We start from the raw sequence: 57,671 nt of genomic DNA, 5'->3' as shown, positions 1-57,671 counted from the left end.
CCTGCATGTCGGGCATCTGCTGTCCATCGACCTGCATATTGCTGGACGTCAGTTCCCACAATCCGGGTTGCAGCACCTGGGCCTGAACGAACGGCGCTGCCAGACCCACCATCAACGCCAGTACGCGCTTTTTCATGAACCCTGTTTCCTTCTTTTCTGAGACAGTTCGGTTGCGGCCTGTCGTTACCGTAGACAATGACGCTTAGACGACAAATCCGGTAACCAGTTGCAGGCCGAATTAAATAGCGACAATCGCGGCGGGCTGTGGTCTGTTAGACACAATCGAACCCGCAACAAGGTCGCTCATGGACTATCACAGCCCGTATTTTTTCGGCTATCTGATCGGCTTCACTCATCTGCTGGGCATCGTAGCAGCGATTCATGCATTGCTGACGGTGCGCACCGCGCAAGGCTCCATCGCCTGGGCCATGCCGCTCATTTTCATCCCCTATATCACCCTCATTCCGTACCTCGTCTTTGGCCGCAGCACCTTTGATGCATATATCAAGGCGCGGCGTCAGGCCAACACCGAGATGCGTGAGGCCATCGCCGATTTCAACTGGAAGCCCTGGATCGAAGAGGCTGTCGCCGCACGGCGCTCCGACGCCTACGAATCACTGCGGGCGATGCCCAAGCTGGGCCGCATGCCGTGCCTGGCCAATAACGAAGTGAAGCTGCTGATTAACGGCGAGGCGACATTCAGCGCGATATTCGACGCCATCCGGGCGGCGAAGCGTGTGGTGTTCGTGCAGTTCTTCATCATCCATGACGACGATCTGGGCCGCCGCCTGCAAACGCTTCTACTGGAAAAGGCCGCCGAAGGCGTAGAGATTTTCGTGCTCTACGACCGCATCGGCAGCCACGCCCTGCCCGCCAGCTACGTCGATAAGCTGCGCGCCGGTGGCGTGCAGATCAAAGCCTTCGCGACTCGAAGCGGGTGGCTCAATCGCTTCCAGATCAACTTCCGCAATCATCGCAAGATCGTGGTGGTTGATGGCGTGCGCGGCTTTGTCGGCGGGCATAACGTCGGTGATGAATACCTGGGGCTCAAGCCTCCATTGGCGCCGTGGCGTGATACCCATGTGGCGATCATCGGGCCGGTGGTGGCGTGCCTGCAGGAGTCCTTTGCCGAGGACTGGTTCTGGGCAACCCGGGAGTTGCCGCCGCTGATTCTGCCCGAGCACTACCCCGAAGACGGCGTGCTCTGCCAGTTGCTCGCCACCGGCCCTGCGGATCGGCAGGAGACCTGCTCGCTGTTTTTCGTCGAGGCGATCCACGCAGCCACCGAACGGGTGTGGATCACCACGCCCTACTTCGTGCCCGACGAGGCAGTGTTCGCCGCGCTGCGTCTGGCGGTACTGCGCGGCGTTGACGTGCGGTTGCTGCTGCCATCGCGCCCCGACCACTACACGGTGTACGCGGCCTCCAGCCTGTTTGCGTTCGAGGCGGTGCGTGCCGGTGTGCGCATGTTTCGCTACCAGCCGGGGTTCCTGCATCAGAAGGTGGTGCTGGTGGACAACGAGATCACTGCGATCGGCAGCGCCAACCTGGACAACCGCTCGTTCCGGCTGAATTTCGAATTGATGCTGCTGACCGTAGACGAAGACTTCGCTCGGGAGGTGGAGGCGATGCTCAGTGACGACTTCGCCAACGCGGTTGAAATCTCGACGCAGGATAGTCGCGAGACGCATCAGTTGCAGCGCCTGGGGATGCGCGTGGCGCGGCTGATTTCACCGATTCTCTGACGGTTACTGTAGGAGCGCGCTTGCCCGCGACTGCGATCGACCATCCGCTGCGATGTCGTCCGATCTGACGCCATCGCGGGCAAGCGCGCTCCTACAGGTCTTCGTCAGGGGTAAAGATCCTCACGGGTCCACGGCAAATCATGGCTGCCATCGGCGCGGGGTTTCACCGCCAGGATCTGATGCAGGTTGATCCAGCCCTTGGAGAACGCATAGGCACATCCGGCCAGGTACAGGCGGAAGATCCGCAAGGCCTGCTCCGGCACCATCGCCGCTGCCACCTCCAGCTTTTCTTCCAGCCGCGTGCTCCAGTGATCCAGGGTACGGGCGTAGTGCAGGCGCAGACTCTCCACGTCCACCACCTCCAGCCCCGCCTCGCTGATGAAGCCGGTGATCATCGACAGGTGCGGCAGTTCGCCGTTGGGAAACACATAACGGTCGATGAAATCACCCGCCCCGCGGCCCACAGGGCGACCATCGGTGTGCTTGGCGGTAATGCCATGGTTCATCACCAGCCCGCCCTCCTTCACCGCCGCGAACAGGCACTTGGCGTAGAGGTCGAGGTTGGCGTGGCCGACGTGTTCGAACATGCCCACACTCACGACCTTGTCGAAGCGGCCGTCCTTGGGCAGGTCGCGATAGTCGAGCAACTGCAGCTCCACCCGGTCCTCCAGCCCTTCGGCTTTGACTCGCTCCCGCGCCAGCGCCAGTTGCTCGCGGCTCAGGGTAATGCCGAACACCTTCACCCCGTACTCGCGCGCCGCGAAGCGTGACAGCCCGCCCCAGCCGCAGCCCACGTCGAGCAGATACTCGCCGGGCTTGAGGCGCAGCTTGCGGCACAGGTGATGGAATTTGTCCTGCTGCGCCTGATCCAGCGTCTCGTTGCCAGTCTTGAAGTAGGCGCAGGAATAGACCATGTCCTTGTCCAGCCACAGCCGGTAGAAGTCGTTGGAAAGGTCATAGTGGTAGGAGATCGACTTGGCGTCGGTGTCCTTGTCGTGCTGCGTGCGGGTGGGCGCGCTGGTGTCGTCTTCGTCGGCGAGGGCCAGGGTCAGTTCGTCACAGACCCGCATCACTTCGCTGATCGAACCCACAAGGTCAAGCCGGCCTTCTACGAAGGCGCTGCCCAGAAGGTCAAGGCTGGGGTGACTGAAATCGGACACCAGTGCGGGGTCCTTCACGACGATGGTGACGCTTGGGTCGGACCCAAGGTCGAACTCGTTGCCATCCCAAAGCTTGAGTCGTAGAGGCAAATGAAGCTTTTGTAACGCCGGTGGAAGTTGCGCAAGCATTGAGATATCCCCCTGATCCGGAAACACGGAAAAGGGTAGTCCAAAACCGGCTCCAGAGTAGGAACCGTCAGGCTATCGGCTTGTTATGAGAGCGACGACAAATCTGAAATCGAGTACGGCCCTGTACTCCGGATTTCCAGCCAATGCGAAGCCTGCGATGGAGCACCCTCTTCGTGACTGACTCATAATTTGTTACAGAGTTCTTCAAAGCTCAAGCGAATTTTTATACTTACGTGAGCCTGTCAAAACCGGTGCTCACAGCGCGAGCACCGGTAATCAAGGCTTGCAGGCAATTATGAAATTTTGCCGATAGGCTCGTGGAAGCGCAGCAAGCGTCCGGCGTTGCCGAGCACCAGCAAGGTGCTGAGGTTGTGCAGGATGGCGGCGATCATCGCGCCCGCAGCCCCCAGCACCCCGAACGCCGCCAGTGCGACAATCGCCAGCGTCCAGCCCAGCCCGATGATGACGTTGACCTGCAACGTGCTGCGGCACTGCCGGCTCAAGCGCACGCAAGTCCCCAGGCGGCGCAGGTCGCTGCCGATCAGCACGATGTCGGCCGAGGCCAGTGCGATGTCAGCGCCGCCCGCACCCATGGCCACGCCCACCACGCCAGCCTTCAAGGCCAGCGAATCGTTGATGCCGTCACCCACCACCATCGGCCGGAAGCCGCTCTTGATCTCCCCCATCACCCGGTTGAGCTTGTCTTCGGGCAAGGCCTGGGCGTGGATGTCGCTAATGCCGACCTCATGGGCCAGGCTGTCGGCCACGCTCTGACGGTCGCCGGTCAGCAGCAGTTGCCTGCCCATGCCCAGTTCACGCAACTCGCTCAGGGCCTGGCGCGCTTCGGGCTTGAGGCTGTCGGCGAGCAGCAGCCAGGCGAGGAACACGCCATCAACGGCCAGCCCGGCAATGGGGCCATCGTGATCGGGCACAGGCGAGGTGGCGATGCCCAGTTGCGCGAACAGCTCAGGCCGGCCAAGGGCAGCTTCTCCGCGCTCGGTCTGGGCAACGACGCCAAGGCCCTGGCGTTCGCGAATGTCTTGCAGCGCCAGCAGTTGATCCTTCTCGACCAAACCCGCCAGCGCGCGACTGACCGGGTGGCTGCTGGCCGAACCGAGACTGGCAGCGAGCGGGATCAGCTCATCGCCGGCGCCCTCCTCGGCTTGTACCGATTGCAGGCGCAAGCTGCCGTAAGTCAGGGTGCCAGTCTTGTCGACCACCAGGGATGTCAGGTCGGCGAGTTCTTCAAGGAAGGCCGAGCTGCGAATCAGGATGCCGTGGCGTGCCGCCACAGCGATCCCGGCAATCGCCGTGGCCGGCGCCGACAGCACCAGCGCGCAAGGGCACGCCGCAACCAGCACCGCCAGCATGGCCTGGGCGTTGTTGGTGATGAACCAGGTGACAGCGGCGATCAGCAACACCAGCACCATGTAGCTGCCCGCGTAACGCTCCAGCAGCCGGGTGATCGGCGGCTTCGAACGCTCGGCGCTCTGCATCAGGGCGATGACTTTGCCCAGTGTCGATTCATTGCCGATGCGCGTTACCTCGATGCGCAACAGGCCGTCGAGGTTGATCGCGCCGCCGAACACCTCCATGCCCGCGCGCGCCTCCAGCGGCACCGACTCACCGGTGATCGGCGCGGTATCCAGGCTCGCCTGGCCGGACATGACCATGCCGTCGGCGGGCACCCGGTCCCCGGCGCGCACTTCAACCCGGTCTCCGGCGACCAGAGTGCCGTTGTCCACTTCACGGATCGAGCCGTCGGCGGTGATCAACCGTGCATGGCTGCGGGTGAGTTTCCCCAGCGCCTGAATCGCTTCCTGGGAGCCGATGACGCTGCGCTCTTCCAGCACATGGCCGAAGATCATGATGATCGGCAGCAAGGCGGCAGTCATCAGATCGCCCGTGGCCCAGGCGCCGAGCATCGCCAGCGCGATCAGTTGATCCGTGATGCCGTGCAGGCTTGGATAGCGCAGGCTGTGCCAGCCCGCGCTGACCACCGGAATAGCCACCAGCAGCGAGGCCGCACCCAGCAGCAACTGGCTGACGCCGACCTGTTCGGGGGCAAAGAAGCGCCACACCAGCCCCAGCGCCAGCAAGCCCAGGGCGAGCATTGCCAGGGTCAGCTGGCGTGCGGCGCTGCGTTGCTCGGTGCTGGTCAGCATGCTGCCGGGCTCGGGCGCATCAGCGTGATGATGGTCATGGCTATGGTCAGCGCCATGGTTGTGAACAGCTTCGCCACTCATTTGTCGGCTCCCTGAATGATCAGGCGTGAATCGTCATGGGGATCGACCGTGGTCACCGACCCTGCCTGTTTGAGAATGCCCGGCACCCGCTCGCGATACAGACGCAGCAGCAGGCCGGGGTCGCTCTTGTTCTGAATCGACTGGGCCAGGCCGGTCACCGCCGCGGTATCGGTCTGCGCCTTGGCCAGCCGCTCGGACGCCTGGGCGTGGGCGACTTGCAGCGTACGGTCGGCTTGCTGGTTGGCGGTCTGGTTCTGCTTCTCGGCGTCGGTGCGCGCATTGGCGACAGCCTGATCGGCTTGCTGGCTAGCGGTCAGCACCGCGTTGAAGGCGTTGACCGCCGCAGCGGGCAGGCTGGATTGCACGTCCACGCGCACCACCTCGACACCCAGGCCGACGCCGGTGGCCGTCAACTCTTCAAGACGCTTGTTGATGCCCTGCACCAGATCGCCACGCAGTCGCTCGCGGCGCTCGGCAGACTGGCTGTCGGAGCCGATCAACTCAGGGCGCGCCACCAGAATGGTGTCCAGATCTCGTGCGGCGGTGAGGCTCACGGCGCTGCGATTGACCAGCCGATCCAGCGCCGGCAGCACATGCTCGCCTTGCAGGACGAACTCGCGAGGGTCAGTGACCTTGTAGTACGCCGTGACATCGAGCTGTACGACACCGGCATCCCCAGTCAGCAGATAGCCGGATCCGGCCAGCGCATCGCTCATGGGCGTGGCGAAGCTGGTGACCTTGTCAGCGGCCAGCGCAGTCGGTGAGCGCAGCAGGGTTTCGACGTGACGCTCGATCACCCGATCCGCCGAAGGCAGCAACGTCACCTGTTCAAAGGGTTGTGGCCAGGCCAGCAGCAGCCCGGCGTTCTGCACCCGATCCAGCTCACCGAAACGGAACACCACGGCGCGGTTCTGCGGGTCGATCTGCCGAACGTTGGACACCGCCCACCCCAGCGCGGCCAGCAGCGTCACAGCGTACAGGCCCAGGAAGGCCAACCGGCTGGCCTGCAACCAGGGACTGTTGACCGGTGCGCGCTCGACCTGCATCGAGTCTTGCTCACTCATGGCTGCGTTCCAGCCTTGCCATCGGACTTGCCATCCAGGCTCGGCGGTCCGTCCACCAGCACCCGGAACGGAGCGGCATCGGTGCGCAGGATCAGCTTGGTGGTCGGCCCGACGACAGTGCCCAGGGTGTCCAGCGAGCGCAGCAGGTTGTACAGCTGCGGCGAACTGGAGTAGGCCCGGCCGTAGATCAGCGCAGCCTCCACGCGGGACTGCGCCTCGATATCGGCGGCCTTCACCGCAGCATCCGCTTCAACGATACGGGCGTCGCGCTCGGCGGCAGAACGGATCTGCGCCGCTTCGCGCTTGCCGATGGCGGTGCGTTCGGTAGCGATGGTTTCCCGCTCGGCGCGCATCCGATCAACCGTGGCGTTGAGGGTCACCGAGGGCAGTGTCAGTCGTTCAACACCCACCTGCAGGACGCGCACGCCGTAGGTGGTCAGCAGTTGCTTGTCGATCTGCTGGCGCAGTTGATCTTCGAAGTCACCGATGCGCACCTGGCTGGCGTCGGTGTTGACCAGGCTCGACAGATCGAAACTGGCGGCCGTGGTTTCCAGCGCCGAACCTACGAAGGTGCGGATCTGCCGTGCGGCCTCATCAGGCTGGTTCTGCACTGCGCGCATGAAGCGCTTCACGTTGTCCGGGTCGCCCTGCACCTGCCAGGCCACGTAGGCCTGGACGATGATGCGCAGGCCATCGCGGGTGCCCACATCCTGCAAACCGCTGGAGGTGGTGCGCAAACGCAGGTCCACTGGAATCGCCGCTTCGAACGGCGCCGGCCAGCGCCAGCTCAGGCCCGGATCGAGCAGCACCCGCGCAGGGTTGCCGAAGCGTGTGACCACCGTGGCCTCGCCGGAGCGCACCTGCACCAGGCTTGCAGCCGCCACCGCAAAGGCAATCAGCACCGCCGCAAGCCCTGCGCGACGCCACGGAAACGGCGCAGGCCCGGACTCGTCGCCGTGGTGATGATGGTGACCGTGGTGGTGGCCATGGCCGCCGTGGTCGTGGCCGGAATGATCGTGGGAATGAAACAGACTCAAGGGACGACTCCTTATTCAGCCAATGGCTGGTCGGCTGACTTGGACGACGCCGCAGGGTCGACCGGGAGAGTGAAAGAACGCAGATCGATGGTGGGCGCGCTGGTGCCGCCCAGACGATGATCCAGTACAAGCAATTTGGCGTGGGTCAGGCCCTGGGTCAGCTGGCTCAGGTACTGCTCCAGCAAGAACGCCTGGCCGGCCTTGGCGTAACCCTGCTGCTCGGCGGTAAACCGCAGGTCCGCACTTTGCGCCGTGGCCATGACTTCGCGGGAATTGGCCGCCGCCTGATCGTGGGCGATGCTGGCGTGCAGCTGCGCAAGGTTGGCCTTGTCGGCCGCCGCACCGCGCTCGCGGGCGATCAGCGATTGGGCGCTGATCTGCGCCGCCTGCACAGCGTGATAGGCATTGGCCGCGCCTGCCGGTGGATGGATCGACTCGACCACCGTGGCGAGGATTTCCACGCCGCTGTCCAGCTTCTTGAGATCGCGCTGCACTGCGCTGCCAATGTCATTGGCCAGATCCGTGCGCTGCTCGCCCAGGAGTTCGTCGAGGGTGCGCGAGGCGAAATCGTGAACCAGGATGCGGCTGGCCGTGCTGCGGATCAGGCTCGGAATGTCGGCGCTGTTGTAGGTCGCGGCCATGGCTGCCTCGTCGCTCAGACCGATGCGATAAACGAAGCGCACGTCCATGTTGACGATCTGGAAGCTCTGTTTGTCCCCCGAACCGCTGGCGATGACCTGGGATTTGTCATTGATGTGCGTGGCATCCCACAGGCGGTTGGCGGTGGTCGGCGGCGGGCCTTCGGCAAGGTCGGCCATCGGCTGTGCAGCAGCGTCTTTGCCACTGCCGCCTTCCGAGACGCTGGTCGCCAGCTCATGCACCACACCGTTCTCGACCGCCAGCACCGTGCCAAACGGCCACGGCAAACCGGCGTGCAGGCCTGGGCCCATCACCTCGACCGGCTTGCCGAAACGCTCATAGATGCCACGGCCCTGCATCGGAATTTCATGCACGCCGCTCAACGCCCAGCCCAGTGCGACAATGACCGCCAGCACCGGCAAAAAGGCCCGGCGCATGTAGGTAAAGGCCCAGACCTGACGCAGGTCGATGCCGAAGCGATTGTGCAGTTCGTTCTGCAGCGCCATCAGCGGACGCGGTGGCCAGCGCAGCAGGCCGGCGACGAAACTGCTGGCGACCAGCCGTGGCTCCAGCCGTTCGTTGCGCGGGCTGAAGACCGAGAGAAGCGCACGAGTGAGCAGCTCGACCGCCACAAGCCCGGGAAGCAGTCCGATCAGCACCGCCAACCGAGCGGGCCAGACGCGATCCGGCGAGGAGAAGAACAGACAGAACGCAGCCACCAGCAAGGTGCCGATTGCCACCTTCGCAATCTGCGCCAGCTGCTCGGCTTCCGGCCAACTGGCTTGGGATTCGTTGCTGAACTGGCGCTCGAGCACCAGCAAGCCGAATGCGACCAGCAGCAACAGGCCCGCGACGATGCTGCCGGCAAGCCCCACGGAGGTGCCGACCAGGTTCAGGTTCCAGATCATGGAAATACTGATGAGCGCCAGCAGCGACCAGCCCGCCAGCCAGAACACCGGCACGCCGATCTGCCCCGCCATCGACGCCCCTGCCCCGCCGATGCGCGACAGCAGGCGGTCATACCAGCCTGGCTCTGCGGCGTCCTCGGCATCGGGCTCCCCGCCAGCCTCGACGGGCACCAGCACCTGCGCGCGCCACAGGGTTACCACCAAGGCCGATTGCAACGCCGAGGCCAGTACCAACAGGCTCGCGGCGCTGTTGGTGAGCACTGCCGTCCACAGCGAATTGGGGGAAAACAGATCGACGAACAGCGACACCACCAGCCCCAGCACGCCAAGGCCACCCAGCACGTACGTCAGCCGGGACAGGCGCCGCGCCTGAAAGCTCGCTCGCTGAAACCTTGGCAGGCTCGCCGGTTCAACACCCTCAACATCCAGATCAACCCGCATCGACACTCCAGAACCTGCTGAATGCTGTAGTCATTGCATTTCCTGCCCCGCTGCCCGTGGTGAATTCACGGGATGAAACACAAAATTTATGGGGCGTTACGATATAACAGTTGTGGTGAAATTTTCGTCCCGCTCTGCAGGGCAAACATGACGATTTCTTCACTCAGACAGCCAGCAGACAGGTTAGCCCCTCACGACCGCGAGCAGGTCCGGTTTTTCTACGCCAAGGCCTTGCATCGGCCTGCGTCACAGCGTCAGATACGTCCTACAAAAAATTCGCCAAGAATCAACACAGCCCACCCCTCCCGACATGCACGTGTCGGTGTCTCAGAGGTCGGTGCCGGAGCCCTGCCCGATGCGTCAATTACCCTCGCTGAACACCTTGCGCATCTTCGAAGAGGTGGCCAGGCATCGCAGCTTCAGCAAGGCGGCGCTGTCGCTGAACGTCACCCAGGGGGCCATCAGCCGACAGATCAAACAGCTAGAGGACTACCTGGGCGTCACCCTGTTCATACGCACCCCGCAGGGGCTTTCCCTCACGGAGTCGGGGGCGGCACTGTCACCGAACCTGGCACAGGCCTTCGATCACATCGAACGCGCCCTGCAGGCCGTGCGGGTGCCGAACCTGCGCCAGCGCCTGCGGATCCTCGCCCCACCGACCTGGGCGACGCGCTGGCTGTCGGTCCAGTTGCGCACCTTTGTACAGCGCTATCCGGACATCAGCCTGAGTGTTACCAACCAGGCGAGCCACGAGGGTTATGCCGAAGTGGATTGCCATATCCGCTTTGGCCTTGAAGCGGATACCCATTGCCAGAGCCAGTTGCTGGTCATGGAACGGCACATCGCCGTCGCCAGTCCCGAGCTGTTCGACAACGGTGAGCCGCCGGACCTGCGGCGCTTTCCATTGCTGCATATCCTGCACGAAGGCAAGCGGTTGAAGGTCTGGGAGAATTGGCTGAGTGCGGTAGGCAGGATCGATGTCGACGCAACCCAGGGCCTGGAATTCAGCACCCTGGATCAGGTCATCAATACCACCCTGGCGGGCGGCGGGCTCGCCGTCATCGACCGGCAGATGATCGAGCGCGAACTGGCCAATGGCAGCCTGCTGCCGATCACCCCGGTGGAAGTGCTCGGCCCCTACGGCTACTGGCTGGACGTGCCCAACGACAAGCAGGGGTTGTCGAAGGTGAAGCTGTTTACCGAGTGGTTGAGTCTGGTGAGTAATCCGTGACAGGTGCGCCGCGCAGCCCACGCCTGTAGGAGCGCGCTTGCCCGCGATGGCGGTGTGTCATTCCATTCAATTGTGTCTGGATGGACGCCGTCGCGGGCAAGCGCGCTCCTACAGCGGACTGCGTCAGGCCTGGGAAGTCAGCGCGGGTTCAACCACGGGTGCAGCATCCCCCTCCTTCACCGTACACGCCTGACTCAAGGTCAGCGCCTTGGTTTCCGGCGCCCAGGCCCAGGAGATCAACGCACCCAGCGCCAGGATAGCGGCCAGCACGCCCATGGTCGGGCTCAGGCCGATGCCGGCGACGCTGATCGGCAACAGGAAGGTGCTGATCGCCGAACCCAGGCGGCTCACCGCAGTCGCCAGGCCGATGCCGCTGGCGCGCACTTCGGTGGGGAAGCTTTCTGCCGGGAACACGCCCACCAGGTTACTCACCGCGGACAGCACCAGGGTGAACAGCGCAAACGCCGCCACCATCAGCACCGCCGAGCTGCTGGGCAGCACCGCCAGCAGAAACAGCGCGATGGCCAGGATGATGAACGAGTTGATGAGGAAACCCCGACGGGTGAACTTGATCGTGCACCAGATGCCGATCAGCGCACCAAGGATCAGCAGCATGTTGAGCATCAGTTCGGTGCCGAAGCCTTCAGCCAGGCCCATCTTCTGCAAGATCGATGGCAGGAAGGTGTAGATCGCGAAATACGGCATCACGATGCAGACGAAGAACAGGCAGTTGAACAGCGTGCGCGTACGGTATTCAGGACTGAACAGAATGGCGTAGCCGGAGCGTCTGTCGCTGGAGCGCTCTTCGTCGAGCACCACGTTGTCACCCAAGTGTTTCTTGACGATGGCACGAGCCTCGGCAACGCGGCCCTGGTTGATCAGCCAGCGGGGCGATTCCGGGGTACCGATCCGCGCCAGCAGAATCAGCGCGGCGGGAATGGCCGAAGACGACAGCATCCAGCGCCAGGCGTCGTCACCCAGAGACAGCATCGCTGTGCCGACGAAGGTCGAGGCCACATAACCGAAGGTCCAGATCACGCTGAACGAACCCAGCAGCACACCGCGATGTTTCTTCGGTGAGAACTCGGCGAGCATGGCGTGGCCGACACTGAAGTCGCCACCCAGGCCGATGCCGATCAATACCCGACACAGGAACAGCTGCATCGCGGTCTCGGCGTAGAACTGCATGACCGAAGCGAGGGTGATGAGCACGAAGCTGACGAGGAAGATTTTCTGCCGCCCGACGCGGTCGGAAATCCAGCCGAAAAACAGACTGCCCAGAAACAGCCCGATCAGCGCGGAGGCACCGATCAATCCCTGCCAGAAGGCATCCAGGTGCAACTGCGGGCTGAGCAGGGTGAATGCGATACCGATCAGGCCCAGGATGTAGCCATCGGTGAAGTGCGCACCGAACGTCAGGCCTGCGATCTTGATGTGAAACTTGCCGATGGGCAGATCATCGATTTTTACCGGTTGAACAGACATGTTTGCCTCCAGTTATTGTTATTGACGGAGAAGCGAAACCGAATCCTTCGGCGGTGTGAAAGCGTGCGTGGCTAATGCATGAACGTCATTGCGACATCCTGCTTGTAGGAGCGCGCTTGCCCGCGATTGCGTTGTGCCAGACGATGAATCTGTCACAGACGCAACGCCATCGCGGGCAAGCGCGCTCCTACGGTACTTCGCGTGTGCTTAAAGCCCACCCATCAGCAAGTATTTGATTTCCATATAGTCTTCCAGACCATAACGCGATCCTTCGCGCCCCAGGCCCGACTCCTTGATGCCGCCAAATGGCGCCACTTCCGTGGAAACAAGCCCTTCGTTGATGCCCACCATCCCTGCTTCCAGGCCTTCGGCCACTCGCCACACACGTCCGATGTCGCGGCTGTAGAAGTACGCCGACAGGCCGAACGGCGTGTCGTTGGCACGGCGCAGCACCTCGGCTTCATCATTGAAGCGGAAGCACGCTGCCACCGGGCCGAATGTCTCTTCCTGAGCGATCAGCATCTGATCGTTCACCTCAGTGATCACGGTCGGTTCGAAGAAGGTGCCGCCCAGCGCATGACGCTGGCCGCCGCACAGCAACTTGCCGCCCTTCTCCAGCGCATCGCCGACGTGCTGCTCGACCTTGCCCAGCGCCGCGTCGTTGATCAGCGGGCCCTGCTCGGTGTCGCCTTCCAGGGCATTGCCCACGCGCATCAAAGCCACAGCTTCGGCCAGCTTGCGGGTGAAGGCGTCGTACACGCCGTCCTGAATGAAGAAGCGGTTCACGCAAACGCAGGTCTGCCCGGTGTTGCGGAATTTCGAGGCCATGGCGCCTTTGACGGCGGCATCCAGATCGGCGTCGTCGAAGACAATGAACGGCGCGTTGCCGCCCAGCTCCAGCGAGACCTTTTTCAGGGTGTCGGCGGCCTGGCGCATCAGCAACTTGCCGACGCGGGTAGAGCCGGTGAACGACAGCTTGCGCACCACGGTCGAGGCTTGCAGCGCGCCGCCGATGGCGACTGCATCGCCGGACACCACGTTGAACACGCCGGCCGGAATGCCTGCCTGCTCGGCCAACACCGCCAGCGCGAAGGCCGACAGCGGCGTCTCTTCAGAAGGTTTGAGAATCATGGTGCAGCCAGCCGCCAGCGCCGGGCCGACCTTGCGGGTGACCATCGCTAACGGGAAGTTCCACGGGGTGATGGCCGCGACCACGCCGATGGCTTCCTTGGTCACGACGATTCGCGCATCCGGTTTGTGGCTCGGAATCACATCGCCGTAGGCGCGCTTGGCTTCCTCGCCAAACCACTCCAGAAAGCTCGCGGCGTAGCCCACTTCGCCCATGGCTTCGGCAAAGGGTTTGCCTTGTTCGCGGCTGAGCAGGGTCGCCAGCTCGCGCTGATTGCTCAGCATCAGCTCGCTCCAGCGCTTGAGCTTCACGCTGCGTTCCTTGGCCGTGAGCTTGCGCCAGGCCGGCAGCGCGCGTTCGGCGGCGGCGATGGCCAGATCGGTTTCCTCCGCCCCACCCTTCTGCACCTGGGCGATCAGCTCGCCGGTCGCCGGGTTGGACACCGGGTACGTTGGGCCGCCGGTCGTCCATTGACCGTCGATGTAGTGCCCGTTGCGAATCAGCGCGCTCATGCTACGGCCTCAGTCAGGCTGAAGACTTCAGTGGCAGGGCGCGCGCTGCGCAGGATGCGTTTGCCGGCGGTGTAATCGTTGATGACATCGCACGGGGTGTAGTTGCGCTCCAGTTCATACAACTCGTCAGCGTCCAGCCTGGTCTCCAGCGCAGCCAGGGCGCTGTCGAATTGCTGCGTGGTGTCCGCGCCGACCAGCATGCAATCGACACCCGGATGGTTGGCGACCCACGCCTGGGCGATCTGCGCGTTGGACACGCCACGGCGCTGGGCCACGCGCTGCACCGAATGAGCGATCTGGAACGAGGCTTCGTCGCTGTACATCTGCTGGGTGAAGAAGTCGGTCTGGTTGCGGGTCGACTGCACGTCGCCGGTCAACAGGCCACGCGCCAGCGGGCTGAATACCGAGACGCCCAGGCCCTGGTCGCGGCAGAACGGAATCATCTCGCGCTCTTCTTCGCGGTAGGCGCAGTTCAGTTGCAACTGCATGTTGATCGGCTTGACCCAGCCGTTGCGCTCGCAGGCCATGAGGATCTTCGCCAACTGCCCGGTGAGCATGGTCGAGACGCCGATGTAGCGCGCTTTGCCGGAACGCACGATGTCGTTCATGGCGCTCATGGTTTCTTCGACCGGAGTGTTCACGTCGAAGTAATGCAGCATGAACACATCGACGTAATCCATGCCCAGGCGGCTCAGGGACGCGTCGATGCTGTCCATGATGTGCTTGCGCGAATGGCCGCTGGCGTTCTTGCCGGCGCGGGTGCCGTAGCCGACCTTGGTGGTGATGACCAGGTCTTCGCGACGGGCCAGACGCTTGACGATGCGCCCGACCACTTCCTCGCCGACGCCGGCGGAGTAGAAGTCCGCCAGGTCGATGAAGTTGACGCCGTTTTCCAGCGCATGGCGCACGATCGGCTCGCTTTTCTTCTCGTCGAAGATCCACGGTTTCCAGTCAGGGGTGCCCATGTTCATGGTACCCAGGCACAGGCGTGAGACTTCGAGGCCCGAATTTCCCAAACGAATGTATTGCATGGCGCGGACCTCAGGCTTTTGGCGTGTAGAAAGGGTTGCTGATGCGGTTGACCACATCGGCCAGTTGCGAGCGCTCGGGCTTGCCGGTCAGGGCTGCGCGGATCGCGGTGCGGCAGGCGTTGTAGTTGTTCAGGTAGACGGCATCCAGGTCGTCGCAGGCCGGGTTGACCCAGTTGGCGGTGACGATCGCCCACTCGTCCTCCGCTTCGGCTGGCAGGGTGCCGTCGAGCAGCGCTTCGGTGACGGCCTTGGCGATGCCGGCCTGAGACGCGCCCCAGGTGGCGTTACCGTGCAGGTCGCTGCCAATGGCGGCCTTGTTCACGTAAAGGGTCATCGGCTTGACCGGGATGTTCGGCTGGGCGATGACCATGAACGGGCAGTGACCCTGGCTTGGCGAGGCGAGGCTGTTGGCGAAGGCCTGGCCGGCAGGGCCGTTGCGCGGGCCGATCAGGATGTTGATGTGGGCAGCGTTGACGCCTGGGCCTTCGAAGCCTTCACCGATGTACAGGTTGAGTTCTTTCATGGGGTGTTCTCCGAAACGGAAAAATGCAGGTGATCAGAACCGCACGCGGATGCCGGGCATCGCGTGGCGAATGGAGGAAGTCGGAGAGCGCCGCATTGGGCTGGACGGAATGGGGGCGTGCAGTGAAGTCATATCGCAAGCGCTCTTTGTTGTTGTGGATGAGCTGTGATGCGATTTGTATCACCGGGATTTTCGCGGGCTGTAACCATAAAAACTCAAGGGGGTATGAGTTCAAGTCATACCCCGCAAATCCCCTGTAGGAGCGCGCTTGCCCGCGACCGCGATGTGCCTGTAACAAATATGTCGGATGACACACCGCCGTCGTCCGGATGCGGCCCAGACCAAGCGCGCTCCTACAAGCAAAGGATGCACTATGCTCCCAGAAAGTTATCCACAGGGAGCTGGCCCGCGATTATGCTGACCACACTCAAAACCTGGCTGCAGAAAATCCTGCATCCGGTCGCCAAGGTCCTGTTCGATGACGGTGTGCGCGCCATTCACGTGACGCTGTGCGCAGGCCTCATTTCCATCGCGGTCGGGGTACTGGTCGCGGCCTTTGCGTGGTACCCCTGGATGTTCCTGCTGATTCCGGCCTGGCTGCTGATTCGTATGCTGTTCAATGCGGTCGAGTCGGTGCTCGCCGGAGAGTTCGGGCAGCAGTCGAAACTGAGCACCTGCGCCCGCGAACTCAGCGTCGTGGTGACTGAAACCGCTCTGTTCTTGCCGTTTTCAGTGATTCCCAAGGTCAGCCTGCTGCTGGTCCTGCTGGTGACCCTGCTGTCGATTTTCAGTGAGTTTGCCGGGTTGCTCGGCCCCGCCATAAAGGCCTCCCGAAGACGCGACGGGCCTATGACCAGCGATATCCGCATGCTGTGTTTTGCCATTTTCGGCGTCGGAATCGGCTCCGGCCACGTGCTCACCGCACCGATCAACATCGCCATGGCGGTGATGGCCATCCTGCTACTAGTGACGATTTTCAACAGGATCAAGCGCGCTGTGGCCGAGGTCACCAGGCCAGTCGAAGCGGCTACTCAGAAGGCTTATGCACAGGAGTGACCCGCACTGTTTCAACAGCTTTACACACACCCTGCAAACAGCTTATCCACAGGCGAATTTTACCCTTTGAATATCGACGCTTGACCTGAAGTCGCATTGTGAAGAAATATTATGAGCGTAATTTTTATTCAGCACAGGTCTCCAAGTCTTTTGCGAGCAGAAGTCTACGCTTCCCTCCATTGTCGATTTTTCCTTCAGGAGTGCGCACATGAGTAACTATGACGTTGTCATCATTGGCGGCGGCCCGGGCGGCTACAACGCAGCCATTCACGCCGGCCAGAAAGGCCTGAAAGTCGCCTGCGTCGAAGGCCGTGAAACCCTGGGGGGCACATGCCTGAACGTTGGCTGCATCCCGTCGAAGTCCTTGCTGCACGCCTCGGAGCTGTATGAAGCAGCGGTGGGCGATGAATTCAAGAAGCTCGGCATCGAGGTCACGCCCACCTTGAACCTTGGGCAGATGATGGCGCAGAAGGTCGAAAGCGTGACGGGCCTGACCAAGGGCATCGAGTTCCTGTTCCGCAAATACAAGGCCGACTGGATCAAGGGCTGGGGCCGCCTGGCAGGGCCCGGAAAGGTCATCGTCAAGGACGCCAGCGGCGCCGAAACCGAGCTGACCGCCAAGGACATCATCATTGCCACGGGCTCCGAGCCCACGCCGCTGCCGGGTGTGACCATCGACAACAAGCGCATCCTCGATTCCACCGGCGCGCTGTCCCTGAGTGAAGTACCCAAGCACCTGGTGGTGATCGGCGCAGGCGTGATCGGGCTGGAGCTGGGCTCGGTGTGGCGCAGGCTCGGGGCCAAGGTCACGGTGGTGGAGTTTCTCGATCACGTCGCCCACGGCACTGACCTGGAAACCGGCAAAACCCTACACCGCTCGCTGTCCCGTCAGGGCATGAACTTCAAGCTCAGCTCGAAGGTGACGTCGGCCGTCTCCAGCGAAACGGGTGTCAGCCTGACCGTCGAGCCTGCCGCAGGCGGCGAAGCCGAGGTGATTGAAGCGGACTATGTGCTGGTGTCCATCGGCCGTCGTCCGGTGACGAAAGGTCTGGGTCTGGAGACGGTCGGGCTGGAAGTCGACAAACGCGGCGTGCTCGCCAACAAGGGCCATCGCACGGCCGTGGACGGCATCTGGGTCATCGGTGACGTGACCTCCGGGCCAATGCTCGCGCACAAGGCAGAAGACGAAGCCGCGGTGTGCGTGGAGCGCATCGTCGGCAAGAAAGGCGAGCTGAACTACAACCTGATTCCCAACGTGATCTACACCCGGCCGGAAATGGCCAGCGTCGGTAAGACCGAGGAGCAGTTGAAGGAGGAAGGCCGCGCCTACAAGGTCGGAAAATTCCCGTTCAGCGCCAACAGCCGGGCCAAGGTGAATCACGAAACGGATGGCTTCGCCAAGGTGCTGGCTGACGAGAAGACCGACGAGATTCTTGGCGTGCATCTCGTAGGGCCGAGTGTCAGCGAGATGATCGCCGAGTATTGCGTGGCGATGGAGTTTGCCGCCTCGGCCGAAGACGTGGCCCTCACCTGCCACCCTCACCCGACCCGCTCCGAGGCTCTGCGCCAGGCAGCGATGGGCGCAGGTGGGCATACGACGCAGGCTTAAAGGCTCCTGCTCACCGTAGCAGCACGGCTTGCCGGCGGGGGCGGCCTCGAGATCGCCCCCGCCGGCAAGCCGTGCTGCTACGGACGTATTAGCCGCTAAACCGGCAAATGCCCCAGCGGCAGGGGCGCTTGCGACTTGAGCGTGCGTATCGCGAAGTTGCTGCGGATGTCCCGCACGCTGGGCATTTTCAACAGGGTTTCGGTGAGAAAGCGGTCGTAGCCGCGCAAGTCCGGGACCACCACATGCAGGAGAAAATCCGACTCCCCCGACACCAGATGGGCCGCGATCACCTCAGGCAATGCCGACACCATCTGATGAAATTTCTGCGCTTCATCTTCGTGATGACGGTCGACTTTCACACCGATGAACACCGTCATTCCGAGCCCCAGTGCGTCGGCATCCAGGGTGGCCTGGTAGCCGCGAATCACCCCCGCCTCCTCCAGATGCCTCACCCGTCGCAGGCAGGGCGACGCTGACAGACCAATTTCATCTGCCAGTTGCACGTTGGTCAAACGACCATCCCGTTGCAGGGCGTTGAGGATCCGTCGGTCATAGGCGTCAAGCTTGGGATTTTGACTGGTTGGCATATCTGGAACCTTTTCAGCGTCAGCTTTGGCAGAAGATGCCAATACTAGGCGCCATCAGGGTCAAGCACGCAAGCACCTGCCCTGCCCTTGAGCCGTAGAATTTTCTTCCATCACCTGACCCCGGAGCTGGAAAGATGGAAGGTATCGCGCTGTTTATCGTGGCCCTGTCGATGATCATGCTGGTGCCAGGGCCGGACATGATTCTGTTGCTGCAAACCGGCGCCCGCCATGGCCGCGCCAAGGCCTTTGCCACCGCGCTGGGCCTGGCCGGGGCGCGGGGATGCCACGTGGCGCTCGCCGCATTGGGCCTGGCGGCGCTGTTCAAGGTGTCACCCTGGACGTTCGAAGCGGTACGCATCATCGGCGCGGCGTATCTGCTGTGGCTGGGCGTCAAGATGTTCAAGCCTGGGGCCATGGACCCGAGTGCGTCCCAGGGTGCGGACGCACGCCATATCTCCTGGCAAACGGCCGTAGTGCAAGGCCTGCTGACCAATCTGCTCAATCCCAAGGCGCTGCTGTTCTGCTCTGTGCTCCTGCCGCAGTTCGTCAATCCGGCAGCCGGCCCGGTGACTGCGCAATTTGCCGAGCTGGGGGCGATCCTGTTGGTCGTGGGCCTGTCGTTCGACAGCGTCTACGCCATGGCAGGAGGCTGGATTGGCCGCTGGATGGCTCGCAGCGCCACAGCGCAACGGGTCCAGCAATGGCTGTTTGGCAGCCTGCTCATCGGCTTTGCCGTGCGTCTGGCGTTCATCCAGCAGGCGTAGCAACATGCCCGGAAGTACTTTGGCGATCTGCCAGTAGTGCCCTGAAACGATTTTTTCTTTTTTTTGCGAACAAGATGCCGAGATTGTTATCTGTTTGTTGGTAATTTGCGTTCGGCAAGGATTGGGAAAGCGCACTTCATCGTGCAGGAAAGCACGGCATTTCTTCAGAGGCTTCACCTTATGAATCGCAGGAATCTCCTGAAAGCTTCCATGGCGCTGGCAGCCTATAGCGCGCTACCGGCTTCAGGTCTCTACGCGGCACGCGCGCTGGCTGCAGCAGCCGATGGCGACGCCGAGCATTTCGATTTCAAAACCTTGCAGGACCTGGCCAAGCAAATGGCTGGCAAGGCCTACGTCAGCACCAAGCAGAATCTGCCGCCGACCCTGGCCAACATGACGCCGCAACAGTTCAACGCAATCAAATACGACGCCGGTCATTCCCTGTGGAACGACGTCAAAGGCCAGCTGGACGTGCATTTCTTCCACGTCGGCGCAGGCTTCAAGACGCCGGTGCGCATGTTCAGCGTCGATCCTGCGACCCAGCAGGCGCGGGAAGTGCATTTCCGTCCCGAGCTGTTCAACTACGAAGCCAGCCGCATCGACCAGACCCAGCTCAAGGGCGACTTGGGTTTTGCCGGCTTCAAGCTGTTCAAGGCGCCTGAGATCGCGATCAACGACATCCTCTCGTTCCTGGGCGCGAGCTACTTCCGCGCCATCGACAGCAACAAGCAGTACGGCCTGTCGGCGCGGGGCCTGGCGATCGACACCTATGCCCACAAGCCCGAAGAGTTTCCTGACTTCACCAAGTTCTGGTTCGAGAAACCGACCAAGGACGCCACCCGCTTCGTGGTCTACGCGCTGCTCGACTCGCCGAGCGCGACCGGTGCCTACAAGTTCGACATCGATTGCCAGGCCGACCGCGTGGTCATGGACATCGACGCGCACATCAACGCCCGCGCCGACATCGAGCAGTTGGGCATCGCGACCATGACCAGCATGTTCAGCTGTGGCACTCACGAGCGCCGCATGTGCGACACCATTCACCCCGAGATCCATGACTCCGACCGCCTGGCCATGTGGCGCGGTAACGGCGAGTGGATCTGCCGCCCGTTGAACAACCCGGCCAAGCTGCAGTTCAACGCCTTCGCCGACAAGGACCCCAAGGGTTTCGGGCTGGTGCAGACCGACCACGACTTCAAGACCTACCAGGACACCGTCGACTGGTACCACCGTCGTCCAAGCCTGTGGGTCGAGCCGACTACCGCTTGGGGCGAGGGCTCCATCGACCTGCTCGAACTGCCGACCACGGGCGAGACGCTGGATAACATCGTGGCGTTCTGGAACCCGCGGGATCCGGTGAAGGCCGGCATGTCGATGAACTTCGGCTACAAGCTCTACTGGAGTCCGCTGCCACCGGTGAGCACACCGCTGGCGCAGGTTCACGCTACGCGCTCAGGGATGGGCGGCTTCATCGAAGGCTGGGCACCGGGCGAGCATTACCCGGACGTCTGGGCGCGGCGCTTCGCCGTGGACTTCAACGGCGGCGGTCTGGATCGCCTGCCCGAAGGCTCCGGCATCGAGCCTGTGGTGACTGTGTCCAACGGCAAGGTTCAGGATTTCAACGTGCTGGTACTGCCGGACATCAAGGGCTTCCGCGTGACCTTCGACTGGTACCCGACCAACGATTCGGTCGACCCCGTGGAAATGCGCATGTTCATCAAGACCGGCGACCGCACCCTCAGCGAAACCTGGCTGTATCAATACTTCCCGCCAGCGCCTGACAAGCGTCGGTATACCTGATTTACGGGAACACCCAGAACCCGTAGCAGCCGGGCTTGCCCGCGGGAGCGATCTTGAGGACGCCCCCGCCGGCAAGCCGTGCTGCTACGATCTGTGTAACAAAAATGAGTCATAGCCAACCTGGCAAACCGGCCTTTTGTTATCTCGATAACCAGCGTCAAATTTCCAGCCATCAATAAAATCAACAGCTTATAAATCCAAGAAAAATCAGCTCATGAATTCTGTCCGAATATTTGACGAATTCATTGACAGCCCGCGCCCCGAAGGCTGATATATCCCTGTCACGCCGTTTGAATGGACCTTTTTCGGCGGTCCCCTCCCGTCACGGTCGTGCAACGAACAGTGTTTTTTCAGACGCCATCGCCGGCCCGTTCCGAACGCGATCAGCGGTAGCTTTGCCTTCTTCGCGCCACCTGCACCGATCTTTCCTACTCCAGTGCTCCCGAGGGGCTGTGTCCATGATGTCGACCTCACCTGTTCACGTCGAAAAGCCGTCGATCCTGTCATTCGACAAATCTACCGCCATCGTTCTGGTTGCGATCAGCCTGATCTTCGTCGAGACCTTTTCCGGCGCCCTGCGCTTCTATCTCGACCAGGCTGGCCTTTCGGTGCTGCTGTACGGCCCCAAAGTCGCGTGCCTGGTGTTCTTCGCGCTGGAGCTGCGCAGTTTCAAGGCCAGCCCCGCAGTATGGCTGAGCTTTCTGGTGCTGCTGCTCTCCGCGGGCTGGGGCATGCTCGGCGGGGCAACCGTGAACAACTTTGCCTTTGCCCTCTACGGCATCAGCCCATTGTTGTTCGGCCTGGCCTGTGGCGACCAGATCATGCGCCACAAGCGCCTGTTCATGTGGGTGATCGCGCTCGCGCTGATGGCATCGCTGGCGGGTATCGTGCTGGACAAATACACCGCCCTCCCTTGGAAAGGCTACAGCTACACCGTGGGCGGCACCGAACTGAGCGCCAACACCTCGTGGGCCGCTGAAGACATCGACCGCCCTGCCGGCTTTGCCCGTATTTCCAGTGCCCTGGCAATCATCATCGCGATCTTCAGCCTGTACCTGATGGCCACGCTGCGCTCCAAAACCCTGATACTGGCGGTCTGCGCCATGGGTCTTGGTGGCATCATCCTGACCACCAGCAAGGCGCCGGTACTTGCTTTCGCTGGCGCGGTAGGGCTGATGATGATCACCCGCCTGCACTGGACCGCCCGCGGCTTCATCGTGTTTGCCGTACTGCTGGGCATGTCATTGCCGTTCATGGCCATGATGTTCGACTTCGACCCCAACAAGATTTCCACCGGCGACTCGCTGTCCTCCCTCTACGATCGCCTGGTCAACACCTGGCCCAACGTCATCAGGGCCTTGACCCACGAAGGCCGCGCCTACACGGGCGCAGGCTTCGGGCTAGTGGGCAGCGCGGTGGCAGCGTTCCCGGTTCCCGGCGCCGACATCTTCATGGTGTCCGACAGCACTGTGGTCTACCTCTGGGCCATCTTCGGCATCGCCGGCCTGTTCCTCTACTCGCTGCACATACCACTGTTTTTCGTACTGGCCCAGACCAACACGCGTTACGGGCGCGCCATGCTCGCCACGGGCTTTTGCATCTGCATCGTCAGCTGGACCACCGACACGCTGGAAGTGACGCTCGCCAACCTGTTCCTCGGCATGGCCATCGGGCACGCAATGGCGGCGAGGTCGCGGGCTCACATCACCGCCCCAAAGCCCCATGAGCGTGCCCAGTGGAACGGCCTGCCAGGCTTGAGCTGACCATGAGTGGATTTGGTATTGGCCGCAAAGGCCTGTTGTTGCTGTGCTGCCTGCTCATCAACCCGCTTGTTCTGGCCGAGCCGTTCATTGTGGGCGTCGCCACCCATTCGATGAACAACACGACGCAACCCTTGCGCAGCCTGGACCTGGCGAAGTCGGCGGGGGTGACGTCAGTGCGCGATGATGGCTTCTGGTCCACCGCAGAACCTGCCCCCGGCCAGTTGCGCATCATTGCCCCGTGGCGGGCATGGCTGAGCACGGCCAACGCGCTGGACCTCTCACCCATGGTCATCCTGGGCTATGGCACCTCGTTCAACGGCAACGCCAAGCCACGCAGCGCTGCGGTGAAAGCTCCCTACCTCAACTATGTCGATTACATCACCCGCCAGTTGGGCAATCCGGTGAAGTACTACGAAGTCTGGAACGAGTGGGACATCGAGGGGCCCAAAGACCCCCGCCTGAGCAGCGACTACGTGGCGCTGGTCCGCGACGCGGCGCCCATCATCCGCAAGAACAATCCGCAGGCCAGGGTGCTTGCAGGCGCAGTCACGTCCGCCGGTATCAAGGGCGGTTTTGTCGATCGCATAGTGGCAGCGGGCGTGCTCAAGTACGCCGACGGAATTTCGCTGCACCCCTATGTGCATTGCGAGGGCCACGACCGCAACACACCGGAGAGCTGGATCGGCTGGATGCGCAGCGTCGACCACGACATCAGCAGCAAGGCCGGCAAACCGGTTCCCCTGTACCTCACTGAAATGAGCTGGCCCAGCCACGAAGGCACCTGCGGCATCAGCCCGGTACGCCAGTCGGCGTATCTGGCGCGGGCCTATTTCCTGGCGCGCACCCTGCCCAATATCAAGGGCATGTGGTGGTACGACCTGATCGACGACGGCAAGGTGCGCGACGAGCAGGAACACCATTTCGGCCTGCTCAACGTCGATCTGAGTTCCAAGCCGGCGTACTCGACCCTCAAGGCGATCACCCCTTACCTGCGTGACTTCAACTACGTCCCCAGCGAAAGCCTGCAGGCCGATAGTGTCTACAAGCTGGTGTTCAGTAACGGGCGCGAGCGGATCATGGTGGCCTGGGCGACGGGTCGCCCGCGTGAGGATCGCATCACCGCAACCGCGCTGAACAACACTCCGCTGCGCATGCTGGATACGCAAGTGCCGGACAAGGGCATGCTCGACTCTGGTCAGCGCTGGACCTGCACCGGCGACCAGTGTGCAGTGCCCGTCACCCTGACCGAGTTTCCAAAGATTTACCGGCTAAACCCCGGCGCTTGAGCGGTTCGCACGACAAAAAACCCGCCTGAATCGATCAGTGCGGGTTTTTTTTGGTATTTTTGTCGGACGATTCGCAAAATAGTGGCATTACGACATACCACAGACATTTCCGGCTGTTAGGCTGGACGTCTTTTTGAAGCGCCCGGAACGAGGGAGTGTATGGGGTTTCGACGCGGATTCATCGGCGGTTGCCTGCTCTGCCTGCTCGCATTGCCTGTGCTGGCTGGCCCATATGTGGCCGGTGGCGCGCAGTGGAAGCCCTATGCCTTCGAGGATGAAAACGGTCACCTGCAAGGGGTGTCAGTCGATATCGCGCGACGGATCACCGAGCTGGCAGGGCTGGACGTCACCTTCGTCACCTACCCGGTCAACCGCCTGCAATCGATGCTGCAGAAGGGCGAGATAGACATCAACTACGCCGACGCGCTGATCTGGAACAGCCCTGAAGAACAGAATCATTACCTGTTCTCCAAACCCTACTCCAGCGTCAACGAGCACCTCTACTTCCTCGCCAACCACCCCGGCGCGGATCAAACGATCAAGCAGATGGACCACCTCACCATCGGCACAGTCCGTGGCTACACCTACTGGGCACTCGACCCCGCCTTCAACGGCCACCGGCTCACCCGCCTGGAAACCTCGCAGGACGACGCACTGCTCAAGCTGCTGCAAAGCGGCCGGGTCGATGCGGTGGCGATGGTCGATGACATCTTCGACACCCTCCTCGTCACCAGCCACCTCAACCCCAGCCTCTTCCGCCAGGGCCCTCAACTCAGCGAAGCGCCACTGGTGTTCAAGCTCCAGCCCCAGCTTGCGCAGTGGTTGCCACGGATCAATCACGCTATCGACACGATGCGCAGCAGTGGCGAACTGGAGAGGATCAGGGGGCGGTATTTGCAGGTGCCTAAACAGGCCGCACGCTGATCGTCCACACTCACCGGTTCTCGTAGCAGCATGGCTTGCCAGCGGGAGCGACCTTGAGGCCGCCCCGCCGGCAAGCCGTGCTGCTACGGGACCGACACGCAAAGCCCCAACATCTCCCGCGCAATCCGGTCGGCGTCCACGAAAGCTCGAGAATAGCTGCCCGATGACGGCACATAGTGGTTGTAGTAGGTCGCGCCTTCGACGATCGGGCCGGTTATCCACAGATTGGGCTGGGCCCTGCCCTCTCCGTCGACACTCACACCCTGACCTTCGCCATTTTGGCTGTGGATAATTCCACTGGCTTTGAGCTGGCGGATGATTCCTGGCAGCGCGGGTGCGTCAGGCCCGGTGACATGGGCTACGACGATGGCGTCGAGGACGGTATGGCTGCCCTCGCTGTCCACAATCGACGTCTGGCCCGTGTGCGCGTTGTGCATAACTTTCGAGCCATGTACCCACCTCAGTATCCCCGCCTCCTCTAGCGCCAGCAGCTCCTGATGCCGCTCTTTCTGGGGCCCCGCCACCAGACGATTGACCAATGGCGCGTACTCCTCGAAGAAAACCCGATGGGAATTCGCACTCAGGCCTTTGTTATCCACAACCCTGCGCAATTGTTCACGACAACTTCTCCATACTTCCGCAGCGGCCTTGATCGGGCAGCGATCCAGGCCGGTTTGGCTTTGCAGCAGGTCTGCTTCGATGAAACTGCGCATCCACTGTGGATAATTCTCAATCGGTGGCTGCAGGGCCCGAGAATTGAAAAGGCTCTCTGGCAACATCGGCGCGCTGAAGCGCTGGGCAAGCTCTTCAACCTTGGCCGCCAGATCTTCCAAGAGGAACGCGGTCATGATCTGCGACTTGATCTTGAGCCCGGATTCCCCGGCCTGCTCTGCAACCATCCCGAAGTATTCGGCGTACATTTCCGCCTTGATGAGCGGCAGCACCTGGGCTTCAAAATCCAGGCCCTGCGGGTTTTGAGCGCGCAGATCAGCGACGGCCGACAAGGTGAAAATCAGGGCAGTGCCGCCCGCCCTGTTCGGGGTAATGTCGGGGCGCGTGCGATACGGCAGCCCGCTGCGCGAATACATGAACACCTGCGGTTCTTCACCCGACGCAATGTATCGCAAGCCATCAGGGCCATGTTCGAAGCGCCCCGCGCGTCCGACTGTCAGCCCGGCGATGGCGTCCATCGCCGAGAGGCCCAACCCTTCGACGCCGACCCGGTCTGTGGATGAAATACCTTGCAGGGAAAGCGGCTGTGGATAAGCCTGCAGACGACGGGTTTGGCCTGTGGAGTGTTCAGCGATAGCCGGCGCCCGAGCATGCCCGACTGTCAGTAATAACCAGTCGACTGCATGTCGATGCCCCCCCGTTGTGGACAGTACATAGCCACCCCAATCGGTGTGCTCGATGTTATCCACAGTCCGGGCGACATGGTTGATCCGCACTTGCTCGGGCAGCGCCCTGATGATCTCTTCATAGGTCCAGGCAAGGTATTCACCCAGCCACTGCCGGGGCAGGAATTCATTGGGCTGGACCACCCTCGCAGGCTTGAAGCGCAGGCACCACTCGTAAAAATTGGGCCCCTGACGCCCATTGAAACCGCCCAAGGCTGCCTGATCGGGAAACATGGAAATCTGCGATGCAACCGTGTTGAGCATCAGGTACTCGGGCTGTTCCACCGAATGCAGGCCCGGCCCCGGCCGGTGCGGATCGAACACGCTGATCTCGATACGCCGCTGAGTTTTTTCCGCCAACGCGCACAGCCGTTCAAGCACCGTCAGCCCGCGAGACCCGCAACCCACGATGCCGATTCTGACGGCGGGCTTCTCTCCTGATTTATCCACAGGCCATTTGTCAGCAAACACCTCATCCAGGCGAAGCTTGGTGGTCAGTTCCATCTGAGGGTTTCTCCGAAGAAGGAGTCGATGGCGACGGCTCGTGAATCGGCCAGCGCTGTGTCGACGATGAACTTGCTCAAGGCCAGGTCCAGCACCCCAAGGCCGAACGGCGAAAAGATCGACGGCTTGTGCGGATCCAGCGCGACCTCCCCACGAATCAGGCCTGCCAGCGTGCCGTTCATGAAATCCCGGTTGCCGGTCAACTGCTCGGCCAGATGGGGCGAGGTGTTAGCCTTCATGCAGTGCTCGATGTCGTCACACAGGTTGTTGGACGCCAGCAACAATTGTGGTGCGATGTCCCGCAGGGAGATGTTGAGCACTACCTGGCCAGGGCGGAAGCTCATTGGCGGCTGTACATAGGGCTCGCCTGCCGTTGTTGCAAAGATCACCAGATCGGCGGCCAACGCCTCGTCCAGTGATCCGCTACGGGCTGTGCATAAGTCGGTCTGCTCGATATAACCGGTGAGCGCCCAGCTTGATGCCTCGTCGAAATCGTGGACCACCGCATGAGCGATTTCCCAACCCTCCACCGCCAGCATCCGCGCAATATTGCGGGCAATCACCCCTGCACCGATGAATCCTACCGTTGCGGCCCTGCGGGACTGACCATTGAGCCAGTAAGCCCCTGACACCGCCGACGCCGCTGTTCTTACAGCGCTGATCTGCGCGCCTTCAAGGCAGGCATAGGGGTAACCGGTGTCACGATGGTTAAGGATCACCACCGCAGAAGCGCGGGGTTTGTGCTGCGCGACGTTGCCCGGAAAGCTGGAAATCCATTTGATCCCGGCGACCGCCTCTTCACCTTCCAGCGATGCGGGCAACGCGATGATGCGGTTGGCGGGCTGCTGTGGGAAACGCAGGAAATAGCTGTCGGGGTTCAGGGTCTGGCCGTCGTGATGTTGCAGGTACACCTGCTCGACGCGGGCGACCATGGTGTGGGCCTGGGCGTCGAGAATATCCTTGATGACCGCGCCCGGAATGACATGGAAATCAGACATTGAGCGCCTCCCCTTCGAAAGTGTGCACATAGTTTTTCAGGTAACGGCCGATGGGCTGCGAACCCAGCGCGGCAAGCTCCGCGCGACCGAACTTCTGCATCACCCATTCATCGTTGTAGATGGTTTCCAGATAGCGCTCGCCGGCGTCCGGAGAGATTGCGACCACCACGGCGTCCTTGGGAATCCCCAGCGACGGCGCCGCCAGACCGGCTACCACGGTGCCGGTCGATCCGCCCGCCAGGACGCCGTTGGACTTGGCCAGCCAGCGGCACATGGCAACCGTCGCGCGCTCGTCCACGACCTGCTGTTTGTGCAGATGGGTGGCGCGAAAGATCGGCGGCATCTGGCTCGATCCCAGCCCCGGAATGAAGCGCTTGCCCGGCGCCTGGCCAAAGGTCACGGAGCCTGCGCTGTCTACCGCGATGATCTTGGTGCGCGGCGAATGCTTGCGGAAATACTGCACACACCCCATCAGCGTGCCTGTAGTCCCGGCGCCAACCACCAAGTAGTCCAGGGCTGGAAAGGCGATGTGAATCGACCGCGCGGTGGTCTGTTCGTGAGTCAGCGCGTTCGCCGGGTTGCTGTACTGATTGAGCCACAGGTAGCGCGGGTCACGGGTGACGGTGTCGCGGATATAACGAATGCGGGTGCCCAGATAGCCGTCGTTGTCATCACGTTCGGTGACGATCACGATCTGCGCGCCGAACGCTTCCATCATCTTGATGTTGTGCAGATTGGTGTTGGGATCGACTACGCAGCAGAACTTGTAGCCACGTTCGGCGCAGATCATGGCCAATGCCACGCCGAGGTTGCCGGAAGATGACTCGATCAGCACGGTGTCGTTGTGGATAAGTCGTCGCTCGGCGTAGGAATCGATCAGTCCGATGGCAGTTTTCATCTTGATCGAGCCGGCCGGGTTGCAGGACTCAAGCTTCAAATGCAGATTCTCGAAGCCCAGCCCTTTGAGACGGACAAAGTTCGAATCGCCGACGATATGGGAGATGAAATTCATGGGCGGGCCTCGGCACGTGCCGGTTTCGGCATCCTTGGGTGAGCCACCACGGGCGCCAGTTGCCGGGGTTGCGTCGCCAGCAAGGCATCGGTCAGTTGCTGGGCGCGCAACGCGACCATGGAGAAGGACTGCGCATCGCTGATGCCATGGGTCCTTTCCGACGTGCCGTTGGCCAGAATCTGTACGCCTTCGCTGTGTTGCAGGCTCACGCGGTACTGCCGATCCACGGCCAGGCTGCCGTCTTCATCGCGCACCAGCCAGGGCTGCAGCAATGTCAGCAGCGGCGGCACCGCCAGTTGCTCGTAGCCGGTGCCCAGCACAATGCCATCGACGTACAGCGTGCTCTCAAGCCCGGTATTGCTGTCACGCAGCACCACCGAGTAGGCGTCGCCGACCTTTTCCACAGACACCACATTCGACCAGGTGTGCAGGTTCAGACGCTGATGCCCGCTGACCTCGCCTTCGTACATGAAGGAGTACAACGCCTGACTCTCATCGGCGTCGATGCCTGCGTAGTTGGTCGAGCGAATCTCGTCGAACACCTTGCTGCGGCGGGCCGGCTCCAGTTGATGGAAGTAGTCGACCTGCTCCGGCAGGAAAGCCATGTTGGGAAACTGGCCCAATTGCCCGACCCGGAAACCGACCCCGCGATGCACCGAATGCACCTGGGTGGTCGGCGCGGCGCCCAGCAGGTGCGCGACCGCCTCCCCGGCGCTTTGCCCGGACCCCAGCACCAGCCATCGCTGGGCAATCGGCCCGCCGCCCAGATGGATGTTCTTCAGGTACTGCGAGGTGTGGAACACCCGGCCGCCGAGATGGGCGCTGAATGCCTCGGGAATTCGCGGCAGGCTGCCGTGGGAAAGCACCAGGCGCTTTGTGCGATAGGTGCCTTGGGCCGTCACGACATCAACTGCCCGCAGGATGCCTTTTTCGGCCACCGGCAGCACATCCAGCACGCCCTCGTCGTAGGCAACGTAGTCCTTGAGTTGTGCCGCGACCCATCCAATGTAGTCGGACCATTCCACCCGGCTTGCAGGACGCCCCAGCAAGCCAAATTTATACAGGCGCCCCTTCTCTTTAAGGTACATGGCGAACGAGAAGCGGCTGCGCGGGTTGCGTGGGGTCACCAGGTCGCGGAACACGTGGTGATTGATGTCGGTGCCGGAAAGCAGAAACGCGCCGTGCCAGGTTGAATCGCGCCCCTTCTCGAAAAACCGCACCTTGGCGAACGGCTTCTTGCCGTTGTCCTCGGCTTCATCTTCCAGTGCACAGGCCAGGGCGATACCGGCTGGGCCGAAGCCGACCGATATGACGTCCAGTTCCTGGCGCAGTCCCTCGTTTTCAAACTGATTCATGATGGTTCTTCCTGAAATGTTCAAGGACTTGGCGAGCCGCTCGTGGCCCGATTCAACTCAACAGACGTCGCTCGTGGACGCGCTGGCCTTCGTAGACCCACAGCGAAACCCGGGCGTGATCGTTTTCCCCATTGCTGAAACTGATGAGACCCGCGGGCGTTGTGAACTGGTCGAAACGCAGCGCGTTGAGCAGGCTGCGGCGCTGGCCGGCGGCCATTTCAATCAGCGAAAAGGCCGCCAGTGTCTCGATGGCGTAGACCGGGGCCTGCTCCCCATAAATACGTTGATAGGCATGGTCCACCGACTGCGCTTCGGGCAGGTCGCTCGCCACGGGAAAGCTCACGGCATAGACGATGCCGGTGCGCTCAATGCCCGCGACCAGCGCAGGTGAAGCAGCGTCGTCGGTGAAGAACAGCGGTAATCCACAGCCGGCAGCACGGTTTTCCACAAGGAACTGGCGGCTGGCTTTCAGGCGTCCGCAGAACACCACTGCGTCGGCATAGGAAATGTCCTTCACGATCTGCACTGTGGATAAGTCATCAACCCCATCCCTCAGCTCTTGCAGTTGCCGCTGACCGTGCAGGCTGGGGTCGGCAAACAACGCCAGCCTGCGTAATCCCTGGGCTTGGGCAAACCTCAGCAAGCGCCTGGCCAGCACACGGTCCGATGCGCAGATACGAAAGGTGGTGCTGCCTTCTTCGGTCAGCGCCGCACAGGTCGATGCCGGAAGGATCAGCGGAATCTGTGCCTGTGCATAAGTTTCCACCACTGCCGCAGCGGACTCGGAAGCGAAGTGGCCGATCACCGCATCGACGCCTGCTTCGATGAAACGCTCAGCCGCCGCCCGCCCTCCTGCTGCGTTGGCTCCGTCGTCGAAATAGAAGTGCTGCGCACGGCGAACGTTGCCGAACAGATGACTGGAGAGATAAACCCCGCGCAGAAAGCTGCGGGCGTGCAGTGTGGTGCCGACGTCCAGCGCCGCGCAGATACCCAGGCGCATCATGACAAGGCCACCTCGGCGAACCGCGAAGGACAGAACGCCTCCATGGTCGAGCGGTGCGCGGAATCCAGTGCGATCCCCGCCATCAGCCCGCCCAGCTCCGAGGCCAGCAGTTCAGCCACCCGTGGCGCCATCTTGAAACCGATGCCGCAGAACCCCGTCGCCAGGTACAGATGACTCTTGCTCGACACCCGGCCAATCAAGGGGCGGCCGTCTTCTGTGTAGGCGTCCCAGGCGATGTGCGTCGCAATCGGCAGGCTGTGCTGGCTGTCATACCCGAGCCTGGCAATGCGCTCGACGACATCCTGCTCGTTGTCCAGCACGGACAGGTTGAGCTGTTCGACACGGGCGGCGCGATGGCGACGCTGTCCGCCGACCTGCATCAGGTTGCTGCCCAATGGCAGGAGGTAAGTGTTCAGATGATGGGCGATCACCGGCATGCTCGGCGCCTGGTCACAGCTGAGCCTGGTGAACGGGATGGTGCGCGCATGCACTGCACCGTACGGCCTGGACACCGGACTGCTGGCGCCACAGGCATCGATCACCCAGGTGGCTTGCAGGTGCAGCTTGCCGGCGTTCACCTGGACTGCGCCATCCAGCTCGACGCAGTTATCCACAGCCAGATGATCGAGAAAGGTCGCGTTGCTGCGCACGTACTGGCACAGGCTGGACACCGCGATTCGCGCATCGACCATGCCGGCGTTGCGTTCGATCAGCAGGCATTCGTCCGGGCAGAACGCGGAGAACCGGCCATTGTCCAGGGCGCCCACCGAGGCGTGCAGCTCGACACTCTGTGAGCCTTCGCTGCCCACCGCGTCAAGGTACTTGCCGCACACCTCGGCACTGCCTATGTAGGCAACGCCGGTACGTTTGAGCGCCCCCTCGAACAGCGTGTTGACGATGCCGGTGCTGGCGTAATTGGCGCCGCGGCTGGTCAGCGGCCGTAGCACGGGATCCAGTTCCAGGCTGCGCACGATGCCACCGGTGTCCCGGGTCGCGCCCTGGCCGCCGCCGATGCCCTTTTCGATCAGGGCAACGTCCAGCCCGTTCTCGACCAGGGCCGCAGCGATCGAAGCCCCCATCACGCCGGCGCCGATCACGATCACATCGAAGGTGGTTTTCATCAACGTGCCTCCCGATCAGATCTCGTATTCGACGGCGCTGACGTACACCAACTGATGAAACACTTCGTTTTCGGTAAACCGGCAGTAGCGCAGGATCTGCCTGGCAAGATCAGGGAACACCGGTGCGCCGATAGCCCCGATCAAGGCCATGTAAGGCAGGATCCGCTTGCCCAGCAATTGCCGGTCGCGGGCTGCGTTGATGATGTCGGACAACAGCACCGCCAGGCCCTTCATGGTGAAGTGGTCCACGGACGTCACCTCGAACCAGCGGGCGACCAGGATCTTGATCGCGGCGGCATCGGCCGAGGTCACTTTCAGATTGTCACCGTCGACCCGCTCGCGTTCGGCCTGAACGGCCAGCTTGAGCAGCACCTCGTTGAAAATCTCTTCGCGCCAGGTGGCGAATTTCTCAACGTCGAAATCGTCGGTGTCCTGCTCCGGTGCGATCAGCGCCAGGTAGAACCGGGCGCTGTCGGTGCAGGCCTCGGCGACCAGATCCCGCGCCCAGATTGCGTAGTTGCGGCTTGTGGATAAGTTCTTGCCATTGAGGGTCAGGAACTGGTTGGTGTAGAACGTCTGGCGCATGCGGTAGCCGTGCATGGTCTGCAGCAGCGCCGGATAGACCATCATGTGGCTGAAGGCGCAGTCGTAACCCAGGAAATGCACGAGGCGGCCCTTGCCTGAGCGGCAGTACTCGTCGTATTCCCACGGCGCGTGCTTGTGCTCGTTGAGGTACTCGCGAAACGCACCCAGATACCCGGACAGTCCCATGACCCAGGTGTGAATGCGCCGGCTGCCATCGGGCTTGAGGTCCAGGCCGCCGTCATGTGGGCGGGTGATGCCCCAGTCCACCGGGCCGAGCTCGAATTCCTCATTGAGGAAGCGGCGAATGAACGGGCGCAGCGGCGTGTGCTCGAAGCTGTTTTTCAGATGGCTGCGGAAGTTGGACAGCGCCAGGAACTCACGCTCCACCGGCCTCCAGATCATGGCCGCAGAGCACAGCTTGCAGCGGAAATTGCTCATCTTCGAGGCGTTGGGCGTGTGCGCGCACTCCTCGCACTGGCTGGCGTCGGAGTCCGAACCGCAGTGATCGCAATTGCCCCGCCCAAAGGCCTCGTAACCCCACTTGTCGCAGTGTTCGCAGTAGGGTTCCTGGCTGACTTTCTTGTAAATGGCACCCGCCTTCACGGCATGCTCGTACATCTCATCAACGGCTTTCTTGAAGTAGTTGTTGCGGTACGGGCGCATCCAGAAGTCGATCTCGATACCCATTTTCTTCAGGGTATCGTTGATCTTGTCGGTGTTTTCCAGCGCCAGCTCCTGAGGCGCGCGATCCAGTTCGATGCCCCGGCGCAGCATGTAGGACTGGTAATCGTCGGAGTACGACACCAGCGTGCAGTCATGCCCGCGCTGGCGCTGGGCGCGGGTGAAGATGTCCGCCGCCAGGAATGGACCTGCCATGTGGCCGATGTGCAGATCGCCGTTGGGAGTGGGCGGCGTGATGGTGACCAGGAGCTTGCCCATTACGAAGCCCTCGGCCCGGACACATCGTGAATCGGCGCCTTCTGCATGGCGAACTCGTTCAAGGCCAGGGCTTGCTGAGCATCTTCATCGAGGAAACGGTTGGCCGAATCGCGGTCCCACCAGACCACGTAGAAGTGAAAGTCTTCGTCGGTGTCGTTCACCACGTAGTGGTCGGTGTGTTTGGGGATAGCAGCGATATCGCCCATGGTGAAGGGGTAGGTCTGATCGCCTACCACCAGCGTCGCGCTGCCCTTGATGCCGATAAAGAATTCCTGATCGATCTGCGTGTGCGACAACGACTGCGTGTGCGGGCGAACGACGCACCAGCCGCCACCGATTGGCGTTGGATAACCGTTCCAGGGCAGCAACCTGGACCCGTCCAGATCATATTCATGGACCAGTTTGTCCCAGGCCATGGGACGAAAGATTTGGAAGTCAGTCATGAAGTTCTCCTTAACCCCGCAGCATCGCTGCGCGTTGTTTTATCGGCGCCAACCCCTGCGCAATAACGCCGTTGAATGGGGAGATAAGCTGAAGAAATTCGGGGAAGGGAGCAAACAAGAAATACGCAATTGGCAGTTAAGTCTGACTTAACTCAACTTTGCTTAATCGTTAAAAATATCAGGTGTTTAAGCCGCCAATGACGGTTCAATGTTGTATTTATCAACACTGAAGCAGGACTTAACTGTCGCTATAAACAAAAACCCGTAGCAGCACGGCTTGCCGGCGGGAGCGGTGGGTCAGGTCAACATCTTCGACTGGCAGACCGCTCCCGCCGGCAAGCCGTGCTGCTACGGGTTGGGGGCAGTGCATCTCTATCGGGTAGTGAATTCCCGCTGGCTGGCGATGGCCTGGGACACCAGCCAGTCGCGGAACTGGCGGCTGGATTTGGGAAGGATCGCGGTCTCGTCGTAGACCAGGTAATACGCGATCGGCGTGTCGATCGTCGCGCGAAACGGCACCACCAAGCGCCCCGAAGCCAGCTCCTCGCGAATCAGCGAGCGACGCACCAGTGCGATGCCCATGCCCGCCAGCGCCGCTTCGATCACACCGTTCGAATCCACGAAAACAGAGCCCCGATGCACTGCCGCCTCACCGTCCTCGATCCCCACCGCCCGCAGCCACAACGCCCAGTCTTCGCGATGCTCATCGTGGAGCAGGTTGTAGTTGGTGAGATCGATAGGCGAAGACAGGTAGCGCGTGTCCGGCAGCAGGCTGGGGCTACAGACCGGCTGCAGGCGGTCGTTGATCAGCATTTCCACTTCCAGCCCCGGATAGCGCCCCAGGCCATGACGCACCGCGAAGTCGACGCCATCGCCCAGCAGGTCCACCAGGCGGTTGGTGGTGCTGATGAGCACTTCGATGCCCGGGCACTGTGCGTGAAAGTCCGGCAGGCGCGGCAACAGCCACTGCATCGCAAAGCCACTGGTGCAACTGACCGTGATGGTATTGGGGCCGTTGTCGCTCATGAGCCGCTGGGTCGCATCGCTGATCTGGCCTAGCGCCGGGCGCACCGCCCGCAGGTAGATCTTGCCTTCGGGGGTCAATTCCAGGCGCTTGGTGTTGCGGATGAACAGCGTGACGCCGACCGCCTTTTCCAGCTTGGCGATCTGCTGGCTGATCGCTGCGGGCGTGACGAAAAGCTCGCCCGCCGCACCTTTCATGCTCGAGTGACGCCCCGTCGCTTCAAAGCAGAGTAATGCGTACAGGGGCGGGAATTTCATGCAGGTCCTTGGGTTAAGAAAATCTAATGTGCTTTAGAAAAGCTCGCTTGAGCACCGCTTCAGACACTGCTCAAATCATCACACCCCGACTCGACAAGCGTCAATCGGCAAGTTTTCGGTCGCGTTTTCAATGTTGTAAAACAGGAAGGAAGTGTCATGAGGCTATCTGATTATGTTCGGTTACTTCTCCTCGCCGCGATCTGGGGAGCAAGTTTTCTGTTCATGCGGGTGGCCGCGCCAGTATTAGGCGCATTACCGACTGCATTCTTCCGGGTATTACTCGGCGCCATTGGCTTATTGGTGATTCTGGCGATACTCAATACTCGCCATGACTTTCAAGGCAAACTCAAGGCAACCATGGTGTTGGGCGTCATCAACTCGGGTATCCCCTTCCTGATGTACAGCATGGCCGCATTGATGTTGCCGGCCGGTTATTCGGCCATTCTCAACGCCACCACCCCGTTGATGGGCGTGTTGATCGGCTCCATGTTCTTCAACGATTCCCTCACGCCAAAGAAAATGGCCGGCGTGTTCATCGGCTTGCTGGGGATAACTCTGCTGACCACCACCGGCCCCGTCACATTCACCAGCACGGTGGTCATGGGCGCGCTGGCGTGCCTGGTCGCTACCAGTTGCTACGGGGCAGCCGGTTTCCTGACCCGGCAATGGATCGCTGACCAGGGTGGCCTTGACGCAAAACTGGTGGCCTTCGGCAGCCAGGTCGGTGCAACGCTGTTCCTCGCACCGTTCTTCGCCATCTCCACCACCGTCAGCCCACCGGCCAGTTGGGGTGATTCAACAGTCTGGCTGTCGCTGGCAGCCGTAGGTTTTATCTGCACGGCCTGTGCATACATTCTGTACTTCCGGCTGATTGCCGACATCGGCCCGGTTCGCTCACTCACAGTGACCTTCCTGATTCCGCCCTTCGGCGTGCTCTGGGGCGTGTTGTTCCTCAATGAAAGCCTGTCGGCTGGCCACCTGTACGGCGGCGGACTGATCTGCCTCGCGGTGTGGTTCGTCCTCAGCAAGAGCAAACCCAAGCCGGTGGTGGAAACCCAGGATACCCCAGCCACCAGCTGATTTGAAAGTTATCCACAGAGGACAATGGTTTGCTGGCTGTAGCAACCGGGCGGAGTACGCACGATGAGTAGAGCGATCCCGTTGATAGCCCTTCGCACCTTCGTGGAAGTGTGTAAGGTCGGCAGCATGAAACGTGCGGCGGATCACCTGTGCGTGTCGCCTGCGGCCATCAGCCAGCAGATCAAGGGCCTCGAAGACCAGATCGGCAAACGCCTGTTCGAGCGCGACGCCAAGGGCATTCAACTCACCGCCAGCGGCCGGACCCTGTACGACGAACTGAGCGGCACCTTCGACGTGATCGAAAAGGCCTGGTCAGGCGCCGCGCTCAAACAACCCCGCCAGACCCGACTGGCCATCAGCACCACCTCCACCATTGCAAGCTCCTGGCTGATCCCGGCACTGGGCAGCTTCAAGGAACGTTGCCCGACCATCGAAATCTCGATCCAGATCTGCAACGGCCTCTCAGATCTCAAGCACGGCCATGTGGATATCTCGATTCAGCGCGAAATGGCCGCCAGCCCCGACAACCACGCCACCCGCCTGTGGTCGTCCTACCTGATCCCCGTATGCAGCCCCGACCTGCTGGCCAAGCAACGCAACATCGAAAGCCCACAGGACTGCCTGACTTATCCACTGCTGCAAGACACCGAACGCAACTATTGGAAGGTGTGGATGAACGCTTTCGGCATGGGCAACCGCAAAATGATCCAGGGCTCCAGCTACGGCGACGAGTCCCTGTTGATAAGTGCCGCCTGTGCCGGCCAGGGAATCGCCCTCGTCAACAGCGTGTTCGCCTCCGAAGCCCTGCAATCACGGCGGCTGGTGCAAGTCACCCATGCCACCTCAGAGCTGAAGTTCGATTACTTCGTGTACTGCGCCAAGGAACGGCGGGAGGAATGGGCGATTGTGGAGTTCATGAAGTGGGCGGTGCAGCAGGCCGGTAAGTCCGCCCGGGGTGCGGAGGTTGAGGTGGATGCAGCTTAGGCGTTGTCCTTTGTGACACATAATGCCCCAGTTCCTGCATGGAACACGTATCATTCGTTGGTTCCGGGAGATGGTGATCGAGTTTTCCGAAATTGAAACTGACTAGAGATGATCCGTGTTCCGCCCTTTGCAGCCTCACAAAGAGCAAACGTAAACTATCCCAACCTGAAAAATTGCAGGTTCCACGTATAGGCAAGAGCGCACACGACTGATGAGTCATCGGGATCGAAATGTTCATACGTCAAGAAAAGTTGTCTCCTGTTCTCCCAGACCCATCAGGCCGTCCCGCCCCATCGGGACTTAGGCCCTGCCTCAGTTCTATCAGGCGCCGGCCTAGCCAAATGCCTCTTTGACTAAGCTGTCGAACATGCTGTATGCCGACATTGCCTCACGACGGTAATCCTCGTCGCTGGAGTCTAGGGGCGTAACCCGTAAGGTCTCGATCTCGATGACGTTGGTGGTCGCATCATGTTGGTATTGCAGTACGACCGAAATACCATAGTTATCACCACATAGGCTGTAACAGACATTCATGTATTTCGGCTTGAGCAGTGCCAAGTTGTACATCTGGCTATATATGGCCAAGGCACAGACCCTAGCTTGGCAGGATGCGGCGAACGCCGACTTGGGCAGTTTCTCGGCGTAGGCGGCGTCGCCGATCACATGCACATCCGGTACTAGTAGGGACTCCAGGGTCTGAGTATTGACTGGACACCAGCCATGTTCGGCGGTCAGGCCGTTGTGCCGTGAAAAATCGTCAGCCTGCTGGGGAGGGATGATGTTGATAACCTGGCCGCTGACCGGACCACCCTCGGTCAGCAACTGTCTCGTGGCTTCGTCGAAACCTTGTACGGTCCCGCCCTCCAAGGCACCGATCCACTCGATATTGGCATGTTCGGTACCATAGCCGTAGAAACGTCTCCAAGCCTGCTCGAATTGCGCTTGCTTGGCGAACCGCGGCTTGGCATCCAGGACGATCACCCGCGAATCGGGCTTGTGGGTCTTGAGATAATCGGCGATCAGGCTGGCCCGTTCATACGGCCCTGGCGGACAGCGATAATCGTCCACCGGAACCGAGATCAGAACATTGCCGCCATTGGGCATGGCCTCCAGTTGTTGCCGGAGCAGGCGCAGTTGCTCCCCCCCGCCCCAGGCATGAGGTACACGGCTGGCCACCCCGCCGCTGTAACCAGCGATGCTGTCGTACTTGTAGCCAATGCCCGTCGCCACCACGCAGCGGTCGTAGCCGAGCACCGCGCCGTCAGCGAGTCTGACCTGCTTGCGCCTAGCATCGATTGAGCGCGCCTTTTGATGGACTACCTTAATGCCCTCGACACGTAACTGCTCGTAACCGAAGACCAGTGTTTCTTCGTTACGCTTGCCCACCAGATACTCGCCACCCAGCAGACAGCAATGATACTGTCGGCTGGGCTCGACCAAAGTGATGCAGACGTTGGCATCCAGCCGCCTCAGAGTGCGCGCGAAAGTCGCACCGGCAAAGCCACCGCCGATTACCACCACAGCATAAGATCGAGTCGCGGCGGGCACCACCGGTCCCGCAAAAGCCTGGAACGAGGATGCGCCAATCCCCGTGGCTAGCCACTTGAGCAGCCGTCTGCGTTGATAGTTCATCGAGGTAGAGTCTCTTGCGAGCAACATTGCAGGTACTCCAGAATCTGCTCCAATTCCTCGCCTTTGAGGGCTAATATCGCACTTGCCATTTCCTCTGGCATCGCTCGTTGGCCTGTGGTCATATCCTTCAGCACTCCGCGCATATACCGCGCATTCTGTCCTTTAACATAAGGCGTATTCGCCTGCTTTTCATGGCAGGTGGAACAGTGTTGCGCATACAGCCGCTCGCCATGCTCGTGAGCCTGGGGCACGGTCGTCCCTGAAGGGCCTTTCGGCAGACCGCTGTAATACTCGGCGAACTGTCTGAGCGTCTGGTCTTCATACCCTTCCAACACCCGGTTCATGATGGTGCCTTTGAGGGTACCGTCGCGATAGGCCGCAAGGGTCTTGTATAGATAGATCTCGGACTGGCCCGCCAGCGAAGGAATCGCTCCCGGCGTGCTCTGCCCTTCAAAACCGTGGCAATTGATACAACCGTTGCTCAACATTAAGGGCTCCCCACGGCTGCCGGCTTGCAGACTGGGAATCGAAAAAACGAGGCCGATCAACAACGACCCGATACCTACGCGCATAGCCTCGACTCTCTTTATGCTTGGTATCGGCCACTGCACCCGCAGCGGCCGAGTTATCCCATCGATCAGTCAGTGAGTACGTTGCTCATGTACACCTTGGTGTGACGTAAATATTCCTTGGGAATGGGGTAGCCGCCGTAGGCTTTCACATGGCCGTCGATGTAGCCGCTCATGGCTTCGCGCGAAGCGAATATCTGCTTGGCCCGCTCGAAGGTCGCCGCGTCGCGGTAGATCATCAGGTGGATCAGCGGCTCGCCGAGTTCAGTGGGGATCAGGTTGACTACCTTGACCCCCTCCTTCGACTTACCAGCATAAGCCTGTGTGGACGCGACCAGGGAGGTGACGAAGGTATTGAGGAACGCCTCTTCCTCCCCCTTGGGGGGCTCGAAAATGATGGTCATGGCCTTGCTGGTAGAGGTCGCGGCCAGGGCTGTCGGGACCTGAGTCTGAGCCCATGTCTGGCTGCCAAAAAACCACAGGAGGCCGGCCAGCCCAAGACGCGCGGTAAGGTTGTTCATCGCTATCACCGTTATAGTACTGATGGATTATTTTTTATGCCTAGCCGAGCACGTCTGGCGAGCAGGCTCGGAGGGTGGACTCGAGGCGTTCTCATTTATGCAACACGACTGAAATCATGCGTCCATCTAGGTCCGCCGTCGGGTCGGCAGTATCCCTGGGGGCAACCTGCACCGAGCTGATTTCCACCCGACGATAGTGTTCGAACATCACTCGCTGGTACTCCAGCGGCAACAAGGGCAGGATGCAAAACAGGGCCAGACGCCCGCCATCGCCGAGCAGCGACTGGGCGGCGAACTTGAGGAAACTGAGGTTCTCCTCGTCAACCGCCGCCATGTCATCGGCGAACGGGTCGAAGAAGATCGCCGAATAACGCTGGGTCCCGGAATCAAGCTGCTGCCAGTAACCGGGTTGTATGTGAATATTTGTGCGCGTTTTCTTCCAGTGCTCGGCCTTGGCCAACACTTGTGGGTGGGGCTCGACAATCGTATGGAACGCCGGGCCGAACTCCTGCAGGATGCTGGCCGAGATGCCCATGCCGAAGCCGATTTCGAGCAGCCGGTCGTCAGGCGTGAGCTTGAGGTCCTCGACCATCCTGCGAATCAGTGGCCTCTCCCATTCATGCATGACGTACTCGTCGCCGATGCGCAGCGAATCGCCGGTGTAAACCGCCTCTGTCGCCAGATAGTCCTTGCGTTGCGGGTCCATGAGTACTCCTTTTCTCTTCACTCAGTCTAGGTTCGGCTATCACGCCAACAGGGTTGTGGCGTCACCTCACCAGTTTCAATTCGGGCCTGCCGACGAAGGCTTGCGCCGGCGTTACATTCGACTTCAGCAGCAGGGTCTGGAATCCCCCCTTGAACGCAACCCTGGCAAGGATCGCGATACTCAACTCTTCGAGGTACAGCGAAAAGCCCTGCAACGCCTGCAAGGGCAGGCCGACAAGCACGGCGTAAACGATCTCCAGCAGCAACTGGTCTAGATAGATCACCAAGGTTCTTTCGCTATGCCGGCGGAAAATCGCTTCCAGTTCGATGGCAAGTCCGTGATAGAGAGTGTTCAGGCTCTGGCTGCCGTCGCGACCAGCATAGGGCTCAAACAACCAGTCCATCTTGCGGGCCCCGTGGACCTGCTGCGGGTCGTAAATCTCCTGCTCGAAGACCAGAGTCTGTATCTCAAGGTCGCCAGCCAGCGCCAGGACCGGGGCATAGCAGTCCGAGCGGCCGGACAGCACCAGCAAGTCGCGATGCGCTCGCTGCAGCGTGTGCAGGTGGCTTTGCAATGACGCCTCGTCGAACTCCCGCGCACGGCGCATGAGAATCACGTTCATCTCGTCACTCTCCTCAAGCCAGCCTCGCAGGCCGCCAACGCCTCGATATGTCGGGTGCGGGTCGCGCCGACGATACAAGCGTCGACCTGCCGATGATGAAATGCGTAGTCCAGCGCAGGCTCCAGAGGAATGTCCCCTCCCGCCAAGCAATGCACTGCGTAAAGGCGGGACCGGGCCTTGATCTGGCGCAAGTAGCCGCCGTAGCTCCCACATTGCATGTTCAGCAGGTTGACTGGTACCGCAGCGCCGGCGAACGATCGCGTGCTCAATACATGCAGGAAGCCGGCGCTAGGATGAAACCCTAAAAGAATCCGCGAGGCGGCCGGAATGATCGCCTCCATCTGCCGCAGGATCGAGTCGAGCAAAGCGTATTGCTGTTGCGCGAGTAGAATGTCCACCCAGTCGCCCCCTACGGTCACCAGACCTGGGTGGAAACAGCGGACGATATCGAGGTCTTCGGCTATCTGTTGCGGATCGGCGGCGAAGGTATAGCCAGAGGCGGTGTAGTAGTAAGCCGGGTTGGCCTGGACCTGACGGGCACTGATGCTCTGCCCCGTTGCCTGCTCGGTTACCCGAAGCAGAAATCGTGAATGATAGATATGCCGCGTTCGTAGACCACCTGCCAAGGCATTGCTGACAGCCTTCGCCGTGGGCCAGTCACCGCTGGCCACGCCTAGACCGGAGCTGGCCATGACCCTGCGCACGATCCTCTCGACTTGTTGCGCCGAGTAGGGACTGTCGTAACGTTTGAGAAACCCCCGGTCGCCCAGGTACAGAATCGGCTCATCCATGACTATTATCCTTGCACCAGGCAATCAGCGAGCTAGCTCGCCGAGCTCAATGTCATGCTCCAGTCGGCAACGATGATCCACCAACACCAGAGTGTTGCCGCTACGCTCGACGTAACGGTGCAACGCTTGCACACGCTCGGCCAGCTGCTCGACGCGCAAAGCTCTGAACGGCTCATCCAGCAACAATAGATGGTGGCGATCTTCCGGTAACGCGCTCAGCCAGGTATCCAGCCAGTTGCTCGCCCCGGGCTCACAACCAAGCAGCGCCAAGGCATTCCAGTCCAGGTAATAACGGGTTAGTGTCAGGGCCTGTCCAGCGCCCGCTTCTTCGATGACCACGTCGCTGATACCGGCCACGCCCTTGAGGTACTCGCTCTTACCGGAGCCAGAGGGCCCTGACAGCGAATACAAGCGGCCCCGTTCCAGCCTCAGGGCGCGATAGGCGCGTTGAGCAGCAAAGGGGGCGATGTGCAGGCTCTGCCCGACGATCTCCACGCCCACAGAGCTTTTGGGGCGGGCAAAATGTTGTAGGCGCTCCACCGACACCGACTGTGATTTGAAACCTGTAATGGCTATAAATACGTTGGATAGGTCGGAACGCACCAACAGCAAGGCCGTAACCGAGAGCACAAAAGCCGAATCGCTGGTCAGATAGAGGCTGCCCATCAGGACCACCAAGACAATCACCAGATCACTAAGCAAGGTGCAACTGGCCGCCGTGACAGTGCGGGTGATCACACTGCGCATGCGGGTGATGTAGAAATGCTTCAGCCCCTCGGCTACCGCACCACGTTGCGTGAGCGCCAGCCAGCCGCCCATCCGCTCGCCCCCCCCGCCAGCGGCCCGGGAAATGGCAAACGCCACATGACCTGAGCGTAGTAGTGAGTCGAATCCCTTTACGCTCTCCAACCGTGTCTGATAGAGCTCGTTGATCGAAAGCCGGTACAACAACGCCAACATGCCGCCGAACAGTAGCGCCACGCTGATGCCTAGCAGACCGAACCCCATCCACAAAACCGCGCCATTGCACAGCAACAACGCGATGATCCAGGCAATGTCGTGGACATACCAAGCGATGCGTTCGAATGTTGTAGTTACATCGCGAGAAACTACCTGCAGCGCATCGGCCAGGCTGGTTACCCGAATGTCTCGCAGGCCATCGGTGAACAATCGGGAAAAGCGGCTGCGCAACAAATTCTCGATAAACAGGCCGGCAGCGATTCCTGTTCCTACTCCCGCCACGGCATACAAAAGAACCTGCCAAGGCGAAAAACCCGCCTCTGGCAGCATCATCTTGGCCGCATAGCTCATCATCATCGCCGGCACCAACAACATCAGCACGCCCGAGCAGCAGTACTTGAACAAATCGCCGAGACTGAAGCGCGTGTGCGCCTCGCCGCTGGCTGGCACCCTCGAAGCCGTCCGCTCGTCGACCTGCGCCGGTGAGCCCTCGCGCTGCTCTATCGCTCCTGCAGCCGATGGGCTGAAGCTAACCCAGGAGAGGCGCTCCAAGGCATCTTTCACTGCCAGCGCTGCTGCGGTATCCAACACCGAGAAGTCGTGATCGATACTTAGCGTCCCGCCCTGCATATGAGCCAGAAATACCCCGCGCAGCAGTTGCAGGCGCAGGCGCTGTCCAGCAGAAAGGTTGCTCCCGTCCAGCTCAATGGGCACTTGCAGGACCTGCTGTGGGTCCTCTCCAAGCTCGGGCACTAACCGGAAAGCGACCAGCAACATCTGCAGATCCTCTTGCGGGATCTCCAGTGGACCAGGAATAAGTTCAACCAGCGCCGCAGGCCAGATCGGCCAGTCGGCATCGAACTTGATCACGCTGCCCGTCTGATCGACGCCAAAGGGTCGCAATACCGGATGCCTTGAGGAGTTCTGATATAGGTCATTGAGCGCCTCCAGGGAGCGGCCGACGGTCTTGTAACTCACATAGGAGCGGGGCAACGCGAGCACTGCCGCCAGCAACGGAATGCTCAGCCAGAAAATAGCCCCATCCCAGACCATGACCGATTCCGAGGTACCCAGCAGCCCAAGCAAGACAAAGGGAATCAAACGGCCGAAACCGATGATGTAACTGTCGGCACCGCGTAACAGCGTATCCAGGTTACGCAGAGAACGTTCGCCCGCAAGTGTTCGCTCAATGCTCTGCAAGGCCGTCCATTCAGCAAACTGCTTGAGCCACGGTCCTTCGCGCAACCATGCCGAACACTGTTCTATACGCTGCGCCGCCACGTTCATGATCCGCTGGTAATTGCGTTCCGAGAGCATCGACAGTAGATAAGAAAGCGGTAGGAATAGACTGATCACCGCAACCGCCCAGAATCCTCCGCTCCCGAAGACCAGCAACGCTAGCAGGATTGAAAGCAGCAGGAAAACCGGAATAGCCAATAGGTTAACGCTGGCACCAATGCCGTCGAGAATGACGCTGAAATCCCGTGAAACCAGCCGCTCCAGCACCGATACGTCTACCTGGGGCTCCACCTTACGCGCCAGAAGGCGCTCGAACTCGCGGCATAACTTAAGGGAGATAAAGCGTTCCAGATTGAGCTCGCTCACCACAAGCAAGAACCCGCTGATGGCCAAAAATGCCAAGAGCGCAATGTCCGCCAGCGAGATAACGGCGCTACCTTTGACCTCCACCAAAGTGCTGAGCTTGTAGATGAACAGCAGTGGAACGCTGTATTGCAACAAGGACACCAGTACATAAGCGCCGACCGCCCAAGGAGCAAGACTGAAGAACAGGCCGAAAAAACCATTGGCAATTACTCTTTCTTCGGAGCCAGCAACCGGCCGATAGTGCAATGCCGGAGTAAAACAGTACATCCACTTCACGGCAGCGCCTCCTCGCAATACATCCGACCAGACTTTAGGGCCTGTACGCGGTGCAGGCAGTCACGGATTTTCTGCAGATCGTAATAGTGGGTGGGAATCTTTCTGCAGGCGCAGTAACGGGCCACCCATTCTTCCAACGTCCACGAAAAAACCGGGCCATCCCATAAGAAGCCGCTTAAGGACAAGATGTCGAACCAGACGCTGCGCTCCAGTGAATGAGTTTCCAAGTCGAGGATGCGGACGCCATCTACTGTGACGAGCAGATGCTCCGGCTTACAGTCGCCAACGCTTATGCTTTGCAGGTCAAACGGAGGGAAGCGACAGAGGGACGACAGACAGGGATCGTCCAACTCAGGGTTACCGGGATGCCCAATGACCCGCTGAACATTCGCCAAGGCCGTGGCGTGCATCGCCGCGTAGGCCGTAATGACTCCAGGCAGGTCAGCCGGACCCGGCAGACGGCCTTGGAGAAACTCAAGCACCAGTACCTGATGTCGCACATCCTGATAGCGCATGCCTGCGATCGGCCCCGAACGAAACAGCAAGTAGCCACTGACTTCCGCCGCATAGGCCTCCTTGTCGAAGTAACGCTTGATCACCACTTGCTCGCCCGAGGCGATACACAGTCCGGAGCAGACCAAGGACTTCACCGACTGGCTGAGCACCCGCATAACCTGATAACGCTCCGCCAACAGCTCAGCGAGCGCCTGCCACCGAAGTTGTACCTGATCGGCGCTGAGGGGCTCCAGATGCACATGTTCAAAGGCTCTTAGCCCGCTCATGGCGCAGTCGCCAAGGATATTTCATAACTCCGCAAGGCGCGTCCATAGTCCACTTGCTCGCTGTAATACTCCAGCCAGAACGCCAGCGGGCTGTCATATCGATCGCAGACATACCACTGCGATGCTGAAAGGTTTAGCAGTTCCCATATCTGCAACTCACCGAGTAGTAGCTGGCAGAAATCGTCATAGTCGACACGGATGCCGTAGGGATAACGCTTGATCGCTTCCTCGCCTTCGACTGGCACTTCGACGAACTCGACTCTAGATACGTCCAGCAGCCATTGCTGGCAGACGCCGTCGTCCCGGGTCAATTGCAGCACAGCTCGACACGATCCAATAGGGCGCCCCAAGTAGTTACTCTGAGTCATCAGTATTTGGCCGTAGCGGGTAATCAGCCAGGCCCTGGCCATTTCATCAAGATGGGCCTTGATCAAAACTGAGTCTTGCGGAAACGTTCGGCGCCGTCTTGTCGCCGAAGAAGTCTCTGCGGGTTGCTCAGACATGCAGATCCAGTCCGCGGGCTCGCCATGCAGCGCCGACGCAACGTCGAAGCTTTCACCGGGTGCCAATGAGTGCACCGCTCGCAACATCGATAGCTCACTGCAAATCTGTGCCAGCTCAAGGTTTGACCAAGGGTGATGCGCTTTGCCGTAGGGATCGCGATAACCATTCCCCGCGAGGATTAAAGTAGGCACCCGGTTCAGCCGGCGCACCGGTTTGTTCACTAGTTCGTCCAGAAGGCGCAAGCCGGACACTCGGGTATAGCGTTGATCGAGAACCGGTAACAAGTTATCCAGCCCGAGCGACCCTTGCGCTCTGCTACCCTGGAAGTTATTGGTCATCACCATGACCTGAGGCCACGCAATGACTCCACTATTGACATCGGTAAAGTAGGCATCGGCAATACGCGTATCGGACTGGATGAACATCGCCTCGCGACCCTGATGCTCGACATGCAATGACGCTACCCGACAATCCCAAAACAATACCTCGGTGCGGGGCATGTAAAATCGCAGGCTCATCGAGCCGATGACGAACTCGACCTGAGAATCAATCCGCTGAACCTCGTAACCGCATGTACGAACAATTGCCTCAGCCGCGCCGGGAAACAGTTCTGGGACATAGACCACTTTGCGCTTGAGCAAATGCCCGTAGTCCGACGACAGCCTGCGCAATGACGCCGGGTGAAAATGCTGCAGATGCTCGGTTGTCAAGACAATGCCATCCACGGGCGGCATGCGCTGCAGATCGACAATGCGCGCCGGGACTATCGTGAACTGTCGGTTTGCGTCGGAACCGAAGCCGCTATCTAGCACCGGATCTATCAACACATGGCTATTGCCAGCCCGCAGCGACCAGCTTTCGTGACCGATCATCGTAGCCTTCATGGACGCACCTCCAGGTCCCGCATGGTGCGCCTGATGATTTTCGCCAAGAGCTCAGGACTGCCGTTCTCGCCGTAGTAGCTGTAGAAGAACGGAATCAGACCATCAAAGATGCCATCTTCAAACCAAGACTGGACCGAAACGCCCACGATGTCCCAGATCTGCAAGTCCCCCTCGACCATGCCGATGAAGTCCACTAAGGGCAGACGTACACCGAAGGGATACTGAGCCACCAGCGATTCGAGCTGGCTGTGTATCTCAGTTTCAAACTGACCGTTGATCAGGTTAAGCGCATAGCTGTCCTGACGCCCCACTGCATGCGAGAAAAAATTGAACACTATTCTTTTCGGACCGAGCTTACGGCCCTTGTAGTGGGACATCGCCAATGCCTTGCGCCCGGTGATAAACAGCATCAAGCTTTTCGCCAAACGCTGCAGCTCGGTTTCCGCGCATCGCAACAGCTCCTCATACGTCTCGGCGTTCTGGACATCCGGGCGCACTGAAGAAACCACCCCAACGGTCTTGCCGGCCTCGATGAACTGTTCCAGCTCCTTGATCAGTAAACTGTGCTGCATTTTATCCAATTGGACCCAGTCGATAGCCGACTGAGATTTAGGATCAGACTCGAGGGTAAAGGCTTCACCTGGTAATAAGCCGACAATATTGGTGTCCAGGCTGAGCTGATTGGCCAACCGGCTCAGTGTAGGCTGTTCGGAAAACGGGAAAGCGGCGAATTCACCCAAGCGCTTAATGAACCCACCTCCGCAAAGCGCGATGTTCTCGGGTTGCACCGGAAAGTCTTCCATGTAACTGGTCAGCACAGCGCTCAGCACACCGATCCCCAGAGGACCGACCTTACGGTTGCTATCGCTTGCGTTCTTCCCCCAGTTTTCCAAAGACTGAAAAGCTCCCGGAGGCGAGACCCTGGAGTTGTTCGAGACGATCACTAACTTGGGCGGTGCCAGTTGCCCTTCGACGATATCGGTCTTGAACACTTCAGACACCAAGGCATCCACGGCAATGAAGACGCCATTCCTCGGCTGCTCGGCTTCTTCAATATGCACCTGGGTAACGCGACTTTCCCAGAAAGCGGTCTTCGGATCCGCCGGGTAGAAGCGCAGGCTCAAGTCACCAACCCGCATCGGCTGTGCATCGTTGACTTGAGTAAGGGTGAAGCCTAGATCTCGGATGCATTGCTTTACCGGTTCGACCATGGTCGCCCCTACAACAAAACAGGCTGAGCGCGGCAACAGGTTAAGCGACCGAATATCGAAATGATCCGAATGCTCGTGGCTGAGAAAAATCAGATCTACGTCCGATAGCGCGGCCGTATCTACCGTGCGCGGTGGATAGATCTCAATCCGGTGCTCATCCGCTAGACCAAAGTCTTCACATAACAGCGGATCAATCAGCATCTTGGTGCCTCCATGTTCCACGAGCCACGTTTGATGACCTATAAAGATTGCCCTCATGTCCACCTCCCTGGAAGACTGCTCAATACTCACAACCCAAAAAGTGTAAAAGCAAGAGATGGCTCTCCTGCTTTTTGGAGTCAGTTCATCGGTGGTACGCGCAGCTAGCCGCCTTAGTATCGGAAGCACGTGTTTTGGATTTCTTGATGGCCTCGCTCAAGATCTGTAACTCTTCCGTGCTGAAGAGGACTTTTTCGTTATCCTGATGGTTACGTGCACTTGTACGTTGCTGGGTTTTCTGGTTCATGATTCGCTCCTTGCCTAATAGTATGCAGGTACCCTTTGAAACTAATGGCGCCCTGTAAAAGCCTAGTCGCTAACAGGCAGCGACATGCAGAGACTAGAGCACACGATGACGTGCCCGCAATAGAGAATAGGAGTCGACAGTGTTTTTAGGAAATTTCCTACAGCATGGCAGGAGATTTCTAAATTTTGAGCTAAATGCACAACATACATGCAGGGTCACATAACGTCTCGACATCGTTATTAATCGAATATCCGGCAAGTTTATCGCACCGAGCGTCATCCTGTAGTTCATAGGGGTTCCGCCGCGCGGCAATGTTGGCTCACTGGGCAACCGGTCAACGCTAGCAAGCATTACTTTGGCGGAGAACGTATAAACATGAGATGATTCGGGAAAGCATAAGTCCCGCTATTGAACTGCTTTACCGAGCACGATCACTTTGAAGGCTTGGATCGATATTTTCGTGCAGAAAGCAGAGTGCCGAAATGCAAAAAACAACGAAACGTACAGAGTTTATCCATATAATAAAAAGTAATATAAACTCAGCAGCATCTACCATGTTAAACTTCGACGCACCATCAAATATTGGTTAGATTTTTCTGTATCTGACTGGTCATGGCGACTGAAGCAGAAGCCAGTCTTAATCTACTAACAACATCTAACGCTTTGAATAATAAACTTTATCGAACCACAACCTCTAATGACTGTATTTTTCGAAGAAAGTGGCAGATAAGCAACTTAACAAAAATGCTACGCCTCTGAAGAATTTAGGATTTCCCTACCATCTGCTTGCTTGAAAGTAGTGTACCGAGCTCAATATAGGAGCTCATCGCCGGTCCGCGCCGTATGCGCAAACCCCGTATAACCTGAAACTTGCATAAGATCTAGTTAGGGATTCGATGCAGTCTGATTGATGCCTTCACTGTTAGCTGAATACCTGTTTGCGTAAAAGTGGAAGACTGCATCCCCCGTTATCCCTGAGCTGCTGTATTCGCGGCACCAGAATAGTCATCCTCCACGTAAACAATCGGACGCTTGTAACAGTTAAGACGCACAAGCGACCGTTGTAACTCACAAAATATATAAACTGACGCCTTGTGGACAACTCACTCCACAGTCACCGACTTCGCCAGATTACGCGGCTGATCGACGTCCGTTCCCTTCAGCACCGCCACGTAGTACGACAGCAACTGCAGGGGGATGGTGTAGAGGATCGGGGCCAGGGCGTCGATGATGTGCGGCATCGCGATGACGTGGGTGCCTTCGCCGTTGTTGAGGCCGGCTTGTTCGTCGGCGAAGACGATCAGTTCGCCGCCGCGGGCGCGGACTTCCTGCAGGTTGGATTTGAGCTTTTCCAGCAGTTCGTTGTTGGGCGCGACGGTGACCACCGGCATGTCGCTGTCCACCAGCGCCAGCGGGCCGTGTTTGAGTTCGCCGGCCGGGTAGGCTTCGGCGTGGATGTAGGAAATCTCCTTGAGCTTCAAGGCGCCCTCCATCGCCACCGGGAACTGTGCGCCACGACCCAGGAACAGGGTGTGATTCTTTTCGGAGAACAGTTCGGCGACTTTTTCCACGGTGCCGTCCATTGCCAGTGCTTCGCCCAGACGGGTCGGCAGGCGGCGCAGTTCTTCGACCAGTTCGGCTTCGACGCCCTCGGCCAGTGTGCCTTTGACCTGGCCCAGGGACAGGGTCAGGAGCATCAGCGCGACCAGTTGGGTGGTGAACGCCTTGGTCGACGCGACGCCGATTTCCGGGCCGGCCTGGGTGAGCAAGGTCAGGTCCGACTCACGCACCAGTGAGCTGATGCTGACGTTGCAGATGGCCAGGCTTGCCAGGAAGCCCAGTTCCTTGGCGTTGCGCAGTGCAGCCAGGGTGTCGGCGGTCTCACCGGATTGCGAGATCGAGACGAACAGGGTGTCGGGCTGGACCACCACCTTGCGGTAGCGGAATTCGCTGGCGACTTCGACCTGACATGGAATGCCCGCCAGGCCTTCGAGCCAGTAACGCGCGACCATACCGGCGTGGTAGCTGGTGCCGCAGGCAACGATCTGCACGTTGCGCACTTTGGCGAACAGCTCGGCTGCCTGCGGACCGAAGGCCTGTACCAGTACCTGCTGCTGGCCGAGACGGTTTTCCAGGGTGCGCTGCACGACCTTTGGCTGCTCGTGGATTTCCTTGAGCATGAAGTGGCGGAACTCGCCCTTGTCGGCGGCTTCGGCGCCTTCGCGGTACTGCACGGTTTCACGCTCGACCGGCAGGCCGGCGGCGTCCCAGATCTGCACGCTGTCGCGGCGGATTTCGGCGATGTCGCCTTCTTCCAGGTACATGAAACGGTCGGTCACCTGGCGCAGGGCCAACTGGTCAGAGGCCAGGAAGTTTTCACCCAGGCCCAGGCCCACTACCAGCGGACTGCCGCTGCGGGCGGCAACCAGACGGTCCGGCTGACGTGCACTGATGACGGCCAGGCCATAGGCGCCGTGCAATTCCTTCACAGTGGCTTTCAGGGCGGCGGTCAGGTCCGGCGTGTCCTGCATTTTGTGATGCAGCAGATGGACGATGACTTCGGTGTCGGTGTCCGAGGTGAACAGGTAGCCCAGCCCCTTCAGACGCTCGCGCAGCGGCTCGTGGTTTTCGATGATGCCGTTGTGGACAACTGCCAGCTCGCCGCTGGAGAAATGCGGGTGAGCGTTGTGCTCGACCGGCGCACCGTGGGTCGCCCAGCGGGTGTGGGCGATGCCCAGACGGCCAGCCAGTGGCTCGCCGGCCAGCGATTGCTCCAGCTCGTTGACCTTGCCAACGCGGCGGCGGCGCTCAAGCACACCGGCGTTGCTGAAAAGCGCCACACCGGCGCTATCGTAGCCGCGGTACTCGAGGCGCTTGAGGCCTTCGAGCAGGATGGCAGTGACATTACGTTCAGCGACGGCGCCGACAATTCCACACATGGTCTTCTCCTAGGAAACAGCGGCGCAGATCAAAGTAACGCCGCGGGCCTGAATTTGTTCGCGTGCCTCCTGAGGCAGGCGATCATCGGTAATGAGGGTATGGACGCTGCTCCAGGGCAATTCCAGATTGGGGATCTTGCGGCCGACCTTGTCGGCTTCCACCATCACGATCACTTCGCGGGCCACTTCAGCCATGACACGGCTCAGGCCCAGCAGCTCGTTGAAGGTCGTGGTGCCACGCGTCAGATCGATGCCGTCGGCACCGATGAACAGCTGATCGAAGTCGTAGGAACGCAGGACCTGTTCGGCGACCTGCCCCTGAAACGACTCGGAATGAGGGTCCCAGGTGCCGCCTGTCATCAGCAGCACCGGTTCGTGCTCCAGTTCACCGAGTGCGTTGGCAACGCTCAGGGAGTTGGTCATGACGACCAGGCCCGGTTGCAGGCCCAGTTGAGGAATCATCGCGGCGGTGGTGCTGCCGCTGTCGATGATGATCCTGGCGTGTTCGCGGATTCGCGCCACTGCAGCGCGAGCGATGGCCTGCTTGTACCTGGACACCGGCTGGCCGGGCTCGCCGATCAGTTCCTGCGGCATGGGCACCGCGCCACCGTAGCGACGCAGCAGCAGGCCGTTGCTTTCCAGTGCCGCAAGATCCTTACGAACCGTAACTTCGGAAGTTTCGAAACGCCGGGCCAAGGCTTCCACACTCACTTCGCCCTGCTCGTTGAGCAAGGCGAGGATGTTGTGGCGACGTTGGGGAGTATTTCGTTTCGACATTTCGCGCTTAAGTTTCGTTTCGAAAGATAACGATGCGAATGGAAACCTATCGAAAGATTTTCGTCAAGCAGGATGCGCAAATTTCATCACGCACGGCCCGAAACCGCCCAAGGGGCGATCCGGGACCCGTTGTGGATAACTTACTTCTTGATCTTGACCGGGCGCTTCCAGCCATCGATGTTGCGCTGGCGTGCCCGGGCGACGCCCAGTTGCTCGGCGGCAACGTCCTGAGTAATGGTCGAACCGGCTGCGGTGGTGGCACCGGTGCAGATATCCACAGGGGCGACCAGCGAGTTGTTGGAACCGATGAACACGTCTTCACCCAGCACGGTCTTGTGCTTGTTGGCACCGTCGTAGTTGCAGGTGATGGTGCCGGCGCCAATGTTGCTGCGCGCACCGATGACCGCGTCTCCCAGGTAGGTCAGGTGACCCGCCTTGGCGCCCTCACCCAGGTGTGCATTCTTCAGCTCGACGAAGTTACCCACATGGGCGCGAGCCTCCAGTACGCTGCCAGGGCGCAGGCGGGCGAACGGACCGGCATCGGCAGCCTCACCGACGATGGCGCCTTCCAGATGGCTGTTGGCCTTGATGATCGCGCCCTTGCGCAGGGTGCTGTCCTTGATGACGCAGTTCGGGCCGATGGAAACGTCGTCCTCTATGACGACCGTGCCTTCCAGGATGACGTTGATGTCGATCAGCACATCACGGCCAACAGTGACCTCGCCCCGCACGTCGAAACGCGAAGGATCACGCAGGGTGACGCCCTGGGCCATCAGGCGGTGCGCTGCACGCAACTGATAATGCCGCTCAAGCTCGGCGAGCTGCTTGCGATCGTTGGCGCCCTGCACTTCCATGGCGTCCAGCGGTTGCGCGGTGGCGACAGTCAGACCGTCGCTGACGGCCATGGCGATGACGTCGGTCAGGTAGTACTCGCCCTGGGCGTTGTTGTTCGACAGGCGACCCAGCCAGTCCGCCAGACGCTTGCCGGGCACCGCCAGAATGCCGGTGTTGCCTTCCTTGATAGCTTTTTCGGCCTCTGTGGCGTCCTTGTGCTCGACGATCGCGCTGACGCGATTCTGCGCGTCCCGCACGATGCGGCCGTAACCGGTCGGATCGTTCAGATTGACTGTCAGCAGGCCCAACTGCTGGTCGTTTACCAAGGTCAACAGGCGGTTGAGCGTTTCGACTTCGATCAGGGGCACGTCACCGTAAAGGATCAGCACGGTATCGGCGTTGAGTGCAGGCACGGCCTGGGCGACCGCATGGCCGGTACCCAGTTGCTTGTCTTGCAGAACGAAATTCAGATCATCGGCCGACAGGCGCTCACGTACCTGATCGGCGCCGTGGCCGATCACCACTTGAATGCTTTGTGGAGACAGCTGGCGCGCGCTGTGGATAACGTGGCCCAGCATGGAGTTGCCGGCGACAGGGTGCAGCACCTTGGGCAAGGCCGAGCGCATGCGTGTGCCTTGGCCGGCGGCAAGAATGACGATATCGAGAGACATGAAGAGATTCCAGACGAGCGCAGCCACAGCTGTGCAGATGATTCAAAAGAAGGGCCGATGTACAAAGGCTTGAAAAAGAAAAAGGGTAGCCGAGGCTACCCTTTTACTCAATCGCGCATAAGCGTCGTTGGCCTTAGCCGCCGAACTTCTTGCGAATTTGCTGAACGGTGCGCAGCTGGGCTGCGGCCTCCGCCAGACGTGCAGCAGCAGATCCGTAATCGAACTCCGCGCCGCGTTCATGCAGTGCTTTCTCGGCAGCCTTGACGGCTTCCTGAGCAGAGGCTTCGTCCAGGTCGGCAGCGCGTTGCACGGTATCGGCAAGCACTTTGACCATGTTCGGTTGAACCTCAAGGAAACCACCGGAGATGTAGAACACCTCGGCTTCTCCACCCTGCTTGATCAGACGGATAGGACCCGGCTTCAGATCAGTGATCAGCGGCGCGTGACCTGGAGCAATACCGATATCACCCAGGTTACCGTGTGCAATCACCATCTCGACCAGACCGGAGAAAATCTCTCCTTCCGCGCTGACGATATCGCAATGGACTGTCATAGCCATTTGCTTGCCTCAACCTGATTAGCGCCCGTTGCCGGGCGCCTGGATTACAGTTTCTTGGCTTTCTCGATCGCTTCTTCGATGCCGCCGACCATGTAGAACGCTTGTTCTGGCAGATGGTCGTACTCACCGGCGAGGATGCCTTTGAAGCCAGCAATGGTGTCTTTCAGGGAAACGTATTTACCCGAAGCACCCGTGAAGACTTCAGCCACGAAGAACGGCTGCGACAGGAAGCGCTGAATCTTACGAGCGCGGGATACCAACTGCTTGTCGGTTTCCGACAGCTCGTCCATACCCAGGATCGCGATGATGTCTTTCAGCTCTTTGTAGCGCTGCAGAACGTACTGGACGCCGCGAGCGGTGTCGTAGTGGTCCTGGCCGATAACGTTCGGGTCCAGCTGGCGCGAAGTCGAGTCCAGTGGGTCAACCGCTGGGTAGATACCCAGGGAAGCGATGTCACGGGACAGAACGACGGTGGCGTCCAAGTGGGCGAAGGTGGTCGCTGGCGACGGGTCGGTCAAGTCGTCCGCAGGTACGTAAACGGCCTGGATCGAGGTGATCGAACCTTCTTTGGTCGAAGTGATGCGCTCTTGCAGCACGCCCATCTCTTCAGCCAGGGTCGGCTGGTAACCTACTGCGGAAGGCATACGGCCCAGCAGTGCGGATACTTCGGTACCGGCCAGTGTGTAACGGTAGATGTTGTCGACGAACAGCAGAACGTCGTTACCTTCGTCACGGAACTTCTCGGCCATGGTCAGGCCGGTCAGAGCAACGCGCAGACGGTTTCCCGGCGGCTCGTTCATCTGGCCGTATACCAGTGCCACTTTGTCCAGAACGTTGGAATCCTTCATCTCGTGGTAGAAGTCGTTACCCTCACGAGTACGCTCACCCACACCTGCGAACACGGAATAACCGCTGTGCTCGATGGCGATGTTACGGATCAGTTCCATCATGTTTACGGTCTTGCCGACACCGGCACCACCGAACAGACCGACTTTACCGCCTTTGGCAAACGGGCAGACCAGGTCGATAACCTTGATGCCGGTTTCCAGCAGGTCGTTGCCGCCTGCCTGGTCAGCGAACGAAGGCGCTGGACGGTGAATGCCCCAACGCTCGTCAGCTTCGATCGGGCCAGCTTCGTCGATCGGGTTGCCCAGGACGTCCATGATACGGCCCAGGGTACCTTTACCAACCGGTACGGAGATGGCTGCACCGCTGTCGATGACGTCCAGACCGCGCTTCAAGCCTTCGGTGGAACCCATCGCAATGGTACGAACTACGCCGTCGCCCAGCTGCTGCTGGACTTCCAGGGTAGTTTCCGCGCCTTGTACTTTCAGCGCGTTGTAGATGCTCGGTACGCTGTCGCGTGGAAATTCCACGTCGATCACGGCGCCGATGATTTGAACGATACGTCCGCTACTCATTAGCTGGATCCTCTGAATATTTGAACCGTTAAACCGCGGCAGCGCCGCCGACGATTTCCGAGATCTCTTGGGTGATCGCTGCCTGACGCGCCTTGTTGTAGATCAGCTGCAAATCGCTGATCAGGTCACCGGCGTTGTCGGTTGCGTTCTTCATCGCGATCATCCGCGCGGCTTGTTCAGCTGCGTTGTTCTCGACCACCGCCTGGTAGACCTGCGACTCCACGTAACGGACCATCAAGCCGTCCAGCAGCTCCTTGGCGTCGGGTTCGTACAGGTAATCCCAGTGGTGCTTGAGTTCTTGATCCTGGGTTGCAACCAACGGAATCAACTGCTCGACCGTAGGCTGCTGAGTCATGGTGTTGATGAACTTGTTGGATACCACGGACAGGCGGTCAATACGGCCCTCCAGGTAGGCATCCAGCATCACCTTGACGCTGCCGATCAAATCGTTGATCGAAGGCTCTTCGCCCAAGTGGCTGATCGCAGCGACGACGTTACCGCCGAAGTTGCGGAAAAACGCCGCACCTTTGCTGCCGACCACGCACAGATCGATCTCTACGCCGTTTTCACGGTTCTTCGCCATGTCCTTGACCAAAGCCTTGAACAGGTTGGTATTCAAGCCACCGCACAGACCACGGTCACTGCTTACCACGATATAACCGACGCGCTTTACTTCGCGATCGATCATGAACGGGTGGCGGTATTCCGGGTTAGCGTTGGCAAGATGACCAATCACCTGGCGGATGCGCTCCGCGTAAGGACGGCTAGCTGCCATGCGCATTTGAGCCTTGCGCATTTTGCTGACCGCCACTTTTTCCATGGCGCTGGTGATCTTTTGCGTGCTTTTGATGCTCGCAATCTTGCTGCGAATCTCTTTTGCGCCTGCCATGTAACACCTATCAGGTTAGCAAGCGGGAGCCTCGCGACTCCCGCTGCGGCTTACCAGGTTTGGGTGGCCTTGAACTTCTCGATACCGGCTTTGAGGCCAGAATCGATTTCGTCATTGAAGTCACCCTTCACGTTGATCTTTGCCATCAAATCGGCGTGATCGCGGTTGAAGTAAGCAATCAGCGCTTGTTCGAAGCTGCCGACCTTGGCGATTTCAACGTCGGTCAGGAACCCACGCTCAGC

General features: G+C 60.3%; 47 protein-coding genes and 2 pseudogenes (1 of these 49 running past the window's edge). 11 read left to right on the top strand and 38 right to left on the bottom strand.

The genetic code is table 11. The features are described 5' to 3' along the window. Positions 1-136, bottom strand: partial view of a DUF3617 domain-containing protein gene (locus tag ACIPO9_RS03080; protein WP_400778847.1) — the 5' portion only. Its footprint begins 386 nt before the window's first position; the window shows 136 of its 522 coding nt (coding positions 1-136); its start codon is at positions 134-136; its stop codon lies off the left edge, out of view. A gap of 169 nt (positions 137-305) precedes the next feature. Here ACIPO9_RS03080 and cls point away from each other — a divergent pair, with 169 nt between their 5' ends. Then, entirely contained in the window at positions 306-1,745 is a 1,440-nt protein-coding gene (gene cls, locus ACIPO9_RS03075; RefSeq protein WP_400778845.1) for a cardiolipin synthase, read from the top strand. Positions 1,746-1,849: 104 nt separating this feature from the next. On the opposite strand, the gene cfaB is transcribed toward cls, so the two are convergent. The 5 genes from cfaB to hflK all read right to left on the bottom strand — a co-directional run bounded on the left by cfaB (position 1,850) and on the right by hflK (position 9,369). Continuing rightward, entirely contained in the window at positions 1,850-3,034 is a 1,185-nt protein-coding gene (gene cfaB / locus ACIPO9_RS03070) for a C17 cyclopropane fatty acid synthase CfaB (protein WP_274132134.1), read from the bottom strand. Between the two features lie 293 nt (positions 3,035-3,327). Continuing rightward, positions 3,328-5,280 (bottom strand): cation-translocating P-type ATPase, encoded by a 1,953-nt coding sequence (locus tag ACIPO9_RS03065; RefSeq protein ID WP_400778843.1) that lies wholly within the window; start codon positions 5,278-5,280, stop codon positions 3,328-3,330. After that, the gene (locus ACIPO9_RS03060) at positions 5,277-6,344 is read right to left on the bottom strand and encodes an SPFH domain-containing protein (protein WP_400778842.1); all 1,068 of its coding nucleotides are present in this window, start codon (positions 6,342-6,344) and stop codon (positions 5,277-5,279) included. The genes ACIPO9_RS03065 and ACIPO9_RS03060 overlap by 4 nt, the downstream gene beginning before the upstream one ends. Then, positions 6,341-7,381 (bottom strand): protease modulator HflC, encoded by a 1,041-nt coding sequence (gene hflC, locus ACIPO9_RS03055; RefSeq protein ID WP_400778840.1) that lies wholly within the window; start codon positions 7,379-7,381, stop codon positions 6,341-6,343. The genes ACIPO9_RS03060 and hflC overlap by 4 nt, the downstream gene beginning before the upstream one ends. 11 nt (positions 7,382-7,392) lie before the next feature. After that, on the bottom strand, positions 7,393-9,369 hold the full coding sequence (gene hflK / locus ACIPO9_RS03050; RefSeq protein ID WP_400778838.1) for a protease modulator HflK: 1,977 nt from the start codon (positions 9,367-9,369) through the stop codon (positions 7,393-7,395). 355 nt (positions 9,370-9,724) lie between these two features. On the opposite strand from hflK, the gene ACIPO9_RS03045 reads away from it, so the two are divergent. After that, complete coding sequence (locus ACIPO9_RS03045; protein ID WP_274132129.1) at positions 9,725-10,600, top strand: LysR substrate-binding domain-containing protein; 876 nt, start codon at positions 9,725-9,727, stop codon at positions 10,598-10,600. Between the two features lie 123 nt (positions 10,601-10,723). Here ACIPO9_RS03045 and ACIPO9_RS03040 read toward each other — a convergent pair whose 3' ends face one another. The 4 genes from ACIPO9_RS03040 to fae all read right to left on the bottom strand — a co-directional run bounded on the left by ACIPO9_RS03040 (position 10,724) and on the right by fae (position 15,280). After that, on the bottom strand, positions 10,724-12,085 hold the full coding sequence (locus tag ACIPO9_RS03040) for an MFS transporter (RefSeq protein WP_400778837.1): 1,362 nt from the start codon (positions 12,083-12,085) through the stop codon (positions 10,724-10,726). Positions 12,086-12,292: 207 nt separating this feature from the next. After that, on the bottom strand, positions 12,293-13,726 hold the full coding sequence (locus ACIPO9_RS03035; protein WP_400778835.1) for an NAD-dependent succinate-semialdehyde dehydrogenase: 1,434 nt from the start codon (positions 13,724-13,726) through the stop codon (positions 12,293-12,295). Further along, the gene (locus tag ACIPO9_RS03030) at positions 13,723-14,757 is read right to left on the bottom strand and encodes an aldo/keto reductase (protein ID WP_400778833.1); all 1,035 of its coding nucleotides are present in this window, start codon (positions 14,755-14,757) and stop codon (positions 13,723-13,725) included. The genes ACIPO9_RS03035 and ACIPO9_RS03030 overlap by 4 nt, the downstream gene beginning before the upstream one ends. Before the next feature lie 10 nt (positions 14,758-14,767). Further along, on the bottom strand, positions 14,768-15,280 hold the full coding sequence (fae, locus tag ACIPO9_RS03025; RefSeq protein ID WP_274132125.1) for a formaldehyde-activating enzyme: 513 nt from the start codon (positions 15,278-15,280) through the stop codon (positions 14,768-14,770). Between the two features lie 414 nt (positions 15,281-15,694). Between fae and ACIPO9_RS03020 the strand changes: the two genes are divergently transcribed. Next, the gene (locus ACIPO9_RS03020) at positions 15,695-16,336 is read left to right on the top strand and encodes a CDP-alcohol phosphatidyltransferase family protein (RefSeq protein ID WP_400606267.1); all 642 of its coding nucleotides are present in this window, start codon (positions 15,695-15,697) and stop codon (positions 16,334-16,336) included. 208 nt (positions 16,337-16,544) lie between these two features. Then, positions 16,545-17,945 (top strand): dihydrolipoyl dehydrogenase, encoded by a 1,401-nt coding sequence (gene lpdA / locus ACIPO9_RS03015; protein ID WP_274132122.1) that lies wholly within the window; start codon positions 16,545-16,547, stop codon positions 17,943-17,945. A 95-nt stretch (positions 17,946-18,040) separates the two neighbouring features. Here the strand turns inward: lpdA and ACIPO9_RS03010 are convergent, their stop codons facing one another. Beyond that, positions 18,041-18,532, bottom strand: coding sequence for an Lrp/AsnC family transcriptional regulator (locus ACIPO9_RS03010; RefSeq protein WP_400606273.1), 492 nt, complete (start codon positions 18,530-18,532; stop codon positions 18,041-18,043). A 134-nt stretch (positions 18,533-18,666) separates the two neighbouring features. On the opposite strand from ACIPO9_RS03010, the gene ACIPO9_RS03005 reads away from it, so the two are divergent. The 5 genes from ACIPO9_RS03005 (at position 18,667) to ACIPO9_RS02985 (ending at position 25,069) form a co-directional block, all read left to right on the top strand. Continuing rightward, positions 18,667-19,296, top strand: coding sequence for a LysE family translocator (locus ACIPO9_RS03005; RefSeq protein WP_400778832.1), 630 nt, complete (start codon positions 18,667-18,669; stop codon positions 19,294-19,296). Between the two features lie 180 nt (positions 19,297-19,476). Further along, positions 19,477-21,096 (top strand): glucan biosynthesis protein D, encoded by a 1,620-nt coding sequence (locus ACIPO9_RS03000; RefSeq protein ID WP_274132118.1) that lies wholly within the window; start codon positions 19,477-19,479, stop codon positions 21,094-21,096. A 458-nt stretch (positions 21,097-21,554) separates the two neighbouring features. Further along, complete coding sequence (locus ACIPO9_RS02995; protein WP_337993885.1) at positions 21,555-22,859, top strand: hypothetical protein; 1,305 nt, start codon at positions 21,555-21,557, stop codon at positions 22,857-22,859. Positions 22,860-22,861: 2 nt separating this feature from the next. Beyond that, positions 22,862-24,145, top strand: a complete 1,284-nt coding sequence (locus ACIPO9_RS02990; protein WP_400778830.1) for a hypothetical protein — start codon at positions 22,862-22,864, stop codon at positions 24,143-24,145. A 159-nt stretch (positions 24,146-24,304) separates the two neighbouring features. After that, positions 24,305-25,069 carry a substrate-binding periplasmic protein gene (locus tag ACIPO9_RS02985; RefSeq protein WP_400778828.1) on the top strand — a complete coding sequence of 255 codons (765 nt, stop codon included), beginning with the start codon at positions 24,305-24,307 and terminating at the stop codon, positions 25,067-25,069. Between the two features lie 83 nt (positions 25,070-25,152). Here ACIPO9_RS02985 and ACIPO9_RS02980 read toward each other — a convergent pair whose 3' ends face one another. The 9 genes from ACIPO9_RS02980 to gcvA all read right to left on the bottom strand — a co-directional run bounded on the left by ACIPO9_RS02980 (position 25,153) and on the right by gcvA (position 35,707). Then, positions 25,153-26,970 (bottom strand): FAD/NAD(P)-binding protein, encoded by a 1,818-nt coding sequence (locus tag ACIPO9_RS02980; protein ID WP_400778827.1) that lies wholly within the window; start codon positions 26,968-26,970, stop codon positions 25,153-25,155. Then, on the bottom strand, positions 26,961-27,968 hold the full coding sequence (gene sbnB / locus ACIPO9_RS02975) for a 2,3-diaminopropionate biosynthesis protein SbnB (protein WP_400778825.1): 1,008 nt from the start codon (positions 27,966-27,968) through the stop codon (positions 26,961-26,963). The genes ACIPO9_RS02980 and sbnB overlap by 10 nt, the downstream gene beginning before the upstream one ends. Further along, entirely contained in the window at positions 27,961-28,980 is a 1,020-nt protein-coding gene (gene sbnA, locus ACIPO9_RS02970; protein WP_400778823.1) for a 2,3-diaminopropionate biosynthesis protein SbnA, read from the bottom strand. Before sbnA ends, sbnB begins: the two co-directional genes overlap by 8 nt. Next, a complete protein-coding gene (locus ACIPO9_RS02965; RefSeq protein ID WP_400778821.1) occupies positions 28,977-30,335 on the bottom strand; it encodes a SidA/IucD/PvdA family monooxygenase in 1,359 nt (452 codons plus the stop codon). The genes sbnA and ACIPO9_RS02965 overlap by 4 nt, the downstream gene beginning before the upstream one ends. A gap of 52 nt (positions 30,336-30,387) precedes the next feature. Then, positions 30,388-31,338, bottom strand: a complete 951-nt coding sequence (locus ACIPO9_RS02960; RefSeq protein ID WP_400778819.1) for an ABC transporter substrate-binding protein — start codon at positions 31,336-31,338, stop codon at positions 30,388-30,390. Then, a complete protein-coding gene (locus ACIPO9_RS02955) occupies positions 31,335-32,459 on the bottom strand; it encodes an FAD-binding oxidoreductase (protein ID WP_274132109.1) in 1,125 nt (374 codons plus the stop codon). The genes ACIPO9_RS02960 and ACIPO9_RS02955 overlap by 4 nt, the downstream gene beginning before the upstream one ends. A 15-nt stretch (positions 32,460-32,474) precedes the next feature. Beyond that, entirely contained in the window at positions 32,475-33,983 is a 1,509-nt protein-coding gene (locus tag ACIPO9_RS02950) for a methionine--tRNA ligase (RefSeq protein ID WP_400778817.1), read from the bottom strand. Continuing rightward, a complete protein-coding gene (locus ACIPO9_RS02945; RefSeq protein WP_400606302.1) occupies positions 33,983-34,426 on the bottom strand; it encodes a cupin domain-containing protein in 444 nt (147 codons plus the stop codon). Before ACIPO9_RS02945 ends, ACIPO9_RS02950 begins: the two co-directional genes overlap by 1 nt. Positions 34,427-34,798: 372 nt before the next feature. After that, positions 34,799-35,707 carry a transcriptional regulator GcvA gene (gcvA, locus tag ACIPO9_RS02940; RefSeq protein ID WP_400778815.1) on the bottom strand — a complete coding sequence of 303 codons (909 nt, stop codon included), beginning with the start codon at positions 35,705-35,707 and terminating at the stop codon, positions 34,799-34,801. Positions 35,708-35,863: 156 nt separating this feature from the next. Here gcvA and ACIPO9_RS02935 point away from each other — a divergent pair, with 156 nt between their 5' ends. Continuing rightward, complete coding sequence (locus tag ACIPO9_RS02935) at positions 35,864-36,787, top strand: DMT family transporter (protein ID WP_274132105.1); 924 nt, start codon at positions 35,864-35,866, stop codon at positions 36,785-36,787. A 63-nt stretch (positions 36,788-36,850) separates the two neighbouring features. Beyond that, the gene (locus ACIPO9_RS02930) at positions 36,851-37,771 is read left to right on the top strand and encodes a LysR substrate-binding domain-containing protein (protein WP_400778813.1); all 921 of its coding nucleotides are present in this window, start codon (positions 36,851-36,853) and stop codon (positions 37,769-37,771) included. 333 nt (positions 37,772-38,104) lie between these two features. Here the strand turns inward: ACIPO9_RS02930 and ACIPO9_RS02925 are convergent, their stop codons facing one another. From ACIPO9_RS02925 to ACIPO9_RS02840, 18 genes and pseudogenes are all read right to left on the bottom strand, one after another. Continuing rightward, positions 38,105-39,403 (bottom strand): FAD-dependent oxidoreductase, encoded by a 1,299-nt coding sequence (locus ACIPO9_RS02925; RefSeq protein WP_400778811.1) that lies wholly within the window; start codon positions 39,401-39,403, stop codon positions 38,105-38,107. Then, complete coding sequence (locus ACIPO9_RS02920) at positions 39,400-39,975, bottom strand: c-type cytochrome (protein ID WP_400778810.1); 576 nt, start codon at positions 39,973-39,975, stop codon at positions 39,400-39,402. Before ACIPO9_RS02920 ends, ACIPO9_RS02925 begins: the two co-directional genes overlap by 4 nt. 65 nt (positions 39,976-40,040) lie before the next feature. Beyond that, positions 40,041-40,493 (bottom strand): hypothetical protein, encoded by a 453-nt coding sequence (locus tag ACIPO9_RS02915; protein WP_400778808.1) that lies wholly within the window; start codon positions 40,491-40,493, stop codon positions 40,041-40,043. Between the two features lie 91 nt (positions 40,494-40,584). Beyond that, entirely contained in the window at positions 40,585-41,199 is a 615-nt protein-coding gene (locus ACIPO9_RS02910) for a hypothetical protein (protein WP_400778806.1), read from the bottom strand. A 61-nt stretch (positions 41,200-41,260) separates the two neighbouring features. Further along, on the bottom strand, positions 41,261-41,821 hold the full coding sequence (locus ACIPO9_RS02905; RefSeq protein WP_400778804.1) for a hypothetical protein: 561 nt from the start codon (positions 41,819-41,821) through the stop codon (positions 41,261-41,263). Further along, positions 41,818-42,612 carry a hypothetical protein gene (locus ACIPO9_RS02900; protein ID WP_400778802.1) on the bottom strand — a complete coding sequence of 265 codons (795 nt, stop codon included), beginning with the start codon at positions 42,610-42,612 and terminating at the stop codon, positions 41,818-41,820. Before ACIPO9_RS02900 ends, ACIPO9_RS02905 begins: the two co-directional genes overlap by 4 nt. 24 nt (positions 42,613-42,636) lie before the next feature. Next, positions 42,637-45,453 (bottom strand): ABC transporter ATP-binding protein, encoded by a 2,817-nt coding sequence (locus ACIPO9_RS02895; RefSeq protein ID WP_400778800.1) that lies wholly within the window; start codon positions 45,451-45,453, stop codon positions 42,637-42,639. Then, positions 45,450-46,235, bottom strand: coding sequence for a hypothetical protein (locus ACIPO9_RS02890; protein ID WP_400778799.1), 786 nt, complete (start codon positions 46,233-46,235; stop codon positions 45,450-45,452). Before ACIPO9_RS02890 ends, ACIPO9_RS02895 begins: the two co-directional genes overlap by 4 nt. Beyond that, a complete protein-coding gene (locus ACIPO9_RS02885) occupies positions 46,232-47,623 on the bottom strand; it encodes an MBL fold metallo-hydrolase (RefSeq protein WP_400778798.1) in 1,392 nt (463 codons plus the stop codon). Before ACIPO9_RS02885 ends, ACIPO9_RS02890 begins: the two co-directional genes overlap by 4 nt. Positions 47,624-48,729: 1,106 nt before the next feature. Continuing rightward, positions 48,730-49,092 (bottom strand): annotated as a pseudogene (locus ACIPO9_RS02880) (MBL fold metallo-hydrolase); the annotation flags it as partial. Positions 49,093-49,177: 85 nt separating this feature from the next. Further along, positions 49,178-49,339, bottom strand: coding sequence for a hypothetical protein (locus ACIPO9_RS02875; RefSeq protein WP_400778796.1), 162 nt, complete (start codon positions 49,337-49,339; stop codon positions 49,178-49,180). A 1,103-nt stretch (positions 49,340-50,442) separates the two neighbouring features. Then, on the bottom strand, positions 50,443-52,278 hold the full coding sequence (gene glmS / locus ACIPO9_RS02870; protein WP_274132103.1) for a glutamine--fructose-6-phosphate transaminase (isomerizing): 1,836 nt from the start codon (positions 52,276-52,278) through the stop codon (positions 50,443-50,445). A gap of 9 nt (positions 52,279-52,287) precedes the next feature. Further along, a complete protein-coding gene (locus ACIPO9_RS02865; RefSeq protein ID WP_274132102.1) occupies positions 52,288-53,055 on the bottom strand; it encodes a DeoR/GlpR family DNA-binding transcription regulator in 768 nt (255 codons plus the stop codon). Between the two features lie 140 nt (positions 53,056-53,195). Continuing rightward, positions 53,196-54,560: a bifunctional UDP-N-acetylglucosamine diphosphorylase/glucosamine-1-phosphate N-acetyltransferase GlmU gene (gene glmU / locus ACIPO9_RS02860; protein ID WP_400778794.1), complete on the bottom strand. Its 1,365-nt coding sequence runs from the start codon at positions 54,558-54,560 to the stop codon at positions 53,196-53,198. 133 nt (positions 54,561-54,693) lie between these two features. Then, positions 54,694-55,119: a F0F1 ATP synthase subunit epsilon gene (locus ACIPO9_RS02855; RefSeq protein ID WP_274132100.1), complete on the bottom strand. Its 426-nt coding sequence runs from the start codon at positions 55,117-55,119 to the stop codon at positions 54,694-54,696. 44 nt (positions 55,120-55,163) lie between these two features. Next, positions 55,164-56,540, bottom strand: a complete 1,377-nt coding sequence (atpD, locus tag ACIPO9_RS02850) for a F0F1 ATP synthase subunit beta (RefSeq protein WP_166593945.1) — start codon at positions 56,538-56,540, stop codon at positions 55,164-55,166. A gap of 28 nt (positions 56,541-56,568) precedes the next feature. Next, complete coding sequence (atpG, locus tag ACIPO9_RS02845) at positions 56,569-57,429, bottom strand: F0F1 ATP synthase subunit gamma (protein WP_110951681.1); 861 nt, start codon at positions 57,427-57,429, stop codon at positions 56,569-56,571. Between the two features lie 50 nt (positions 57,430-57,479). After that, positions 57,480-57,671: pseudogene (locus ACIPO9_RS02840) on the bottom strand (F0F1 ATP synthase subunit alpha); the annotation flags it as partial.

Source organism: Pseudomonas sp. NPDC090203, assembly GCF_044746765.1.
Lineage (GTDB): Bacteria > Pseudomonadota > Gammaproteobacteria > Pseudomonadales > Pseudomonadaceae > Aquipseudomonas > Aquipseudomonas putida_AD.
Note: the sequence above shows the minus strand (reverse complement) of the source record. Positions and strands in the feature narration are given on the sequence as shown.

Coding starts and splice junctions, on each gene's coding strand:
- ACIPO9_RS03040 (WP_400778837.1), bottom strand. CDS start 12,085: ATGTCTGTTCAACCGGTAAAAATCGATGATCTGCCCATCGGCAAGTTT.
- ACIPO9_RS03020 (WP_400606267.1), top strand. CDS start 15,695: ATGCTGACCACACTCAAAACCTGGCTGCAGAAAATCCTGCATCCGGTC.
- sbnA (WP_400778823.1), bottom strand. CDS start 28,980: ATGAATTTCATCTCCCATATCGTCGGCGATTCGAACTTTGTCCGTCTC.
- ACIPO9_RS03000 (WP_274132118.1), top strand. CDS start 19,477: ATGAATCGCAGGAATCTCCTGAAAGCTTCCATGGCGCTGGCAGCCTAT.
- ACIPO9_RS02965 (WP_400778821.1), bottom strand. CDS start 30,335: ATGAATCAGTTTGAAAACGAGGGACTGCGCCAGGAACTGGACGTCATA.
- fae (WP_274132125.1), bottom strand. CDS start 15,280: ATGAAAGAACTCAACCTGTACATCGGTGAAGGCTTCGAAGGCCCAGGC.
- gcvA (WP_400778815.1), bottom strand. CDS start 35,707: ATGAAATTCCCGCCCCTGTACGCATTACTCTGCTTTGAAGCGACGGGG.
- ACIPO9_RS02935 (WP_274132105.1), top strand. CDS start 35,864: ATGAGGCTATCTGATTATGTTCGGTTACTTCTCCTCGCCGCGATCTGG.
- ACIPO9_RS02995 (WP_337993885.1), top strand. CDS start 21,555: ATGATGTCGACCTCACCTGTTCACGTCGAAAAGCCGTCGATCCTGTCA.
- ACIPO9_RS03060 (WP_400778842.1), bottom strand. CDS start 6,344: ATGAGTGAGCAAGACTCGATGCAGGTCGAGCGCGCACCGGTCAACAGT.
- ACIPO9_RS02875 (WP_400778796.1), bottom strand. CDS start 49,339: ATGAACCAGAAAACCCAGCAACGTACAAGTGCACGTAACCATCAGGAT.
- ACIPO9_RS02930 (WP_400778813.1), top strand. CDS start 36,851: ATGAGTAGAGCGATCCCGTTGATAGCCCTTCGCACCTTCGTGGAAGTG.
- glmU (WP_400778794.1), bottom strand. CDS start 54,560: ATGTCTCTCGATATCGTCATTCTTGCCGCCGGCCAAGGCACACGCATG.
- ACIPO9_RS03030 (WP_400778833.1), bottom strand. CDS start 14,757: ATGCAATACATTCGTTTGGGAAATTCGGGCCTCGAAGTCTCACGCCTG.
- ACIPO9_RS02960 (WP_400778819.1), bottom strand. CDS start 31,338: ATGATGCGCCTGGGTATCTGCGCGGCGCTGGACGTCGGCACCACACTG.
- ACIPO9_RS02955 (WP_274132109.1), bottom strand. CDS start 32,459: ATGAAAACCACCTTCGATGTGATCGTGATCGGCGCCGGCGTGATGGGG.
- ACIPO9_RS03045 (WP_274132129.1), top strand. CDS start 9,725: ATGCGTCAATTACCCTCGCTGAACACCTTGCGCATCTTCGAAGAGGTG.
- ACIPO9_RS03065 (WP_400778843.1), bottom strand. CDS start 5,280: ATGAGTGGCGAAGCTGTTCACAACCATGGCGCTGACCATAGCCATGAC.
- ACIPO9_RS02890 (WP_400778799.1), bottom strand. CDS start 46,235: ATGAGCGGGCTAAGAGCCTTTGAACATGTGCATCTGGAGCCCCTCAGC.
- ACIPO9_RS02920 (WP_400778810.1), bottom strand. CDS start 39,975: ATGCGCGTAGGTATCGGGTCGTTGTTGATCGGCCTCGTTTTTTCGATT.
- ACIPO9_RS02910 (WP_400778806.1), bottom strand. CDS start 41,199: ATGGACCCGCAACGCAAGGACTATCTGGCGACAGAGGCGGTTTACACC.
- ACIPO9_RS03005 (WP_400778832.1), top strand. CDS start 18,667: ATGGAAGGTATCGCGCTGTTTATCGTGGCCCTGTCGATGATCATGCTG.
- ACIPO9_RS02865 (WP_274132102.1), bottom strand. CDS start 53,055: ATGTCGAAACGAAATACTCCCCAACGTCGCCACAACATCCTCGCCTTG.
- sbnB (WP_400778825.1), bottom strand. CDS start 27,968: ATGTCTGATTTCCATGTCATTCCGGGCGCGGTCATCAAGGATATTCTC.
- ACIPO9_RS02925 (WP_400778811.1), bottom strand. CDS start 39,403: ATGAACTATCAACGCAGACGGCTGCTCAAGTGGCTAGCCACGGGGATT.
- ACIPO9_RS02950 (WP_400778817.1), bottom strand. CDS start 33,983: ATGGGCAAGCTCCTGGTCACCATCACGCCGCCCACTCCCAACGGCGAT.
- ACIPO9_RS02945 (WP_400606302.1), bottom strand. CDS start 34,426: ATGACTGACTTCCAAATCTTTCGTCCCATGGCCTGGGACAAACTGGTC.
- ACIPO9_RS02985 (WP_400778828.1), top strand. CDS start 24,305: ATGGGGTTTCGACGCGGATTCATCGGCGGTTGCCTGCTCTGCCTGCTC.
- hflK (WP_400778838.1), bottom strand. CDS start 9,369: ATGCGGGTTGATCTGGATGTTGAGGGTGTTGAACCGGCGAGCCTGCCA.
- ACIPO9_RS02905 (WP_400778804.1), bottom strand. CDS start 41,821: ATGAACGTGATTCTCATGCGCCGTGCGCGGGAGTTCGACGAGGCGTCA.
- ACIPO9_RS02915 (WP_400778808.1), bottom strand. CDS start 40,493: ATGAACAACCTTACCGCGCGTCTTGGGCTGGCCGGCCTCCTGTGGTTT.
- ACIPO9_RS02885 (WP_400778798.1), bottom strand. CDS start 47,623: ATGAAGGCTACGATGATCGGTCACGAAAGCTGGTCGCTGCGGGCTGGC.
- ACIPO9_RS02980 (WP_400778827.1), bottom strand. CDS start 26,970: ATGGAACTGACCACCAAGCTTCGCCTGGATGAGGTGTTTGCTGACAAA.
- cls (WP_400778845.1), top strand. CDS start 306: ATGGACTATCACAGCCCGTATTTTTTCGGCTATCTGATCGGCTTCACT.
- glmS (WP_274132103.1), bottom strand. CDS start 52,278: ATGTGTGGAATTGTCGGCGCCGTCGCTGAACGTAATGTCACTGCCATC.
- ACIPO9_RS02900 (WP_400778802.1), bottom strand. CDS start 42,612: ATGGATGAGCCGATTCTGTACCTGGGCGACCGGGGGTTTCTCAAACGT.
- atpG (WP_110951681.1), bottom strand. CDS start 57,429: ATGGCAGGCGCAAAAGAGATTCGCAGCAAGATTGCGAGCATCAAAAGC.
- ACIPO9_RS03035 (WP_400778835.1), bottom strand. CDS start 13,726: ATGAGCGCGCTGATTCGCAACGGGCACTACATCGACGGTCAATGGACG.
- ACIPO9_RS02855 (WP_274132100.1), bottom strand. CDS start 55,119: ATGGCTATGACAGTCCATTGCGATATCGTCAGCGCGGAAGGAGAGATT.
- ACIPO9_RS02990 (WP_400778830.1), top strand. CDS start 22,862: ATGAGTGGATTTGGTATTGGCCGCAAAGGCCTGTTGTTGCTGTGCTGC.
- lpdA (WP_274132122.1), top strand. CDS start 16,545: ATGAGTAACTATGACGTTGTCATCATTGGCGGCGGCCCGGGCGGCTAC.
- cfaB (WP_274132134.1), bottom strand. CDS start 3,034: ATGCTTGCGCAACTTCCACCGGCGTTACAAAAGCTTCATTTGCCTCTA.
- ACIPO9_RS03010 (WP_400606273.1), bottom strand. CDS start 18,532: ATGCCAACCAGTCAAAATCCCAAGCTTGACGCCTATGACCGACGGATC.
- atpD (WP_166593945.1), bottom strand. CDS start 56,540: ATGAGTAGCGGACGTATCGTTCAAATCATCGGCGCCGTGATCGACGTG.